Source organism: Vicinamibacterales bacterium (assembly GCA_035699745.1).
In the GTDB taxonomy this organism is placed as follows: domain Bacteria; phylum Acidobacteriota; class Vicinamibacteria; order Vicinamibacterales; family 2-12-FULL-66-21; genus JAICSD01.
This window is the reverse complement of sequence record DASSPH010000088.1, coordinates 1-56850: the sequence shown is the minus strand read 5'-3', so window position 1 is coordinate 56850 and position 56850 is coordinate 1. Positions and strand designations below refer to the sequence as shown.

General features: G+C 69.0%; 56 protein-coding genes (1 of these 56 only partly in view). 25 read left to right on the top strand and 31 right to left on the bottom strand.

Annotation, left to right across the window (positions count from 1 at the left end):
* The 9 genes in view from VFK57_21380 to VFK57_21340 are tightly spaced (at most 53 nt apart) and all read right to left on the bottom strand, a layout consistent with a single transcriptional unit that may run on beyond the window.
* Nucleotides 1-589, bottom strand: partial view of a nucleotidyltransferase family protein gene (locus VFK57_21380; protein HET7698282.1) — the 5' portion only. The gene continues 539 nt to the left of window position 1, outside the view; 589 of the gene's 1128 nt are visible here — the first part of the coding sequence; it begins with the start codon at nt 587-589; the stop codon falls past the left edge of the window.
* Complete coding sequence (locus VFK57_21375; protein ID HET7698281.1) at nt 577-1524, bottom strand: hypothetical protein; 948 nt, start codon at nt 1522-1524, stop codon at nt 577-579. The genes VFK57_21380 and VFK57_21375 overlap by 13 nt, the downstream gene beginning before the upstream one ends.
* Complete coding sequence (locus VFK57_21370; GenBank protein HET7698280.1) at nt 1521-1673, bottom strand: hypothetical protein; 153 nt, start codon at nt 1671-1673, stop codon at nt 1521-1523. The genes VFK57_21375 and VFK57_21370 overlap by 4 nt, the downstream gene beginning before the upstream one ends.
* 53 nt (nt 1674-1726) lie before the next feature.
* Entirely contained in the window at nt 1727-2713 is a 987-nt protein-coding gene (locus tag VFK57_21365) for a class I SAM-dependent methyltransferase (GenBank protein ID HET7698279.1), read from the bottom strand.
* Nucleotides 2701-4431: an asparagine synthase-related protein gene (locus VFK57_21360; GenBank protein ID HET7698278.1), complete on the bottom strand. Its 1731-nt coding sequence runs from the start codon at nt 4429-4431 to the stop codon at nt 2701-2703. Before VFK57_21360 ends, VFK57_21365 begins: the two co-directional genes overlap by 13 nt.
* A complete protein-coding gene (locus tag VFK57_21355) occupies nt 4428-4844 on the bottom strand; it encodes a lasso peptide biosynthesis B2 protein (GenBank protein ID HET7698277.1) in 417 nt (138 codons plus the stop codon). The genes VFK57_21360 and VFK57_21355 overlap by 4 nt, the downstream gene beginning before the upstream one ends.
* Nucleotides 4834-5154 carry a PqqD family protein gene (locus VFK57_21350; GenBank protein HET7698276.1) on the bottom strand — a complete coding sequence of 107 codons (321 nt, stop codon included), beginning with the start codon at nt 5152-5154 and terminating at the stop codon, nt 4834-4836. The genes VFK57_21355 and VFK57_21350 overlap by 11 nt, the downstream gene beginning before the upstream one ends.
* Before the next feature lie 25 nt (nt 5155-5179).
* Nucleotides 5180-6424 carry an RNA polymerase sigma factor gene (locus VFK57_21345; protein HET7698275.1) on the bottom strand — a complete coding sequence of 415 codons (1245 nt, stop codon included), beginning with the start codon at nt 6422-6424 and terminating at the stop codon, nt 5180-5182.
* Nucleotides 6421-6852 (bottom strand): YciI family protein, encoded by a 432-nt coding sequence (locus VFK57_21340; protein HET7698274.1) that lies wholly within the window; start codon nt 6850-6852, stop codon nt 6421-6423. The genes VFK57_21345 and VFK57_21340 overlap by 4 nt, the downstream gene beginning before the upstream one ends.
* Nucleotides 6853-6906: 54 nt before the next feature.
* Between VFK57_21340 and VFK57_21335 the strand changes: the two genes are divergently transcribed.
* Together VFK57_21335 and VFK57_21330 are read left to right on the top strand one after the other, a co-directional pair.
* On the top strand, nt 6907-7158 hold the full coding sequence (locus VFK57_21335) for a hypothetical protein (GenBank protein ID HET7698273.1): 252 nt from the start codon (nt 6907-6909) through the stop codon (nt 7156-7158).
* A 42-nt stretch (nt 7159-7200) separates the two neighbouring features.
* Nucleotides 7201-9648 carry an ADOP family duplicated permease gene (locus VFK57_21330; GenBank protein ID HET7698272.1) on the top strand — a complete coding sequence of 816 codons (2448 nt, stop codon included), beginning with the start codon at nt 7201-7203 and terminating at the stop codon, nt 9646-9648.
* Here the strand turns inward: VFK57_21330 and uvrA are convergent.
* Entirely contained in the window at nt 9627-12170 is a 2544-nt protein-coding gene (uvrA, locus tag VFK57_21325) for an excinuclease ABC subunit UvrA (protein ID HET7698271.1), read from the bottom strand. The genes VFK57_21330 and uvrA overlap by 22 nt on opposite strands.
* A 66-nt stretch (nt 12171-12236) precedes the next feature.
* On the opposite strand from uvrA, the gene VFK57_21320 reads away from it, so the two are divergent.
* Complete coding sequence (locus VFK57_21320; protein ID HET7698270.1) at nt 12237-13118, top strand: M55 family metallopeptidase; 882 nt, start codon at nt 12237-12239, stop codon at nt 13116-13118.
* 70 nt (nt 13119-13188) lie between these two features.
* On the top strand, nt 13189-15531 hold the full coding sequence (locus VFK57_21315; protein HET7698269.1) for a DNA polymerase domain-containing protein: 2343 nt from the start codon (nt 13189-13191) through the stop codon (nt 15529-15531).
* On the opposite strand, the gene ligD is transcribed toward VFK57_21315, so the two are convergent.
* From ligD to VFK57_21290, 5 genes are all read right to left on the bottom strand, one after another.
* Complete coding sequence (gene ligD, locus VFK57_21310; GenBank protein HET7698268.1) at nt 15485-16363, bottom strand: non-homologous end-joining DNA ligase; 879 nt, start codon at nt 16361-16363, stop codon at nt 15485-15487. The two genes, VFK57_21315 and ligD, sit on opposite strands and share 47 nt — an antisense overlap.
* Nucleotides 16360-17190, bottom strand: a complete 831-nt coding sequence (locus tag VFK57_21305) for an RNA ligase family protein (GenBank protein ID HET7698267.1) — start codon at nt 17188-17190, stop codon at nt 16360-16362. Before VFK57_21305 ends, ligD begins: the two co-directional genes overlap by 4 nt.
* A 35-nt stretch (nt 17191-17225) precedes the next feature.
* Complete coding sequence (locus tag VFK57_21300; GenBank protein ID HET7698266.1) at nt 17226-17636, bottom strand: response regulator; 411 nt, start codon at nt 17634-17636, stop codon at nt 17226-17228.
* 65 nt (nt 17637-17701) lie between these two features.
* Nucleotides 17702-18760 carry an ATP-binding protein gene (locus VFK57_21295; GenBank protein ID HET7698265.1) on the bottom strand — a complete coding sequence of 353 codons (1059 nt, stop codon included), beginning with the start codon at nt 18758-18760 and terminating at the stop codon, nt 17702-17704.
* Nucleotides 18761-18764: 4 nt separating this feature from the next.
* The gene (locus VFK57_21290; GenBank protein ID HET7698264.1) at nt 18765-20126 is read right to left on the bottom strand and encodes a sigma-54 dependent transcriptional regulator; all 1362 of its coding nucleotides are present in this window, start codon (nt 20124-20126) and stop codon (nt 18765-18767) included.
* Between the two features lie 182 nt (nt 20127-20308).
* Here VFK57_21290 and VFK57_21285 point away from each other — a divergent pair, with 182 nt between their 5' ends.
* Genes VFK57_21285 through VFK57_21275 form a run of 3 tightly spaced genes read left to right on the top strand, consistent with a single transcriptional unit; the run spans nt 20309 to nt 23005 of the window.
* Nucleotides 20309-20935, top strand: coding sequence for a YceI family protein (locus tag VFK57_21285; protein HET7698263.1), 627 nt, complete (start codon nt 20309-20311; stop codon nt 20933-20935).
* A gap of 34 nt (nt 20936-20969) precedes the next feature.
* Complete coding sequence (locus VFK57_21280) at nt 20970-22388, top strand: hypothetical protein (GenBank protein ID HET7698262.1); 1419 nt, start codon at nt 20970-20972, stop codon at nt 22386-22388.
* 14 nt (nt 22389-22402) lie between these two features.
* Nucleotides 22403-23005 (top strand): SRPBCC family protein, encoded by a 603-nt coding sequence (locus tag VFK57_21275; GenBank protein ID HET7698261.1) that lies wholly within the window; start codon nt 22403-22405, stop codon nt 23003-23005.
* Here the strand turns inward: VFK57_21275 and VFK57_21270 are convergent.
* Complete coding sequence (locus tag VFK57_21270; protein HET7698260.1) at nt 22940-23986, bottom strand: hypothetical protein; 1047 nt, start codon at nt 23984-23986, stop codon at nt 22940-22942. The two genes, VFK57_21275 and VFK57_21270, sit on opposite strands and share 66 nt — an antisense overlap.
* 51 nt (nt 23987-24037) lie before the next feature.
* Complete coding sequence (locus VFK57_21265; GenBank protein ID HET7698259.1) at nt 24038-24631, bottom strand: hypothetical protein; 594 nt, start codon at nt 24629-24631, stop codon at nt 24038-24040.
* A 144-nt stretch (nt 24632-24775) separates the two neighbouring features.
* Here VFK57_21265 and VFK57_21260 point away from each other — a divergent pair, with 144 nt between their 5' ends.
* Nucleotides 24776-25234, top strand: a complete 459-nt coding sequence (locus tag VFK57_21260) for a hypothetical protein (GenBank protein HET7698258.1) — start codon at nt 24776-24778, stop codon at nt 25232-25234.
* Nucleotides 25231-26628, top strand: coding sequence for a GAF domain-containing protein (locus tag VFK57_21255; GenBank protein ID HET7698257.1), 1398 nt, complete (start codon nt 25231-25233; stop codon nt 26626-26628). Before VFK57_21260 ends, VFK57_21255 begins: the two co-directional genes overlap by 4 nt.
* Nucleotides 26629-27010: 382 nt before the next feature.
* Here the strand turns inward: VFK57_21255 and VFK57_21250 are convergent, their stop codons facing one another.
* Genes VFK57_21250 through bla form a run of 3 tightly spaced genes read right to left on the bottom strand, consistent with a single transcriptional unit; the run spans nt 27011 to nt 32320 of the window.
* Entirely contained in the window at nt 27011-30055 is a 3045-nt protein-coding gene (locus tag VFK57_21250) for a carboxypeptidase regulatory-like domain-containing protein (GenBank protein HET7698256.1), read from the bottom strand.
* A 52-nt stretch (nt 30056-30107) separates the two neighbouring features.
* Complete coding sequence (locus tag VFK57_21245; protein HET7698255.1) at nt 30108-31376, bottom strand: PQQ-dependent sugar dehydrogenase; 1269 nt, start codon at nt 31374-31376, stop codon at nt 30108-30110.
* A 38-nt stretch (nt 31377-31414) separates the two neighbouring features.
* Entirely contained in the window at nt 31415-32320 is a 906-nt protein-coding gene (bla, locus tag VFK57_21240) for a subclass B3 metallo-beta-lactamase (protein ID HET7698254.1), read from the bottom strand.
* 78 nt (nt 32321-32398) lie between these two features.
* Between bla and VFK57_21235 the strand changes: the two genes are divergently transcribed.
* The 3 genes from VFK57_21235 to VFK57_21225 are packed head-to-tail and all read left to right on the top strand — an operon-like array spanning nt 32399 to nt 34370.
* Nucleotides 32399-33097, top strand: a complete 699-nt coding sequence (locus VFK57_21235; GenBank protein ID HET7698253.1) for a hypothetical protein — start codon at nt 32399-32401, stop codon at nt 33095-33097.
* The gene (locus VFK57_21230; protein ID HET7698252.1) at nt 33097-33714 is read left to right on the top strand and encodes a hypothetical protein; all 618 of its coding nucleotides are present in this window, start codon (nt 33097-33099) and stop codon (nt 33712-33714) included. Before VFK57_21235 ends, VFK57_21230 begins: the two co-directional genes overlap by 1 nt.
* A complete protein-coding gene (locus VFK57_21225) occupies nt 33711-34370 on the top strand; it encodes a methyltransferase (GenBank protein HET7698251.1) in 660 nt (219 codons plus the stop codon). The genes VFK57_21230 and VFK57_21225 overlap by 4 nt, the downstream gene beginning before the upstream one ends.
* A gap of 19 nt (nt 34371-34389) precedes the next feature.
* Here the strand turns inward: VFK57_21225 and VFK57_21220 are convergent, their stop codons facing one another.
* Nucleotides 34390-35748 carry a hypothetical protein gene (locus VFK57_21220; GenBank protein ID HET7698250.1) on the bottom strand — a complete coding sequence of 453 codons (1359 nt, stop codon included), beginning with the start codon at nt 35746-35748 and terminating at the stop codon, nt 34390-34392.
* A gap of 31 nt (nt 35749-35779) precedes the next feature.
* Here VFK57_21220 and VFK57_21215 point away from each other — a divergent pair, with 31 nt between their 5' ends.
* From VFK57_21215 to VFK57_21170, 10 genes are all read left to right on the top strand, one after another.
* Nucleotides 35780-36418 carry a DUF305 domain-containing protein gene (locus VFK57_21215; GenBank protein HET7698249.1) on the top strand — a complete coding sequence of 213 codons (639 nt, stop codon included), beginning with the start codon at nt 35780-35782 and terminating at the stop codon, nt 36416-36418.
* The gene (locus VFK57_21210) at nt 36418-38355 is read left to right on the top strand and encodes a hypothetical protein (GenBank protein ID HET7698248.1); all 1938 of its coding nucleotides are present in this window, start codon (nt 36418-36420) and stop codon (nt 38353-38355) included. The genes VFK57_21215 and VFK57_21210 overlap by 1 nt, the downstream gene beginning before the upstream one ends.
* A 50-nt stretch (nt 38356-38405) precedes the next feature.
* A complete protein-coding gene (locus VFK57_21205) occupies nt 38406-39755 on the top strand; it encodes an Nramp family divalent metal transporter (protein HET7698247.1) in 1350 nt (449 codons plus the stop codon).
* 65 nt (nt 39756-39820) lie between these two features.
* Nucleotides 39821-40177: a PadR family transcriptional regulator gene (locus VFK57_21200; GenBank protein ID HET7698246.1), complete on the top strand. Its 357-nt coding sequence runs from the start codon at nt 39821-39823 to the stop codon at nt 40175-40177.
* Nucleotides 40177-42810 (top strand): ADOP family duplicated permease, encoded by a 2634-nt coding sequence (locus VFK57_21195; GenBank protein ID HET7698245.1) that lies wholly within the window; start codon nt 40177-40179, stop codon nt 42808-42810. Before VFK57_21200 ends, VFK57_21195 begins: the two co-directional genes overlap by 1 nt.
* 100 nt (nt 42811-42910) lie before the next feature.
* Entirely contained in the window at nt 42911-43534 is a 624-nt protein-coding gene (locus tag VFK57_21190; protein HET7698244.1) for an AAA family ATPase, read from the top strand.
* 13 nt (nt 43535-43547) lie between these two features.
* Entirely contained in the window at nt 43548-44090 is a 543-nt protein-coding gene (locus tag VFK57_21185) for a DUF4390 domain-containing protein (protein HET7698243.1), read from the top strand.
* Between the two features lie 6 nt (nt 44091-44096).
* Nucleotides 44097-45206: a serine hydrolase domain-containing protein gene (locus tag VFK57_21180; protein ID HET7698242.1), complete on the top strand. Its 1110-nt coding sequence runs from the start codon at nt 44097-44099 to the stop codon at nt 45204-45206.
* An 8-nt stretch (nt 45207-45214) separates the two neighbouring features.
* On the top strand, nt 45215-45850 hold the full coding sequence (locus VFK57_21175; protein ID HET7698241.1) for an outer membrane beta-barrel protein: 636 nt from the start codon (nt 45215-45217) through the stop codon (nt 45848-45850).
* A 43-nt stretch (nt 45851-45893) separates the two neighbouring features.
* Nucleotides 45894-46355, top strand: a complete 462-nt coding sequence (locus VFK57_21170) for a hypothetical protein (protein HET7698240.1) — start codon at nt 45894-45896, stop codon at nt 46353-46355.
* Nucleotides 46356-46358: 3 nt separating this feature from the next.
* On the opposite strand, the gene VFK57_21165 is transcribed toward VFK57_21170, so the two are convergent.
* The 9 genes from VFK57_21165 to VFK57_21125 form a co-directional block, all read right to left on the bottom strand.
* Complete coding sequence (locus VFK57_21165; protein HET7698239.1) at nt 46359-46934, bottom strand: elongation factor P; 576 nt, start codon at nt 46932-46934, stop codon at nt 46359-46361.
* A gap of 55 nt (nt 46935-46989) precedes the next feature.
* Nucleotides 46990-47496, bottom strand: coding sequence for a putative zinc-binding protein (locus VFK57_21160; protein ID HET7698238.1), 507 nt, complete (start codon nt 47494-47496; stop codon nt 46990-46992).
* A gap of 191 nt (nt 47497-47687) precedes the next feature.
* Complete coding sequence (locus VFK57_21155) at nt 47688-48050, bottom strand: STAS domain-containing protein (GenBank protein HET7698237.1); 363 nt, start codon at nt 48048-48050, stop codon at nt 47688-47690.
* Nucleotides 48051-48139: 89 nt separating this feature from the next.
* On the bottom strand, nt 48140-48979 hold the full coding sequence (locus VFK57_21150; GenBank protein HET7698236.1) for an arsenite methyltransferase: 840 nt from the start codon (nt 48977-48979) through the stop codon (nt 48140-48142).
* 53 nt (nt 48980-49032) lie between these two features.
* Nucleotides 49033-49566, bottom strand: coding sequence for a MarR family transcriptional regulator (locus VFK57_21145; GenBank protein ID HET7698235.1), 534 nt, complete (start codon nt 49564-49566; stop codon nt 49033-49035).
* An 81-nt stretch (nt 49567-49647) separates the two neighbouring features.
* Nucleotides 49648-50292, bottom strand: a complete 645-nt coding sequence (locus VFK57_21140) for a hypothetical protein (protein HET7698234.1) — start codon at nt 50290-50292, stop codon at nt 49648-49650.
* Between the two features lie 21 nt (nt 50293-50313).
* Nucleotides 50314-51228 carry an alpha/beta hydrolase gene (locus tag VFK57_21135; GenBank protein ID HET7698233.1) on the bottom strand — a complete coding sequence of 305 codons (915 nt, stop codon included), beginning with the start codon at nt 51226-51228 and terminating at the stop codon, nt 50314-50316.
* A 208-nt stretch (nt 51229-51436) separates the two neighbouring features.
* On the bottom strand, nt 51437-52561 hold the full coding sequence (locus tag VFK57_21130) for a type IV pilus twitching motility protein PilT (protein ID HET7698232.1): 1125 nt from the start codon (nt 52559-52561) through the stop codon (nt 51437-51439).
* On the bottom strand, nt 52558-53052 hold the full coding sequence (locus VFK57_21125) for a hypothetical protein (protein ID HET7698231.1): 495 nt from the start codon (nt 53050-53052) through the stop codon (nt 52558-52560). The genes VFK57_21130 and VFK57_21125 overlap by 4 nt, the downstream gene beginning before the upstream one ends.
* Before the next feature lie 35 nt (nt 53053-53087).
* On the opposite strand from VFK57_21125, the gene VFK57_21120 reads away from it, so the two are divergent.
* Genes VFK57_21120 through VFK57_21110 form a run of 3 tightly spaced genes read left to right on the top strand, consistent with a single transcriptional unit; the run spans nt 53088 to nt 55756 of the window.
* Nucleotides 53088-54386 (top strand): MFS transporter, encoded by a 1299-nt coding sequence (locus VFK57_21120; GenBank protein HET7698230.1) that lies wholly within the window; start codon nt 53088-53090, stop codon nt 54384-54386.
* The gene (locus tag VFK57_21115) at nt 54383-54784 is read left to right on the top strand and encodes a hypothetical protein (GenBank protein HET7698229.1); all 402 of its coding nucleotides are present in this window, start codon (nt 54383-54385) and stop codon (nt 54782-54784) included. Before VFK57_21120 ends, VFK57_21115 begins: the two co-directional genes overlap by 4 nt.
* 24 nt (nt 54785-54808) lie before the next feature.
* Nucleotides 54809-55756 (top strand): aldolase/citrate lyase family protein, encoded by a 948-nt coding sequence (locus VFK57_21110; protein ID HET7698228.1) that lies wholly within the window; start codon nt 54809-54811, stop codon nt 55754-55756.
* Here VFK57_21110 and VFK57_21105 read toward each other — a convergent pair.
* Nucleotides 55753-56850: amidohydrolase (locus tag VFK57_21105; protein HET7698227.1), on the bottom strand; the 1098-nt coding region annotated here is incomplete at its 5' end. The two genes, VFK57_21110 and VFK57_21105, sit on opposite strands and share 4 nt — an antisense overlap.

Below are 56850 nucleotides of genomic sequence, written 5' to 3'. Positions count from 1 at the left end.
TGATGCTGTCGCGCAGGACCTCGCGCGGCCCGAACGGCGACGCGAATCCGTGCGCCTGCGCGCGCCAGTGCAGGTCGACGGGGAATCCCGCCGGATGCGTCAGCGGCCACGCACCGGTCCCGGCATACACGACGCGCGCGGTTGCGACCGACATCCCGCCGCGCAGCACATACCCGTCACCCGAGAGGATCCGCAGCGCCGCCTCCCGCTGCTCGCGGTCGATCAGCAGATCGAGATCGGTGAAGCGCCGCATCCCGAGATCGCCGTACAGCCATGCCGACAGCAGCGGCCCCTTCAGCGCGACCGACTCGATGCCCGCCCGGCGCAGCGACTGGACGATGCTCGTGAGCTGCGACACGGCGTGCAGCGCCCGTATGCGTTGCGCGCGGGCGCGCGCCTCGATCGCGGCGCGGATCTCCGCGGGCGCGTCACCGCCGGTCTGCAGCGACGCGTGCACCCACGCGCTCATCCCGTGCCGTTCGGCGGCGTCGGGCAGCGCGTGCCACACCGTCCGTGGCGCCGTGATGCCGCGTCGCGGCGCACCCAGCGATTGGCGTGCGCTCGCGACGAGGAGATCTAAGGGCTCCATGAAAGGACCTGCTGGACGAGGACCGCGTGGTCTCGCGGATCCTCGGGCGGCGTGAGCGTGACGCACGGCACGTCGCGCACGAGCGCCGACAGCATCTGAAACTCGGCCGCGCGCTGCTCGCGATCGAGCAGCGGCGACGCCGAGCTGTTGCCGGCCAGGCGCAGCAGCGCCGCCGCGGCGGGCAGCGGCGCGATGGCGGAGCTTTTGCCGGGCTCACCGAAGCAGGCGAGCGCGCGCAGCGGAACCGATTGCGTCGCCGCCGGGATCCGCTCGCCCAGGACCAGCGCCCGCTTGTCCCACCCTTCGGCGATCCGCGGCAGATCCGCCCCCTTTCCGAGCGCCATCTTCGCCCCGTCCGGCCACAGCTTCAGCATCGACGCAAACGGCTCGGCGAGCCACCGCCGCCCGTCCGGCGTCACGTGCAGCACATCGTCTGTTATCACGGGGCAGCCCTCCGCGCCGAGGGCCGCGGCCAGCGTGGACTTGCCGGCGCCGTGCCGTCCCACGAACCCGATCGCGCCGCCGCCGATCTGCACCGCGCTGGCATGGAACGCGAGGGCGCCGCGCAGCCGGAGGACGAGCCCGAGAATCGGACCGTACAGATACGTGCAGGCATCGTCCAGCGACGCCGACGCGGGCCAGGTGCACCACACATTCGCGCCTGACGCGTCGATCCACGCACGCGTGCCGTCGGCGTAATCGAGATGAAATCCTGCCGCGGAGCGCGAGATGACGACGACCGGTTCTCCACTGCCGGTGATGCGATCGCCGCTGTGGAGCGCCGAGGCCTCTGCGCCATGCCACGAAGGTGGGGTGCCGAGATGGACGTGCAGGTCCGCAAGCGTCGCGTGGGCCGGCTCCCGGATGAAGCCGGGCAACGGCCGATCGGCGGCTACGACCAGACCGGCCGCGCGGTGCAGGACGCCGCCGATCAAGTCTTGCTGTTGTTCGGACCGCCGTCCATGTTGACGCCCGACATGGTCTGCGTGCCGGTCAGGCTCGCCACCGTGCCGAACACCGTCAGGGACGGCGTCGCATACGGCCGCCGCGGCGGCGCAGGACGAACGTCACGCGAATCCGGCATCTGCGTCATGGGTACTCCCGGCGGACAGGAGACTTCAGTGTAGGGGACGAATCTCAGCCGGTCAAACCAGCGGTCGGCTTTGCCGCCAGCTGCCGATGGAGGAGAACCGGGTCCAGCACCGCGTCGGCAATCGAGTTCTGCCGCGCCACTTCACGTTCGTGCCCGCCCGCGGGGGCGGCCCACACGGTCCACGCCCAGATGTAGTCGTCGTGCACCAGGCGCAGCGCGATTCGCACGCGGACGCGTTCGTCCCGGCCGATCGCCAGCGGCGGCCGGAGCGGGAGAAAGACCTGGTTGTAGACCCGAACGGCCGTCCCGGGCGCCGAGGAGAAGCCGATCGTCTCCGTCAGTTCGGTGTCGAACCAGACCGCGAAGCCCGCAAGCGTCTCGGGCCCGGCGAACGTCCACTCGGCGTCCCCCTGCGCGTCGGGTGTCAGGACGCTCCCGTACTCGAGGCGCGCCCACTGCCGTCCGTCCGCGATCAGATCGGCGGGCTGGATCGCGCAGCGGTAGGGCGTGTCCAGGACGATGCGTTCGATCGGGCTGGTGTCGACCTCCTCGCGGCCGAACGCCGCGCGCACGTCGCGGCGCACCGCCTCGGGAACGCCGCACGGCGCGGCGAAAAGCGTGTCCGCGCGGGGAACGAGCGCGCCGCCGTCGCGCAGCAGCCGTTGCCGTACTCGGATGAGCGTCGCGACAGACCGGCGTGCGAACGGCGTCGGGCCGCGCAGGTCGCTGATGAGGACGTCGGCGCGGTGGGGAAGCTCCAGATGCTCCGCGTCGAGCTGATGAAACCGGACGCGATCGGCGCACCCGTTCGCCGCCGCGAGGCGCGGCCCGAGCTGCACGGCCGGATTGGTGTCGACGGCGTCCACGTGCGCGGCGCCGGCGCGCGCCGCCAGCACGCTGAAGAACCCGAAGCCGGCGCCGACCTCGAGCACCCGATCGCCGGGCCGCACGGTCGCGCGGATCGCCGCCGCGTAGGCGGCGACGCGCGTCTCGTCGGCGAGCATCCAGAGATAGTCGGTTATCGAATACACGCGGCTTCTCCGGCGGCACGCGCGCCGGACGCGATCCACGCGTCGAGCGCGCTGACGCGCCACGCCGCCATGACGGCATCCGGCGCTCCCTGCCGCAGCGTGCGCGTCCATGTCCCGACATCGATCCAGCGTGCGACCGGCTCGCCTGGCGGCATGATGCGGTCGCCGCTCGCCGCTCGCCATGCCGCCACCAGCGCCTCGTTGAACCCGACCAGCGGCGTCTTGGGGCGGGCCAGCACTTCCCTGGGAAGCCGTCCGCGATACGCGCGGCGCGGCAGCGCCTTGCGCTGGCACCACGGGATGGCCGGAACCGACATCACGAGCTGGATCACGCGGGTATCGAGGATTGGCAGGCGCAGCTCGACGCGGCGCCGGGTCGTTTCCGGCGCAATCGTCGCCGCGAACGTCCTCGAGACTGTCGTCGAGGTGAGAATCGCCTGCGCCTCCGGACGCGTGGGGTGCGGCGGCAGCGGCTCGGGCGCGCAGCCGAGCACCGTTGCCGGTTCGCGCCGGTCGAGCAGCGCGCGCCCCTCCGCATTCAGCCACACGGGCGGTGCGTGCATGCGCGGGCGGACGATGCCGGTGCGTTCGCGCCAGCGCAGCCCGAGGTACGGCCGCCGCCGCTCGGCGGCGACGTACCGCGCCACTGACGCGGCAATCGTGATCAGCGACGCGGACCGGCGGAGCGCCCGCCAGCCGGGCGGACGGAAGAGGGCGTCGCCGTCCTCGCCATACAGCGCCACGCTGCCGTGTTCCGCCGCGCGCGCGAGCGCATCCCGCCAGTCGGCGAGCATCGGCTCGTCCAGCGGCGACGCCGGCGGCAGATCGGCCGGATCCACCTGCCATGGAACGTGAGCGTCGGCATTGACGACGATCAGCGGAAGTCCGAGGCAATCCGCTGCTGCGCGCGTGAACGGCAGTTCCACATCGTCCACGTAGCGCGGATACCGCGTGGTGATGGCACGCAGCGTGTCCGCCGGCGCCGCGTCGACGGCTGCCGCCGCCATGGTCGTCGAGTCGATGCCGCCGGAGAGAAAGATCGTCGTGCCCCTGGGATCGAGCCGATCGCGGACAGCCTCGGCGAGCACCGCCCGGTACTCTTCGAGAATCGCGGCGTCGGTGCGGCGGCGGCCGTCGGCGAGCGGAAAGTGCCAGTGCCGCCACATTCGCGACGCGAACGTCCGGCCGTCGATGGCCAGCGTGTGGCCGGGCGGCAGCATCCTGATGTCGCGGTAGCACGTGCGCACGTCATCGGGCGCACCGCCGTGCGCCAGGAACGCGAGCAGCGCCGCGTCGTCCAGAGCCGCGGCAATCCGCGGATGGCGCAGCGCCGCCGCGAGCACGTTGGTGACGACGATTGCCTCCGGCGCTGCCGCGACGTAGACGCAGCGGATGCCGAGACCGTCGCGGGCGCACAGCAGCCGCTCCTGCTTCCGATCCCAGGCGGCGAACGCGTATTCGCCGGTCAGCCGATCGCTGTCGCCGCGAAAGCGGCCGATTCCGCCTTCCACCACGAGCGAACCGGCGACGGCGACATGATTCGGCCGCTCGACGGGTACGGGCTCGTCGTCAGCGTGCATCGGCGCGGCGATCAGCGCGCAGCGCCCGTGCGCCGCCGCGGTTGCAGGGCGACCGGTGAGCGCGCTCAGTTCCGCCGCGATCCCCTCGATGTACGGCGGGTCGTCGTCTTTGTGCAGGATCGCGGCGAATGCCGTCATCGTGTCTGCCGTCCGCCCGCCGTCAACGGCGTGTAATGCCGATCCGTCGCCGCGCCGGTGACGACGACGCCGTTGCATTCGAGCCACGCGTGCGCGTCGAAGCGCGCGTCGGTCTGTGACACGCCGAGGGTGAGCCTCGGGGTCAGGCCCGCGCGTCGGAGCAGGCAGGACGCCGCGATCGCCTGCGGCAGGCATCCGGCCGGCCATATCCGTGCGGCCCGCCGAATGGCCGCCGCGCACGCTTCGGGGGTGATGACCGCCCCGGATCCGCCGGGGCCGATTCGGGTCATCGCGCGGGTGAGCGTGGCATACGGGACCACCCGCACCGCCGCGGTCGCGCCAACCAGCCATCCCAGCGCGCGCAGCGCCTGCACGCGTTCGCGCGCGTCGAGACGAAGCGCGCTAGCGATCAACCGGCGGCCGGGTGATGGCAATCAGCCCCCGCGAGGCCAGGTCGGCGAGCAGCGCGTCGAGATCCGCGGCGATCCGCGCACGGTCCGCGTCGAACTCCGCGGCGATCGCGTCGATGACGTCGCCGATCGTGCGCGGCGACTGCAGCAGCTCCCAGATCCGCGTGCCGGCGCCGCTCAGGCCGTAGTACATGCTGTCGTCGAGACCGAGGATGATGACTTCGCCGGCGAGCGTGGTCGACAACTGACGGTCGGACGCCACCACGGACGCGTCCGGGGGAAACCGTTCGGGCCGATCGCGTTCGGCGATCATGCCCGATAATCGCACACCGCGCGGATCAGCCCAAGCGCAGCTCGGCGAGCCGCCGTTCGAAGAACCGCCGCTCGGCGTCCTGCCGCGACAGCGAGAGCGCGCGCTCGTACGACTGGCGCGCGTCGTCGCTGCGTCCGAGCCGGCGGCACAACTCGGCGCGGGCGGCGTGAGCGGGGCGGTACTCCTGCAGATCGCCGCGCCCGAGGATCGTGTCGACGATCCGCAGGCCCGCGGCGGGGCCGTCGCGCATCGCGACGGCGACGGCGCGATTCAGTTCGATTACCGGCGAAGGATCCGCGCGGAGCAGGACGTCGTACAAACCGGCGATCTGGGCCCAGTCGGTCGCGCCGGCGCTGGCCGCTTCCGCGTGCACGGCGGCGATGGCGCCCTGGATCGTGTAAGGGCCGAAGCGCCGGGAGCCGAGCGCCTGTTCGACCTGAGTCAGCCCCTCGGCGATCAACTCCCGGTTCCAGAGCGAGCGATCCTGATCGTCGAGCAGGATCACTTCGCCGTCGGCGGAGGTGCGGGCGGCGCGCCGGGATTCGTGCAGCAGCATCAGCCCCAGCAGCCCGCGGGCCTCGGGCTCGGGCAGCAGATCGACGAGCAGGCGTCCGAGGCGGATCGCTTCCGTCGAGAGATCGTGGCGCGTCAGCGTCGCGCCGGAGCTGGCGGAATACCCTTCGTTGAACACGAGGTAGATGACGCGCAGCACCGCGTCGAGCCGATCCGGTAAATCCGCCGGGCCCGGGACCTGATAGGGAATCTTCGCGTCACGAATCTTGGCCTTGGCGCGGACGATTCTCTGCGCAAGCGTCGAGGCCGGCGTCAGAAACGCCTGCGCGATCTCCTCCGTCGTCAGGCCGCAGACCTCGCGCAGCGTCAGCGCCACCTGCGCGTCGGGCGCCAGCGCCGGGTGACAGCACGTGAAGATCAGGCGGAGCCGGTCGTCCTCGACGCTTTCGTCGTCCTTCCACGCCGCGTCGTCGGTGACGGCGATCTCGGGAGGGGCGCCATCCTTGTCGAGCGACTCGAATCGCGCGCGGCGGCGCAGCCCGTCGATCGCCTTGAAGCGGCCGGCGGAGACGAGCCACGCGCGCGGGTTTCCCGGCACGCCTTCGCGCGGCCACTGCTCGAGCGCAGCGCGGAAGGCATCGTGCATCGCTTCCTCGGCCACGTCGAAGTCTCCGAGGAGGCGGATCAGCGTCGCGAGCACGCGCCGCGACTCGGCCGTGTAGACGGCGCTGACCGCATCCTGGATCGAGTCGGTCACTTCTTCTCGTTCCTGGCGATCTCAGCCCGCAGACGATCTTCCTGGGCGCGCAGCTCGGGCGTGAACTCCTCGCCGAAATCCTCGTTCTCGAAGATCTGCCGGATCTCGATCTCCGAATCTGACGGATGCGGGTTCGGGCAGCGCTTCACCCACTCGACCGCCTCGTCCATCGAGTTGACCTTCCAGATCCAGAAGCCGGCGATGAGCTCCTTCGTCTCGGCGAACGGGCCGTCCACCACGGTGCGCCGGCTGCCCGAGAAACGGACGCGCTTCCCCTTGGCGCTTGAGTGCAGCCCTTCCCCCGCCAGCATGACGCCGGCCTTCACCAGCTCTTCGTTGAATTTGCCCATCTCGGTGAGCATCTTCTCATCCGGCATCGTCCCGGCTTCCGATTCCCTGCTCGCCTTCACGATCACCATCACACGCATGTTCTGTTCTCCTTCTGCCGATTGGTCGAATCGGGCGGGCCGGGATCGACAATAGTGCAGAACCTGCTCCGCGTCGTCGCCGCCTTCATGTTCGTTCCGGCAGGCGCGATGAAGCTCTTCGGCTGGCCGGCTGGCCGGCTGGCCGGCTGGCATGCGGGGCGGCGGGGCGGCACCGTTGATGAGCAAATCGGTATCGGAGGCACGCTGGAAGCGGTCGAGGGGCTCTGGCTATACTTTTCCGCCGCGGCTCCGGACCCTGGAGCGTCGACGCGCTCAGAAGAAAGTAACGTCCGGATGTCGATTTAAAGGAATCCCGCTCGACGAGTAATCAAGGAGCGAGAGAGGCATATGAACTTCGGCATGGACCTGCGGCAGGGGGCACGCTCCCTGTTCCGCGTCAAGGGGCTGGCCCTCACCGTCATCGTGACGCTGGCGCTCGGCATCGGCGCCAACGCGGCGATCTTCAGCGTCGTCCGCGGGGTGCTGCTGCGCCCGCTCGTCAACCGTGACGAAGACCGCCTCATCTACATTCGTCAGACCGCGACCGGCATCGGCGCCGACAACGCGAACTTCTCCGTGCCGGAGATCCGTGACTTCCAGTCGCGGTCCAAGGCGATCGCGGAGTTCGGCGATTTCTCGGTGATCCAGTTCACCCTGATCGGGCTCGGCGAGCCGCGGGTGGTGCGCGCTGGGGTCGTCGGCGGCTCGTATTTCAACGTGATGGGCCTGAAGCCGGTCGCCGGCCGCCTCCTCGACGCGACGGACGACGGGCCGAACGCCGCGGGGGCGGCGGTGCTTACCCACCGGTTCTGGTCGACCGCGCTCGGCGGCGATCCCGCCGTGGTCGGCAAGGCCATCCGCCTCGGCGATCGGTCGGCGACGATCGTGGGCGTCCTCGAGCCGTCGGTCCCGTATCCCTCGGAAACGGAAATCATCGCCAACGTCGTGACGAGTCCGCACCATCTGTCCGCGACGATGGTGGACGGGCGCGTTCACCGGATGACCGAGCTGTTCGGCCGGCTCGCGCCGGGCGCGACGCTGGACGGCGCGCGCGCGGAGCTGCGGACGATTCACGCCGCGATGGTGAAGGACCATCCGGAGTCGTACCCCAAGGACGGCGACTTCCGCCTGGAGGCGGTCGGGCTTCGCGATCAGATCACGTCGTCGGCGCGGACCGTGCTGCTCGTGCTGCTCGCGGCGTCAGCGCTCGTGTTCGTGATCGCGTGCTCCAACGTGGCGAACCTGATCCTCGCGCGCTCGGTTCGCCGGCAGGGTGAGCTGGCGATCCGGGCGGCCCTCGGCGCCGGCAACTGGGCGCTGCGCCGGACGCTGCTGGCCGAGAGCCTGCTCTTGTGCGGGGCCGGGGCGCTGCTGGGCATCCTGCTCGCGCGGCCGATGGTCGCAATCCTGGCACGCTACGCGTCGCGCTTCTCGGTCCGCGCCCTCGACGTCACGGTGGACGCGTCCCTGCTCTGGGTCGGCGCCGGACTGGCGATTGCGGCGGCCGCGCTGCTCGCATTCGTACCGCGCCTGCCGTCCCCGGACGCCGCGAGCGGCTTCGGGCTCACCGGCGGGAACGTGCGCATCACGTCCGGGACGAACCGCCGCCTGCGCGCGTTCGCGGTGACGCAGATCGCGGCGTCGTTCGTGCTGCTGGCGGGGGCCGGGATGCTGCTGACGGCGCTGGTCGCGCTGCAGCGGGCCGAGACGGGGTTCAAGAACAACGTGCTGGCGCTGAACGTGCCCGCGATTTCCTTCGAGCGCGGCCCTCAGGATACGACGCGTTTCTACAAGGAAGCATTGCGGCGGATCGGCGAGCTGCCCGGGGTGGAGAGGGTGGCGGTCGGCACGATCGTGCCGTGGCGCGACGCCGGCGGGTTCGGGCCAGGTTTCCAGTTCATGGTGGAGGGCTACGCGAAAGGCAACGGCGAAGAGGACCCGCGCGCGCGCTTCCGCACCGTCTCCCCGGGATTCTTCGCCGCGCTCGGCGTCCCGATCGTCGCCGGCCGCGATTTCAGCGACGGCGACCGGCGCGACACCGATCGCGTGGTGATCGTCAGCCAGAGCCTGGCGCGCCGGATGTTTCCGAATCAGGACGCGCTGAACCGGCGGCTTCGCTGGACCGATCCGGTGATGAAGTTCATCGACGTCAGCACCGAGGGGCGCCGCATCGTGGGAATCGCCGCCGATATCGACGACGAGAACATCGTCCCGGGGCCGGCGCTTGCCGTGTATCACCCCTTCGAGCAGGAGATCGGCGGCGGCCGCTTCTTCGTGCACGCGCGAACGGATCCGTATGCGCTCGTGCCGTCGATCACCCGCATCGTCCGCGAGCTGTCGGCGGAGCAGCCGGTGGAGCAGGCCGCCACCCTGGAAGACATCCGCGCCGAAGTGCTGGCGCCGGATCGGCTCAACGCGCTGGTGTTCGGCGGATTCGCCACGGTGGCATTCGTCATCGCGATCGTCGGCGTGGCCGGCGTACTCGCCTTCTCGGTCAGCGCGCGGACCCGGGAGTTCGGGATCCGCCTGGCAATCGGCTCCGCCCCGCGGCATCTCCTGACGCGCGTGCTCGGCGAGGGCGCCGTGATCGCCTGCGCCGGGATCGTCGCCGGAACGATCGGCGGGCTGCTGCTCGCGAAGGTCGTCGGCAGCTACGTGCAGGAGGTGCGCATCCCGGGCGCGCTCCCGATCGTCGTCGCAGCGGCGGTTCTGATCGCCGCGGCAATCGCCGCGTCGCTCATGCCCGCCGCGCGCGCGTCGCGCGTCGACGTCATTCAGGCGCTCAGGTCGGAATAGGCGGGGCCCGGCACCAGCCCGCCGCTCAGCGCCTGGCGCAGGTAGGGAGCCGTCCTGCTCCCGCGGGCTGCCGCCACGCGCTCGGGCGGACCCTGGGCGACGATGCGCCCTCCTTCGTCCCCGGCACCCGGGCCGACGTCGATCACCCAGTCGCTCGCGGTGACGACCTGCATGTCGTGTTCGACGACGATGACCGTGTTCCCGGCGTCGACCAGACGCTCGAGCTGCGCCAGCAGCCGCTCGACGTCGGAGGCATGCAGCCCGGTGGTGGGTTCGTCGAGCACGTAGAGGGAGTCGCCGCGCTGCGGCCGCTGCAGCTCCGCCGCCAGCTTGATCCGCTGCGCCTCGCCTCCCGAGAGTTCCGTGGCGGGCTGGCCGAGGCGCAGGTAGCCGACGCCGACTTCGCGCAGCACGTCGAGCGCGCGCCGCACCGCCGGATCGTCCGCGAAGAACTCCCAGGCATCGTCCACCGTGAGCTGCAGCACGTCGGCGATCGATTTCCCGCGGTAGTGGATCTCGAGCGTCCTGGGGTTGTAGCGCGCGCCATGACAGGCCGGGCACGGCGCGTAGACGCTGGGCAGGAAGAGCAGCTCCACCATCACGAATCCCTCCCCCTCGCAGGTCTCGCAGCGCCCCTTCTTCACGTTGAACGAGAATCGCCCGGCGTCGTACCGCCGGGCGCGGGCGCCTGGCGTCGAGGCGAACAACGCGCGCACGTGATCGAAGAGGCCGGTGTAGGTGGCGAGGTTCGATCGCGGCGTCCGGCCGATCGGCCTCTGGTCCACCTGGACGAGCCTGCGCACGTGCTCCATGCCGCCGACGATTCGTCCGCCGGCGGCAGCCGGCGCCTCGCGTTCGAGCGCCGGCCCGGCGTCGTCGGCGGCGTCCAGACTCTGGCCGAGCGATTCGGCGACCAGCTCGACGAGCGACTGACTGACGAGGCTCGACTTGCCGGAGCCGGAAACGCCGGTGACGGTGCTCAACACGCCGAGCGGAAAGGCGGCGTCGAGCCGGCGCAGATTGTTCTTCGTGACGCCGGCGAGCCGCAGCCAGTCTTTCGGCGTCCGCCGCGCGGGGCGCCTGCTGCGCCGCCCCTCGTCGAACAGATAGAGACGTGTCCTGGATTCGCCGACTTCGGCGAGTCCCTCGAGCGGTCCGCTATAGAGAACGCGCCCGCCATGCTGCCCCGCCGCCGGTCCGACGTCCACGATCCAGTCCGCATGGCGAATCACTTCGATTTCGTGTTCGACGACGAACAGCGAGTTGCCCGACGCTTTCAACTTGTCGAGAGCGCGCAACAGGGCCTCGGTGTCGGCGGGGTGCAGCCCCGCGGACGGCTCGTCGAGAACGTAGACGACGCCGAAGAGGTTCGATCGAACCTGCGTGGCGAGCCTGAGCCGCTGCAGCTCGCCTGGCGACAGCGTCGGCGTGCTGCGCTCGAGCGTCAGGTAGCCGAGGCCGAGATCGAGCAGCACGTCGAGGCGCGCCCGCAGATCGTCGGCGATGCGGCGCGTCACCGCCGCTCTTTCGGGGTGGGCCTCGTCGAGCGCGGCCGCCCGGGGGCTGGCCGATCCGTACGGCGCGAAGAGCGCCGCCAGGCGTTTGAGAGGCAGCCGGGACATCTCGGTGATGTCGAGGCCGGCGAACCTCACGGACAGCGCTTCGCGTTTCAGCCGGCGTCCGTGGCAGCGGGGACATTCGGTGCTGACCAGGAACCGGGAGACCCGCTTCTTCATCAGCGCGCTCTGCGTCGTCGCGAATGTATGGAGCACGTAGCGCCGCGCGCCGGTGAACGTGCCCATGTAGCTGGGTTCTTCCTTGCGCTTCAACGCCCGCCTGGTTTCCGCGGGCGTGCAGCCGGCGTAGACGGGTACCGTGGGCTGCTCGTCGGTGAACAGGATCCAGTCGCGCTGCTTCTTCGGCAGGTCGCGCCAGGGGCGGTCGACGTCATACCCGAGCGTGACGAGAATGTCCCGCAGGTTCTGGCCGTGCCATGCCGGCGGCCAGGCGGCGACGGCGCGCTCGCGGATGGTCAGCGTATCGTCACGGACCATGGACTCTTCCGTCGCGTCGTAGATGCGTCCGAGCCCATGGCACTCCGGGCACGCGCCTTCCGGCGTGTTCGGCGAGAACGATTCGGCATAGAGCAGCGGCTGGCCGGGCGGATAGTCGCCGGCGCGCGAATACAGCATGCGCAGCAGGTTCGACAGCGTGGTCACGCTGCCGACCGAGGATCGCGTGGTCGGCGTGCCGCGCTGCTGCTGCAGCGCCACTGCGGGCGGCAGCCCGTCGATGTCGTCGACCTCGGGGACGGCCATCTGATGGAACAGGCGCCGTGCGTACGGCGAGACCGATTCCAGGTAGCGGCGCTGCGCCTCGGCGTAGAGCGTGCCGAACGCGAGCGATGACTTGCCCGAGCCCGACACGCCCGTGAAGACGACCAGCGCGTCGCGCGGGATCCGCACGTCGACGTTCTTCAGGTTGTGCTCGCGCGCGCCTCGGACGTCGACGAACCCGGCCATACAGAGAACCATGCAACTGCCGTGCAGGGCCGGGTCTCGCAGATAATGCAGAGCCAAGGAGCACCCATGAGGCGAGCGTTGGCCGCGGTCGCGGCGTCGATTCTGTTGTCGTTTCCGGCGGGCGCGCAGCCCGGCAAGAAAGTATTCATCTCGGCCGACATGGAAGGGATCAGCGGAATCTCCGGCTCGGACCAGCTGTCGGCCACGGGCTCCGAGTACGGACGGTCGCGGAAGATGATGGCCGACGACGTGAACGCGGCGATTCGCGGCGCGCGCGCCGGCGGCGCCACGGCGGTCGTCGTGAACGACTCCCACGGGAGCATGCGCAACCTGCGGCTCGAGGATCTGGATCCCGAGGTCCGCCTCATCAGCCACAGCTTCAAGCGGTCGGGGATGATGGAGGGGCTCGACGAGACGTTCGACGCGGCGATCTTCGTCGGCTACCACGCCAAGGCCGGCCATCCGGCGGGCCTGTTCGCGCACACCGGCAGCGGCGTCGTCCGCGACGTGCGCGTCAACGGCACGTCGATGGGGGAGGGCGGGCTGAACACGCTGGTCGCGGCATGGTACGGCGTTCCCGTGGTGCTCGTCACCGGCGACGACGTCGCGGTGAAGCAGGTGGCGGAGATCGCGACCGGCGCGCGCACGGTCGCGGTCAAGCGTGCGATCAACCCGCGCGCCGCGGAGCTGCGCCCGTTCAGGGACGCGCATGCGGACATCGAGCGTGGCGCGCGCGACGGTGTCGCCGCCGCGAAGAGATTCGCGCCGCGGCGCGAGGGGAGCTACCGCGTCGAGGTGCAGTTCCAGGAGATTGCGATTCCCGAGGTGGCGGAAAACCTCCCGGGCATGCAGCGTCCCTCGCCCGATACGATTGCGTTCACGCAGGACACGATGCCGAAGGCCTACACGTTGATCCGCCTGCTATACCGGTACATCAATCCGGATTAGCCGGGAGATCCGGCGCCTTCGTGGCGGCACACGCGGCGGCGCCCTCACCCGGCTTAAGATCCAGGCGCCGATGTATGACGCGGGATGGGATCCGACGCCGGGTATCGTCTCGGTCTGGGCGGAGTGGGACGGGCGCGCGATCGTCTGGCGCCGGATTCCAGAGTCGGGTGCGCTGGTTCGCGAAGACGCGCGGTTCAGGCCGTGGGCCCTGCTCGACTCGCTCGAACCGCTCGGCCCGCCGTCCGGGCACTTCCGCTACCGCGAGCTCGAGGGTCCCGGCGCGCTCCGGTTTCTCGTCCACGCCGAGGACGGCCGGCGGCTGCAGCCGCTGAAGGAGCTGGGCAAGGATCGGATCCTGATTCTGCCGCCGGAGGAGCAGTACCTCGTCTCCACCGGCCGCACCTACTTCCGCGATCTGCCGTTCGACGCGCTCCACCGCCTTCAGTTCGATCTCGAAACCACCGGACTCGACGCGGCGGCGGACCGGATCTTCATGATCGCGATCCGCACCCCTGACGGTGCGACCCGCGTACTGGAAGCGGCGGGTGAGGACGCGGCCAGCGAAGCGGAGTTGATCCGCAACCTGGTGCTGACGATTGCCGCCGCCGATCCCGACGTGATCGAGAATCACAACCTCCACGGCTTCGATCTGCCGTTCCTGGCAAGGCGCGCACGGATGCTGCGTGTCGCCCTGCCGCTCGGGCGCGTCGGCCGCGGGCTGCGCCAGCGGCCGGCGAGACGCGGCATCGCCGACGAACAGGACGAGGCTCGCCGCATCCGCTACGTGGCCCAGGGACGCGAACTGATCGACACGATGGACGCGGTCGTGCGCTACGGCTTTTCGACGGGTGATCTGCCGTGGCGCGGGCTGAAGGCGGTGGCGCGGCACTTCGGGGTTGCCGCCGGCAATCGCGTCTACATTCCCGGCGACCGGATCTACGAGGAATACCGCCGCGATCCCGCGCCGGTGCGCCGCTACGCCGCGCAGGACGTGGAGGAGGTCGCCGCGCTCGCGCGGATCCTGGGCGGCGCGGCGTTCGCGCTCGCGCAGATGGCGCCGCGGCGCTACGAGCGGGTCGCCGACGCCGGCGCCGCGACCGGCATCATCGATCCGCTGCTGGTGCGGGCGTACATTCGCGCCGGACACGCGCTGCCCGCGTACGGCGGCGGCGATCGCGAGCCGCACACCGGTGCCGCCCTGCATCTCTTCGCCACCGGAGTGGCGCGGCGCGTCGTGAAGGCGGACGTCGCCAGCCTGTATCCCTCGTTGATGCGCTCGTACCGGATCGGCCCCGCCCGCGACACGCTCGGAGCGATGCTTGCGCTCGTCGATCGCCTGGTCGAACGCCGGCTCGAGGCCAAGGCGCGCGCCAGGGGCGCCCCCGCGGAGTCGAGCGAGCGCTTCACGCACGAGGCGATGTCTGCGGCGCTGAAGCTGGTCGTGAACTCCGCCTACGGCTATCTGGCCGCGGGCAGTGGACTGACGCGGTTCGCGGACGTGCAGGCGGCCAACGAAGTCACCCGCCGCGGACGGGACGTGCTCGCGCTGATGTGCCGCGGGCTGGAGGCGCGCGGCGTCACGCTGCTGGAGGCGGACACCGACGGCGTGTATTTCTCGGTGCCCGACGCGTGGACCGACGCCGACGAACGCCGCGTCGTCTCCGAGGTGGCGGCGCTGCTGCCGCCCCTGGTGCAGCTGGAGTTCGACGGCCGGTATCGCGCGATGCTGTCGCACGAACCGAAGAACTACGCACTGCTCACCTACGGCGGCGCGCTGATCCTGAAAGGGGTCGCCTTTCGATCGAGCCGCGCCGCGCCCTTCGGCGAGGCGTTCCTGCGCCGCGCGCTGGAGCGCCTGCTGCTCCGCGACATTCCGGGGGTCCGCGCCGCGTTCGTCGAGACGGTGGAGGCGCTGCGGCGGCGCGAGATACCGACCGGCGACGTCTCGTCGCGCGTGCGGCTGACCAAGACGGCGGCGCGGTATCTGGCGAGCCGCGACCGGCGGCGAGAGCTCACCTACGAGGCGCTGCTCGAGGCGGGGCGGACCAGCTGGACGATCGGCGAACGGGTGCGCGTCTATCGCACGGCCACGGGCGGCGCCGGACTGGTGTCGGAACAGGAGGACGGGACCCGCGCCGATGCCGCGCTCGACGCGCACGATTACGACGTCGAGCACTACGTGCGCGTGCTGCGTGACATCTTCAGCGAGCGTCTCGCCCGGGCGCTGCGCCCCGAGCACCTGCTGGCAATCGTCGCGGATCCGATGCAGCCATCGCTGTTCGACGACGAGCTGGCTGGCGCCAGCACGGTGCTGACGCCGCTGCCGCGAGCAGGAACGGCACACGCGGCGCCGCAGCCGCAGCCCGTTACCCGGCGTCGAGCAGGCGCCGGAGTTTCTGAATCGGCCCCTTGAGCGCGCGCGTGCGCTTGCGCAGATCCGCCCACACGTCGCCGGCGGTGGCGATGCGATCCGGCATGTTGCGGAGGTTGAACGTGTCGGGCGCGACTTCGCCGGTGATCACCTCTTCCCACGTACACGGCGCCGAGACGGGGGCGCCGCGCCTCGGCCGCACCGCGTAAGCGGCGGCGAAGGTCGCGCTGTAGTCGTTGCGGCCGGTGTCGACGAGGATCCGGCCGGCGCGATCGCGCTTGTGAAACTCCAGCGTGAGCTGCCGGGGATAGCGCTGCACCAGCAGACGCGCCACGCCGTGCGCGAATCCCGCGGCCTCGTTCATCGGCGTCTTGCCGTCCAGGGACGTGAGGATGTGAAAGCCCTTCGATCCCGACGTCTTGATCCAGCACGGCAGCCCCAGCTCCGCGAGCAGATCGCGCAGCGCGACCGCGGCCGCCCGCAGGACCTCCGGCTCCTCACGCGACGGATCCAGATCGAACACGGCGACGTCCGGGTGCCGGAGATCCGGCGCCCGCGACGTCCAGACGTGCGGCGTGATCGTGTTCTGATTCGCGATCCAGAGCAGCGACCGGGTGTCCGTCACCAGCGGGTGATGCACCACCCCGTCCTTCTTCGGGACCTCCACGCGCTGCAGCCACGACGGAAAGCCCTTCGACACGTCCTTCTGCCAGAACCCCGGCTTGCCGATCCCGGCCGGATACCGCTCCATCGTCACCGGCCGCGACGAGATGTGCGGCAGCATCAACGGAGCGACCGCCTCGTAATAGGCGGCGAGATCTCCCTTCGTGATGCCGTCTTCGGGAAACAGCACCTTCTCCGGATGGGTGATCACGACACTACGCCGAGCAGCCGGGGATGCCGGAGCTTTCCGTGAACGGTCCATTCGATAAAGGCTACCTTGACGACCACTTCCGGGCGAACCCAGTGCGCGCGCAGCCGCGGCAGGCCGGTCGCCCGGGTGAACGGCGAGGCCGGGATCTCGATCGCGTCGAGCCGCTTCCGCAGCTCGATCAGCAGCCTGGTGTCGAACCCGGTCCCGATCTTTCCGGCGAACGCCAGCTCTCCCCCGTCACGGTGTCCGACCAGCAGCGCGCCGAGGCCGACGCGCGACCCCTGCGGATCGGTGAACCCGCCGACGATGAATTCGTGCGTCAGCTCGCACTTCATCTTGAGCCAGCTCTTCGATCGCCTGTGCTCGTAGCGTGAATCGCGCCGCTTCGCGATCACCCCCTCCCAGCCCTCGCGGCAGGCGCGCTCCCACGGCGCGGGGTCGTGGAGCAGCGGCACCCGCTGCAGCGGCGCTCGAAACGGCAGTCCTTCGAGCAGCGCGCGGCGCTCCTCGAGCGGCAGCGCGGTGACGCTCCGGCCGTCGAGCCAGAGCACGTCGAAGACGTGATACGCGGGATGGACCGGAGCGTCCCACGTGATCTCGCCGTCCAGAATCGCGTCGCGCACGGGAAGCGCGGCAATCGCCGCCTCGACCGCGGGAAGGTTCTGCGGCAGCCGGTTGCGGGAATACAGGCGTACGGCATCCTCCTGCTTGAACGCGATCAGCCGGATGCCGTCGTACTTGCGTTCGAAGATCCACTCGGGTCCGGTGAAACGCTCCTGCGTCAGCGTCGCGGCCATCGGCTCGAGCCAGTCGGGAAAGGGGCTCATCCCGGGCCCAGATGTACTCGATCGCCGCGCCCGTGTCAGCCGGTTTGCGCCCGCGCCACCTCCGCGCCGATCTGCCGCACCACGTCGGGCAGATCGAACGGCTTTCTGACGATCAGCGCGTCGTACGGGGCCGGCGGCGCTTCATGCCTGTCGGTGGTCATCAGCACGAAACGGCACTCGGGCGCGACAGCGCGCAGCTGGCACAGCAGTACGGCCGCCGGGCAATCGTGGAGCCGCGAGTCGATCACGATGACCGCAGGATGCGGTCTCACCCGGGCGAGCAGGAGCGCTTCCGTGGAGGTGGACGCGGTGTCCGCGACGAACCCCGCCTGCCGCAGACCGGTCGCAAGCGACCAGCAGACGAGCGCCTCATCGTCGATCACAAGGACGCGGCCGGGAAATTTCGCGGCGACGATGTGAAACTTTCCGCGGGTGACGGGCGGCATCATGACGATTGGCTCCGGAAACCGGTGATGCCGCGTCAACCGAGCAAGAAGGGGGCCGCGCCCTCTCAGTCCGCCGGCGCCGCCGGCAGCGTGACCCGCGCGATCGCCCCGCCCCCTTCGCGCGGCAGCAGCACGATGGTGCCGTTCTGCAGCGTGATCAGGCGGCGCACGATCGCCAGACCGAGCCCGGTGCCGCTCTTCTTCGTCGTGTGGAACGCCTGAAACAGCTGTTCCGGTTCGGTGTCGCCGAACCCCGTCCCGCGATCGAGCACGTCGATCCGGCAGGCGGCGCCGTCCGACGCGATCTCCACCTCGACCGGCGCGGTCGATCCGGACTGGCACGCGTTCATCAGGAGGTTCAGCAGCACGGCGCGGAGCATCTCCCGGTCGGCGAGCGCCATGACCGTGCTCTCGGGAATGCGGATCCCGGGATAGTTGCCCTTCATCCCCGCCTCGGTGCTGGCGACGGCATCGATCGTCACGGCGCGCACGTCGACGCGCTCGACCTTCGGCGAGCGCGGCCGCGCGAAGCGAAGGATGTCCTCCACCTTCGCGTTCAACGTGTCGAGCCGCGCGATCATCGCCTCGATGACCCGGCGGTCGTCCGGCAGCGTCGCGGCGCGCGACTGCAGCACCTGCAGCGATCCCTTCACGCCGGCGAGCGGGTTGCGCACTTCGTGCGCGACGACGGCGGCGAACTGACCGAGCTGGGCCAGCGCCGCCTGATCCGCGAGCTGCTGCTCCATCGCCTTGCGCTGGGTGATGTCGCTGCGGATCGCCAGGTACTGCCGCGGCTTGCCCTCGGCGTTCAGCAGCGGCACGATGGTCGTGTCCACCCAGTAGATCGATCCGCTCTTCGCCCGGTTGCGCAGCTCGCCCCGCCACACCTCCCCCTGCGCGATCGTCCGCCACAGGCCGCGGATGAACTCCTTCGGGTGGTAGCCGGAGTTGACGATGCGGTGATCCTGGCCGATCAGCTCGCCGCGCGAGTACTCCGAGATCTCGCAGAACTTGTCGTTGACGTACGTAATCACGCCGCGCTGATCGGTGATGGCCACGATGGCCGCCTGGTCGAGGGCGTAGCGGATCTGTTCGAGGAGCCGGAGGGAATCGTCGTCGGGCATCGCGTTATGGAGTCAGCGAGAGGCCGAACTTTTCGATCCGGTAGCGAATCTGATCCCGGTTGAGGCCGAGCAGCGCCGCCGCCTTGGTCTGATTTCCGCCGGCCCGGCGCAGCGCCTGCGCCACCAGGCTGCGCTCCAGCGCTTCCAGGTCCACTCCCGAGGCGGGCAATTCGAACGCGTCGCCGCCCGCCGCGCCCGGGTTGAGGACGCCGAAGTCCTGCACCTCGAGCCGCTGCCCTTCCGCGAGCAGCATCGCCCGCTCGACGACGTTGCGCATCTCGCGAACGTTGCCGGGCCAGCCGTAGTTCCGCAGCAGCGTCTCCGCCGCCGGACTGACGCCTTTGATCTTCTTCTTGAACTCCGTGTTGAAGCTGTCGATGAAGAACCGCAGCAGCACCGGGACGTCGTCGGCGTGCTCGCGCAGCGGCGGCAGCCTGATCGGCAGCACGTTGAGGCGGTAGTAGAGGTCGCTGCGGAACCCGCCCTTGGCGACCTGCTCCTCGAGATTGCGGTTGGTCGCGGCGACCACCCGGACGTCGACGCGGATGTCGGAGGCGCCGCCGACGCGCTTGAAGCACTTCTCCTCGAGGAAGCGCAGCAGCTTCGCCTGCAGCGCCGGCACCATCTCGCCGATCTCGTCGAGGAAGACGGTGCCCCCGTCGGCGCTCTCCAGCAGCCCGCGCTTCTGCATCCGCGCGTCGGTGAAGGCGCCGCGCTCGTGCCCGAACAGCTCGCTCTCGAGCAGCTGCTCGGGCAGCGCCGAGCAGGTGATGTTCATGAACGGCCGCGGCGCGCGCCCGCTGCTGTAATGAATCGTCTTCGCCACCAGGTCCTTGCCGGTGCCGCTCTCGCCGGTCAGCAGCACCGTCGACGCCGGGCTGGCGGCGACCTTGGCGACGAGCTGCCGCAGGTTCTCCATCGCGGCCGACTCGCCGACGATGGCGCGCAGGCTGTACGGCCGCGCCTCGTTCTCGCGCAACTGCTTCACTTCGCGCCGCAGCTGCGTCGTCTCGAGCGCCCGCGCGACGATCGCCGCGACCTCGTCCAGGTTGAACGGCTTGTTGGCGAAGTGGAACGCGCCCAGCTTCATCGCCTCGACCGCGGCCTCGACGCTGACGAACGACGTGAGCAGGACGACGAGCACGTCCGGCTCCAGACTCTTCATCTGGCGCAGCAGCGTGAGCCCGTCGGTGTCGGGAAGGCGGTAGTCGAGCAGGACGAGGTCGACGCCCTCCTTGAAGATTTCCATCGCGTCCGCGCCAGTGCCCGCCTCGCGAATGGTGTAGCCGTCTGTCCTCAGCCGTTCGCGCAGCGACCAGCGGATCAGGTCTTCGTCGTCGACGACGAGGATGGTGGCGTGTGTCATGTCCGATCGAGTATGCCAAAAAGCGGTGCGGGGAATTTCCCGCGCAGCGGGGAATAGTCCTCATGCCGGCGTTCGCCGACGAGGTGGGATCGGCCGGGAATCCCCGAAAAACCGCGAATTCGCCGCGGCACGCCCGTTGCCCTTGAAGGCCCGCGAACCGATTAACCAGCGAGGCTTTCATCATGAGAAACGGGTATTCATATGTCCTGCGGACCGCGGCGGCGGCGATGGCCGCGGGGTTCATGCTTGCCGCAGCGCCGGCGGCCGCGCCGAGCGATCCGCTCGGGCTCGGCGCCGCACGGCTCACCATCGCGGGCACCTCGAACATCCACGACTACACCGCCACCACCACTGCGATTCGCGTGACGCGCGTCCAGCTCGGCGCGCTTCCGGCCGGCGAGCTGCTCGACAACGCGTTGAAGCCGGGCGTGGTGGAGGCGTTCGAGGTCGCGATTCCGGTGAAGTCGCTGGCGTCGCAGAAGGACGGCCTCGACAAGAACATGCACAACGCGCTCAAGGCCGCCGAGCATCCGGAGATCACGTTCAAGCTGCTGCGCTTCGAGAATCGTCCGGCGCCGGCCACCGGCCTGCGGGCCATCGGCGTGCTGCGCGTCGCCGGCGTCGATCGACAGGTCGCGATCGACATCACCACCGAACGCAAGGAAGCCACGCTCGTCGTCAAGGGAACCCTGGCGCTGCTGATGACGGACTTCGGCATCGCGCCGCCGAAGGCCATGATGGGCATGCTCAAGACCGATCCCAAGGTCACGATCACGTTCGACGTCGCGCTTGCCGCCAATCTCACGTAGTCCGCATTCATTCGACACATACGAGGTCATGATCATGAAATCGACACTTCGTCTTGCTACCGCCCTGACCGTGCTGCTGGCCGCCGCTCCGGCCGCCGCGCAGCAAGGGCCGGCGGAATCCGCGCCTCCGGCCACCGTGCCGGCGGCGACGGTTCCCGCCGCCACCGACCCCGCCGCGGCTCCGGCCAAGACCGAGGAGCAGGAAGCGGAAGCGTCCTGGAAGAAGGGACGCACGATGCGCATCCAGTACCTGCGCCCGCTGGACAAGCGCGGGCTCAACGTCTTCGAGACCACGAAGGAACCCGGGGCGGAGTTCAAGGGCTTCGCGATGGACTTCGGGGCCGCGTTCACGTCGCAGCTGCAGGACCTGAAACACGAGAACCGCGCGCTGCCGAACATCGTGAACGGCGTCGACGCGAACAAGCTGCAGACCATCGGGTTCGGCTTCAACAACTCGACCGCCAACGCCGTGCTGCACGCGCAGCTCGCGCCTGGCATCCGCGTCCAGCTCACCAGCTACCTCTCGGCCCGGCACCACAACGAGACGTGGGTGAAGGACGGCTACATCCAGATCGACAAGTCGCCGATCGACCTCGCGCCGCTGAAGATGCTGTTCGAGATCGCCACGGTGCGCATCGGCCACATGGAGATCAACTACGGCGACGCGCACTTCCGCCGCAGCGACAACGGCAACGCGATGTACAACCCGTTTGTCGGCAACTACATCCTCGACGCCTTCACCACCGAGATCGGCGGCGAGGTCTACCTGAAGGTCAACGGGCTGATCGCGATGGGCGCGGTGACCGCGGGCGAGCTGCGCGGCACGGTGCTCACGCCCGACCAGCGCGGACCGTCGCTCATCGGCAAGCTGGGCGTCGATCGGCAGCTCAACGACAAGCTGCGCGTGCGGCTGACCGGCTCGCTGTATCAGGCAAACAAGGCGATGAGCAACACCCTCTACAGCGGCGACCGCGCCGGCTCGCGCTACTACTGGGTGATGGAGAACACGGCGGCGACCGAGACGGCGAACTACACCTCGGGGGCGCTGAATCCCGGCTTCAAGAACAAGGTGCGGGCCTTCCAGCTGAACCCGTTCGTGAAGTTCGGCGGATTCGAGCTGTTCGGGGTGGTCGAGCGCGCCAACGGCAAGACGGCCGCCGAAGCGGCCGACCGGGTGTGGAAGCAGTATGCGGCCGACGCCGTCTACCGGTTCCTGCCCGACGAGGCGGCGTATGTCGCGGTCCGCTACAACAAGGCGACCGGCGCGCTGGCGGGGATCGCCGGTGACGTGGGCGCCAACCGGTGGCAGGCCGGCGGCGGCTGGTTCGTGACTGCCAACGTGCTCGCCAAGGCGGAGTACGTGACGCAGAAGTACACCGGCTTCCCGCTGACCAACATCCGGAACGGCGGCCGGTTCAACGGGTTCATGCTCGAAGGCGTCGTGGCCTTCTAGTTCGGAGACACGCCATGGTCCTCGTCGTCGCTGCCACGCTGGTTGTCGCCCTGACCGGGGCCATGGAAGGAGCCGGACCGGCGCCGAGCGTCACCGTCCGCGAAGAGCGCGGGGTGTATTCGGTGTCGGCCCGGTTCCACGTCGCGCAGCCGCCGGCCGTCGCGCTGGCGGTGCTGACCGACTACGAGAACATTCCCCGCTTCCTGCCCGACGTGACCTCCTCCGTGGTGCGCGAGCGGTCCGTCGCGCACGCCGTGGTCGAGCAGGAAGCGGTCTCCCGCATGATGATGTTCTCGAAGAAGGTGCACCTCCTGCTGGAGATCACCGAAGAGGGGAACGCCATCCGCTTCCGCGATCGCTCGGGACGCAGTTTCGAGAGATACGAGGGGTCCTGGCGCGTCGCCGCGCGCGGCCGCGGCAGCGACGTCACGTACGAGCTGACCGCGAAACCGGGGTTCGAGGTCCCCGACTTCATTCTGCGGCGGCTGCTCAAGCGCGACTCGACGCGCACCATCGAGCGCCTCGCCGCCGAGATCACCACGCGCGGGACTCTACTTACGACCCAGGTCCAGCGCGATCCACCGCTCGATCGCGGCAATCGCCTGTTCGTCCCGTAGCTGGGTGGCCAGCGGCGGCATCTGCGAGGATGGCCGCCGCGAGCGCATGCGCGCCAGGATCGCGCTGGCGTCCGGCTCCAGCGCATTCAGCATCCGGCTCGCCCCTTCCGGCTGTCCCGGCACCTGCCACGTCGTCGCGAACAGCAGCATCCGCGCCACCACGTCGTCGCCGTCGCTGACGTCGCTGTGCTTCAGCGACGGACCGGTGAAGCTGGTTCCGCCCGTTGGGTTGTGGCACGTGCCGCAGTTCGCCGCCAGGTAGCCGAGCACCGATCGCGTCCGCGGGCTGGCGGCGCGAATGCGCGGCGGGGCGGCGACGAGCTCGGGCCGGGCGGGCGAGAGCCGCCCCTCCTGCTCGAGCGTCGCCAGCGTGATCATCCCCGGCGCGAGCGGCTCGCCGTGGATCGCGTCGGGGTCGCGATCGGTCGAGAGCTGCAGCGCGTTGAACCCGAGCGGGCCGCTGCGCGTGGTGCCGTGGCAGGCCTGACAATCGATCTCTCCGGGGATGTCGTGGCGCTTGCCTCCGCCGAGGTCGGCGGCGCCGGGGATTCCAGTGGCGGGTGCCAGTACAGCATCGGTCTGCTCCTCATTCCACGCGTAGGTCGCGAAGATCCAGCGGTCCGCCGCGGCGCGCCAGATGAGGCGCGTCTCGACCTTGCGGCCGTTGAACGTGAACTCCTTCCAGAACTTCGTGCCGACCGGGAATTCCCAGTCGGCCGGGTTCGTGGTGTCGATGGTGGTACCCGCCGGCAGGTAAACCCAGCGCGCCTTCGCGGCGCCGTCCGACCAGAGCGGATACTGCGGGGAGAACCGGCGGACGCCGCGCGCTATCGCGCCGGGGCGGCTCGCCTCCCACAATCCGGTCTCGCTGAGCAGCGCGGGCGCGCAGGGTTCCTGCTCGACGCTGCGAACCGCGGCGTGCAGCGCGCCGACCCAGACGAGGGCCAGTCCGATCGTCGCTGCGCGCGTTCTGTGGTTCACAGTTGCTCCTGGATTTCCAGATTCCCAAATTTCCAAATTTCCAAATCCGCTCTACTTCGCTTCGGGCGGATCGATCGGGGCCGGCACGCGGTTCTTCACGGGCGCCAGCGACTGCAGATACGCGAAGATGCTCTTCAGGTCCTCGTCGTTGGCTTTGCCGATCATCTTCACCGGCATCGGCGGCAGGATCGGGCGGCCTTTTCCCTGGTGCCGGCCGGTGCGCAGGGTCGCGATGAACATCTCCTCCGTCCACTTGCCGAGGCCGGTCTCGGGATCGGGCGTCAGGTTGGCGGTGAAGCTCACGCCCCACGGCCCGGCGAAGGCGGTGTTGGTCGCGGCGCCATGCCAGATCCACGGGCCGGACGCGGCGGGCGGCGGCGGCATCACCATGTCCTGGGGATGGCCGGTCAGCGCGCGCGTCATGTCGGGCTCGGGCCCCTGGGCGCCCATCTTCCACGGCGTGTGGCAGTCGTTGCAGCCCATCATCCCGACCAGGTAGGCGCCGCGCTCCACGCGCGCCTTCTTCTGCTCCGGCGACACGGTCGCGGTCCCCTGCCCTTCGGCGGCAACCGCGCGCAGCATCGCGCCCGAGAACAGCGCTATTCCGAGAACCGTCAGCTGCGTCGTCAGTCGAGTGCGTTTCATTCGGTGTGACCTCGTTGGTTGATGACCTCGAAATCGTAAAGGGGGATACGAAGGCGGGAACCTAAACAATCCTTACGGCCTCCTTAAGAGAACCTGCACGAATCCTAAAAAGACCTTAAACGTCGATATACTCGTGGCATTTCAATGATCGACGGGGCTCTCGCCGCCTTCCTGCAGGAGGGTGTCGGCATACACATCGCGACGCGGAACGAGGCGCTGCAGCCGAACGGTGCCCGGGCGGTCGCCGTGCGGGTCGAACCTGACGGCGAGCATCTGATCGTGTATGTCGCGCGCGTCGCCGCGGCGCGGATTCTGCCGGACCTCGAATCGAACGGTCAGGCGGCGGTCGGATTCGGCCGGCCGGTGGACGATCGCGCGTGCCAGGTCAAGGGAGTCTTCGTCGGCGCGCGCGAGGCGACGGAGGAGGAGCGGCCGCAGGTGCTCGCGCAGTGGGACGGCTTTCTCGCCAGCCTCGAGAAGATCGGCATTCCCCGTGCGGCGACGCGGACGTGGGTCACCTGGCCCGCGGTTGCGATCCGGCTCCGCGCCAACGCATTGTTCGACCAGACCCCGGGACCCGGCGCAGGGGCGCCGCTCACATGAACGTCACCCTCGAATCGCTGGCGACCTGCTTCCAGGGGATCCTGCCGGCGCAGCTCTTCACCTGCTCGGCCGACGGCATTCCCAACGCGGCGTATCTCAGCCACGTCGAGTACGTGGACGACTCGCACGTCGCGCTCTCGTTCCAGTTCTTCAACAAGAGCCGGCGCAACGTTGCCCACAATCCGCGGGCGCTCGTCATGGTGCCCGATCCCGACACCGGGCAGGGCTGGCTGCTGCGCGTGCGGTTCGTGCGCTCGGAAACCGAGGGACCGCTGTTCGAGCAGATGGCGCTCAGGATCGAGGCGATTGCGTCGTACTGCGGCTTGAAAGGCATTTTCAAGCTGCGCGCCGCCGACGTCTACGAAGTGCTGTCGATCGAGCGGGCGCCCGAGGAGGCGGGCGCGCCGTCGAAGGGCATCGACCAGGATGCCGCGGCGCTGATGGGCGCCGTCTTCACCACCAAGGCGCTGCAGGATCTGGCGATCCAGATCAACCACGCCGATACCCTCGACGCGCTGGTGGATGCAATCCTGCGCGGCCTCGACGAGAGTCTCGGGTTCAAGCATTCGGCCATCCTGGTCCCGGCCGAGGAACCCGGCGTGCTGGTGACGATTGCGACGCGCGGCTATCCGGAGAACGGCGCCGGCGCGGAGGTCCGCTTCGGCGAAGGCATCGCCGGTCTGGTCGCGGAAGCGCGCAAGCCCATCCGCATCTCGGGGCTGATGCGCGGCATGCTGTACGCGTTTGCGATGCACAAGGACGCGGCGGATCGGAGCGCCGGCCTTCAGCGGCGGCGCATTCCGATGCCGGGCCTCGCGAATCCCGAGAGTCAGTTGGGCGTCCCGCTGCTGGTGCGCGGCGAGCTGGTCGGCGTGCTCACGCTCGAGAGCGACATGCCGTACCGGTTCCACGCCGAAGACAAGGCCTCGATCGAGCTGCTCGGCAGCTACCTGGCGATTGCGATTCAGAACATGCAGCTGCAGGAGCGCACGGCGGAGCCCGCCGACGCGCCGGCGCACGCGCCCGCGCGCCGCGGCGTCCGCGCCGCGTCCCGTCCGGCCGAACCGGCGGCGCGCCGCGACATCGTCTACTACGCGGCCGACGAATGCATTCTGCTGGACGGGGAGTACCTGATCCGCAGCCTGCCGGCCAAGATTCTGTGGCGGCTGCTGACGGAGCGCGAGACGACCGGACGTCAGGAGTTCACCAACCGCGAGCTGCGGCTCGACAAGTCGCTGAATCTGCCGGACTGGAAGGACAACCTCGAGAGCCGGCTGCTCCTGCTCCGGCGAAGACTGCAGCAGAAATCACCCGACATCCGCCTCGTCCCGCGAGCCCGAGGCCGCTTCGCGCTCGAATTGGGCTGCGAGGTGAGCCTGAGCGTGCGTCCCTGAGGACGGCCGGCGGCGTACGCTCCGACGCGAAGAACACGAAGGCCACAAAGATCGCTAAGAAGACGTGTGGGCTCTTTGTGCTCTTTGTGATCTTCGTGCCGGCGCGCGAGCCGTGGGCCGTTTCGGTCGCTCGTGAAAACGTCACCTTCATCCGCCTCGTCCCGCGAGCCCGAGGCCGCTTCGCGCTCGAATTGGGCTGCGAGGTGAGCCTGAGCGTCAGACCGTGAAATGAGCGACTGAAACGCGCCGACGGCTCGCTTCGCAACAAGGCACAAAAGGCAGGAAGGCACGAAACGGATCAGGACCAAACCTGGTTGTGCTTCGTGCCTCTGTGACTGCGTGCCTTGCTGCGCAGCGTGCGGTGTCCGGTCAGTCGCTCATCTCAGAAAGTCACCTTCACCGCCAGCTGCACCTGGCGCGGATCGCCGACGCCCTGGCGGAGGAAGCCGTCGAAGTTGAACAGCGCCGGCGTCGAGAGCGGGTTCACGTTGTTGGCGTTGTTGAACGTGTTGAACATCTCGAGGCTCGGGATGATGCGCACGCTGGCGCCGGCGCGGAATGGCCGCTGCAGGCGCCAGTCCAGCGAGAAGTACTCGTTGTCCTTGCGATCCCAGTTGCGGCCGCGATCGGTGTTGTTGAGGACGCGCGGCGAGCTGGTGATCGGCTGCGCGGTGCGCCCCTGCATCCGGATGTTGACCAGCAGGTGCCGCGGCAGCTCCGCATAGGCGAAGAAGTTGAACTTGTGGCGGATGTCGCGGTCCGACGGGCCGTAGTCCAGGCTCAGATCGTAGAAGTTGAACGACCGATCGGTGAACGGATCCCGCTCGTTCGAGTCGTCGTCTTCGTCCTTGGCCAGGACGTAGTTGGCCTCGAGCTGATAGCGCTGTGAGAAGCGCTTGCGGATGCCGGCCGTCAGTCCGCGATAGAGCCCGCGCCCGCGGCTGGTGGTGACGAAGACGTCGCTGAGCCGCGGTTCGAACGGGTTGCCGCCCGTGTATGTCGTGGCATCCCGCGTCGCCGGTTGCGACGCCGCGGGCGCCGTCCCGTGAGCGTTGTAGTTCAGGAACCGTGTCAGGTTCACCCCCTTCGCGACGGTGAAGTCGAGGTAGGCCGCGACGGACGGCGCGAGCTCGCGCTCGAAGCCGCTCGAGAAGTTGTAGATCCGCGGGTTGCGGTAGTTGCGGTCGAACACGCGGACGCCGGTGAACAGCGGGAACGTCCCCGCGGGCACCGCGCTCGGCGCGAGCAGGTTCGGCCAGACCGGCATGTCCGCGAAGGCGGTGAAGCTCGAGTCGCGGAAATCGCTCTTCTGCTGGATGCCGTTGGTCGTGACCGACCCGACCTGGCTGAGCATGTTCTGCCGCGCGTAATAGACGCCGGCGGATGCGCGCAGCAGCGTGCGCCCGTCCTGATTGACGTCCCAGGCGAATCCGGCGCGCGGCTGGAACTGCTTCCATTGATCGGGGATCGTGCCGTTCGACGGAAACCGCGGATCGTTCAGCAGGTGCGCGTACGCGGTCGTCGACGGATCGACCGTGTCCGGCATCAGCTGCGCGTCCCAGCGCAGCCCGTAGTCGATCGTCACGCCGCCGCCCGCCTGCCACTTGTCCTGGATGAAGAGCGAGAACTCCTCATTGTTGATGTCGGACGCTCCCGCGGCATCGCGCGCCACGCCGTCGGGGCTGCTGCTCTGCAGATAGAAGAGCAGCGGGCTCACCGTGGCGCTCGCGCCTGCAGGACAGGGCGACGGCGCCGTGACGAACCCACCGTTCGAGCAGCCTACCGTGAAGGGCCCGAACCCGCCCGGCGCTGCCGGCGAGGCATATCGCAGGAAGCCGGCCACGCTGTCGAAGATGTAGCGCCCTTCGAAGAACCCGCGGAACACCTGCGCGTTGTTCGAGTGCATCCATTCGGCGCCGGCTTTCATCGTATGGCGGCCGCGGATCATCGACAGGTTGTTCTTGAACTGGAACCGCTGCATCAACTCGTCGACGTTGGGCCCGAGGAAGAACGGGTTGCCGAACCGGAACGTCGGCCCGAAGCCCATCGCCGTATCGGCCGGCACGTTCGAGTCCACCGCCGAACGCGGCCGCGACTCGCGCGAGTAGGTGAAGTGGAACTCGTTCAGCCGCGTCGGCGACAACGTCGTGAACAGGTTCAGGTTGGCGACGTTGATCTTCGACGGCCCCTCGATGCCATTGGCCGAATTGCCGTAGGTGGCGACGTCGAACGTCTGGTTCTCGTTGCGCGAATAGTTGAAGTTATAGGACGCAGAGAGGTTCGTCGACGGTGAAACGCTCCAATCCAGCTTGGTCAGCAGCCCGTTGTTGTTGATGGCGTGCCTCACCGGCTGCCCTTCCTCCTGGCCGCGCGTCGTCCGGAAGAAGTTCAGCAGCGCAACGCGCTGGCAGTCGGGGTTCGCATTGATCAGGGCTTCGTTGGCGGTGATCGTCGGCGCCGCCACCGGGCACGGCGTGCCGATCGGCACCGACAGGTTCGGCCGCTCCAGCTTCTCCCGCACGCCTTCGAGCGCCAGGAAGTAGAACGCCCGATCCTTGATCAGCGGGCCCCCGACGGTGCCGCCGAACTGCTCGCGATGGAAGTCCTTCAACGTCTGCCCGTCCGAGGTGTGCGACGTGAGCCCCTCGATCCGCTGATAGTGGAACAGGCTGCCGGCGAGCGTGTTGGTCCCCGACTTCGTGATTACGTTGACCACACCGCCCGCCGTCCGCCCGAACTCCGCGCTCGCGCCGGAGGCGATCACCTGGAACTCCTTCACCGCGTCGAGCGTGATGTCGATCGCGGCGCGCTGCCCGCCCGCCTGCTCGCCGAAGAAGCCGTTGTTGTAATCCCCGCCGTCCAGGCTCACGTTGTTGAACACGCCGCGCTGGCCGGCAAACGTGATTTCGTCGCCGTCCGGCCCCTGCACGATGCTGACCCCCGGGGTGAGCGTCAGCAGGTCCTCGAACTTGCGCCCGAGAATCGGCGTCGTCGCGATCGTCGTCTGATCCAGCGTCGTCGACGCCGCCGTGCGGGTGCGTTCGATCGCCGACGCCTGTGTGCTCACCGTGATCGTCTCGGAGAGGCTCGACAGCTTCATCGACGGTGCGAGGTGGATGGCTTCGCCGACCGTCGCCCGCACGTCCTCCATCACCAGGGTCGCGAAGCCCTGCAGCTTGAGCGTCACCCGGTAGCGGCCGGGCGGCAGCTGCAGCGCGACGAAGCGCCCTTCGCGATCGGTGGTCAGCTCACGAACCAGGTTGGTGTCGGTGTTGCGGATCTCGACGGCGACCCCCGGCAGGACCGCGCCGCTGGCGTCGAGGACGGTCCCATCGATGACCGCCGTGGTGATCTGGGACTGCGCTCCGAGGGGAAGCGCCGAACCCAGAAGGAACAGGGCCCCACAGAGTGCGCGCAGGATGACCATCGAACCTCCTGCGCGCATCCTAAGGGAAATCCCGCCGCGCGGCGAGGACGATCTACTTCCTGGGCACGAGCTTGAGAATCCGCCCGGGCTGATGATCCGTGATCGCGTAGATCGCGCCGTCCGGCCCTTGCCGCACGTCGCGGATGCGCTCCTTGTTCTCCTTGAGGAGCCGCTCCTCGCCGGTGACTTTCTCACCCTGCACGTCGAGACGCACGATGTTGGTCGTTCCCAGGCCGCCGATGAACAGGCTGTTGCGCCACTGCGGGAACAGATTCCCGGTGTAGAAGAACATTCCGCTCGGCGCGATGACCGGGTCCCAGTAATAGAGCGGCTGCTCCATGCCTTCCTTCTGCTGGATGCCGCCGGTGATCGGCCCGCCCGCGTACTCGATGCCGTAGGCGATCGTCGGCCAGCCGTAGTCCTTCCCCTTGCGCGCGATGTTCAGCTCGTCGCCGCCGCGCGTGCCGTGCTCCACCTCCCACAGCTCGCCGGTCGTCGGGTGCAGCGTCGCCGCCTGGATGTTGCGGTGGCCGAACGACCAGATCTCGGGACGCACGCCCGGCTTGCCGGCGAACGGGTTGTCTTTCGGAATCGTGCCGTCCGCGTTGATCCGCACGATCTTGCCGAGCAGGCTGTCCATCTGCTGCGCCTGCATCCGTCCCGGCGTGATCGACCGGTCGCCCTGCGTCACGAACAGCGTCCCGTCGCGGTTCCACACCAGGCGGCAGCCGAAGTGCAGCGTCGAGTTCATCGACGGCTGCTGGTGGTAGATCGTCTGCACGTCGTCCACGCGCGGCTGCGCGCCGTCGACCAGCTTGCCGCGCGCGACCGCGGTGTTGTTCGTGCCCGCCTCCGCCGCCGGTTCCGAGTAGCACCAGTAGATCGTCCGGTCCTGCCCGTAGCGCGGACTGAGCGAGACGTCGAGCAGGCCCCCCTGGTTGCGGCCGTCCACCGTCGGCAATCCCGCGACCGGCGGCGACAGCGTGCCGTTCGCCGCCACGATCCGCAGCGCGCCGGTGGGCTTCTCCGTGACCAGCATCCTGCCGTCCGGCAGGAAGGTCAGCCCCCAGGGCTTGTTCAGCCCTTCGGCGACCGTCACGACGTCGAACGCGACGTTGGTCTTGCGCTCGGGCGCGCGCGTCTGGCCGGGGAACGCCGGCTTCTGGTTGGGGGCGTTCGGCGGGCGCGGATCGACGCCGGGCCACTTCTCTTCGGCGGTCTTCTCCGCTGCGGGCGGCTGGGGCGGCTGCTGTGCCGGCGTTGTCTGAGGCACGACGCCGGGGAGCAGCAGAGCTACGGTCACGAATGCGGTCATCTTCATGACCGGAATCTTATCCAACTTCCCCCGGCGGCACGCCGCTACTTCGTCTTCGATTCCTCCGCGATGCGCGCTTCCAGCCGGGACGCGGCCCCGCGGGCGTACGCGCGGCAGCCGTTCGGATCGACGAAGGGATCGGGCGACGTCTGCCGGCGGCGCGTCTGCACCTTCGCATCCATCCCGGTGCCGGAGGGATGGACGCTGAGAATGATGTCGCAGGGCAGCGCGGCGATCTTCTCGATCGACCTGCGGAACGACTCGACGATCGACGGTGTGCCCCTGCCGCCGCTGAACCGGAAGCCCTCCGCCGACACCGCATTCAGGCTGTCGGCGTAGACGATGTCGTAGCAGGTGGCGCCTTCGCACGACCGCCAGCTCCAGGTGGTGGCGCCGGGCGTATGGCCGGGGGTCAGATGCGCGGTAATCGCGAGATCGCCGACGCGCAGCGTCTCACCGTCGCGGACGGCGCGAACGTTCTTGACGGCGGGGAAGGCATTCGCGGCGCGTCCGAACGCGAACTGCGGATCGTCGGCCGTCGGTTCTCCCTGCTCCAGCGCGCGCTTGCCGGCGGCGCTGGCGGCCACCGCCGCGCCGCTCGCGCGCTGCAGCGCCGCGATCCCGCCGCCGTGATCGTAGTGCGCGTGCGAGTTCACGATCAGCCGGATGTCGCCGGTCCTGAAGCCAAGCTTCCGGATGCCGGCGTCGATCTGCGGCGCCGTCTGCGGCAGGCCGCCGTCGAGCAGGATCGAACCGCCGCCGCCGGTGATCAGCACCGCCGACACGTCACTGGCGCCGACGTAGTACGTGTTGCCGAAGACCTTGAACGGCTCGTACGGCTTGTTCCACGCGTCGCAGTCGGCGCAGGTGTGCGGGGGATCCGGTTGCAGCGTTGCGGAGGACTGGGCCAGCACGGCGAGCAGCGCGCCCGCCACAACCACGGGTTTCATGATCACGAATGGCTCCAACGATTCTTCAGTTCGCCCGGACCGCGCCGGTGTATACAAGCGTGCTCAGGAGGTGCTCCCATGAAGACGGTCACCAGCCGACCTGCGGTCATTTCCGGCGCGGCGCGTGAGCGCGTCCCCGAGTTTCTCATTGTGGAATACCAGCTGACAACGGAATCGCTGCTGAAGAACGAAGAATCGGGCGAGCGCCGCGCCGCATTCTTCCTCACCCTGGCGGGCGCGGCCGGTGCGGTCCTGGCCTTCGCCTTCGATGGCGATCAACCCGTGTTCGAGCGCGCGCGCCTGGCTCCCGCCGTCGTCGTCGTCGGTACCGTCGTGCTGCTGTTTGGATGGATGACGGTCATCCGGCTGATCGAACGGCAGGTCACGACCGACAAGCTGATCTTCGCCCTCCGCGACCTGCGGCGGTTGTTCATCAGCCGCGCCGACGCCGCGATTGCGCCCAACGCATTCCTGCAGCCGTACGGCGACCCGCCCGGGCGGTCGCTGAAGACCTTCAGCCTGGCACGCGGCGGCTGGCTGGAAAGTGTGGAGGCGGTGAACGCGGTCATCTGTTTTGCCATTGTCGGCGGCGCGATACGATGGTGGCGCCCCGACGCCGGCTGGTGGCCGCTGGTCGGTGCGGCCGGAGCGTTCATCATCTGGTGCCTTCAGAAACAGACCGTGAAGACGCGAATGACGACCGAGAAGATGACATGCATTCGAGCGGCGGACGAGAGGCAGCGTCTGACGCTGGATTCCGCCGTCGAGCCGGTCTGATGTGGGAGTACCGTCTGATCTGGACCGGTGAGGCGCCGTCGTGGTGGGATGCGGCCTGGCGCGCCGGCGAAGCCGCGCTTCGCCGCCACGGCCGCACACCGGAGACCCGGCCTGACACGTATCTGGTTCTCGCCGACCGTCCCGACGTCGGCCTCAAGACCCGCGGCGCCGGCGGCGAGTTCGAGGCGAAGCTGCGGCATCAGAGCGAACTGGGCTGGGAACTGTGGGAGAAGATCCCGTTCTTCCGATGGGACGATCTCGAGATCACCCGCTTCTCCGTCGCGCTGCAGCAGCCGCTGCCGCAGCGCGTCGAGGCCGCGACGCCGGTCGATGGCGTCAAGGCCGCGCTCGCCGCGATGGGCATCGCGGTGCGCGAGGTCACCGTCGCAAAGACGCGCCTGCAGACGCGAGCCGGCGAGCTGCTTCCGGCGCTCGGGCGCGAAGCAGCGGATCCCGGATGGCTGGCCGAGCTGGTGGAGATCGAGGTGCCGGGGAAGCCGGCCGCCCGCTCGCTCTGTTTCGAGGCGATGCGCAGTTCAGGCGCGGCGCCGCCCGTCGCGCATCGTGAGCTGGCGCGCAACGCCGGCTATCCCGCGTATCTTGCCGGCGCCTCGTGAGGTTCGCCCCGGGGTCGCGCGGACGGCTGACGGGCCGCGATCGCGATCGCTTTGCCGGCGGCGGTGTATTCGACAGGATCGGACGCGCCGTCTGTGAGGCCGGCTGTCTGCCGCGCAAGGAGCTGTACGAGGCCTGGGAGGTGGCCCGGCGCGCGCGGCGGCTGTTCCGCGGAGGGCGCGTCGTCGATCTCGGGTCGGGGCACGGGCTGCTCGCGCAGGTGCTGCTGATCCTCGACGACTCGTCGCCGGCCGCCATCGCGATCGACAAGTCGCAGCCGCCCTGCGCCGCGCGCGTGCACGAAGCGCTGACCGCCGTGTGGCCCCGCCTGGCCGGGCGCGTGACGTTTCTCGAGGGCGATCTGGCGTCGGTGCGGATCGCGCGGGACGACCTCGTGGTGTCGAGCCACGCCTGCGGGCGGCTCAGCGACGTGGTGATCGACCAGGCATCGGCCGCCGGCGCGCGCCTGGCGCTGATGCCGTGCTGCCACGACTTCGGCGCCTGCGACGCCGGGTCGTTTTCGGGCTGGATGGATCGCGCCCTGGCGATCGACGCCGCCCGCGTGGTCCGCCTCGAGTCGCGCGGCTACCGCGTGTGGACGCAGACGATCCCGGCGGAGATCACGCCCAGGAACCGCCTGCTGCTCGCGTGCCGCTGACCGCCTGACGGTCTCCGCCTCAACGATTGAATGGCCGTTCCTGGATCCAGTTGAAGCCGCGGCTCACCAGGAGGAACTTCTCGCGCGGCTGCAGCCGCATGTCGAAGCGGACCTGGTGTCCGTCCATGTTGCCGTCGAGGATCAAACGGTCGGGCCCCGGCCGCTCGATCGCGAACGCGGCAAAGGGGACGTCGGGAGCGCTGTCGACCGTGAGCTGCTTGACGCCGTCGTCGATCTTCACGCCGTAACCGACGAACGTGTCGTCCATCCGCTGGAACGACATCGACGCCGGGTTCTGGAAAATCAGCCGCCGCCAGCGCCCGTGATCGCCGACCAGCGCGGAGCGCACGACGCCATCGACCTTCATCTCTTCGACGTTCCAGATGCCATAGAGCGGCGATTTCGGCGCCCCCGCGCCGAACCGCGACCAGCTCTGGTTCGCCTCGTAGACATTCATGCCGACGATATACGCGCCGAACGCCAGTTGAAGACCGACCGCGATCCGGCGCGCGCGCGTCCCGCGGAACAGAGGCGGCTGCGTCGACGGCTCCGCGGTCCTGTTCAGCACCAGCACCCGGATCAGCCGCCGCGCTTCCGGCGCGACGAGCGCCAGCGACATCAGCAGCAGATGGAACGAGAAGAGCTTCACCGGGACGTCGTAGGTCATGTTCAGCGTGAAGATCTGCACCGAGTCCGCCATCGTGATGAGCGCCCCCACCAGCGACAGCTGCGGAATGAACAGCAGCACGCCGCCCGCCAGCTCCATGAAACCGGCGAACCGTTCGTACGCGGGCGACGCGCCGATCGAGTACCAGAGCACCCCCATCGGCGAAAAGTTTCCGAACGGTTCCACCAGGCGCTGCAGAGACGGATACGGCATCTGCAGCGGCATCGCCTTCACCATCCCGTAGCTCACCATCGTCGCGCCGACCGCGAAGCGCAAGGACAGGTGAAACCACTTGTGCATGCCGGCGTAGCTCGCGCGGCGGCGATCGAGAACCGACCACAGCACCGTTCCCGCGGCGGCGGCGGCCAGCAGCACGAACGCCTGGATCCAGTCGACGGTCCTGTCGCCGCTGCCCGTGGCGGTCGTGAGGTACGGGCGGCTCACGCGGAACACGCTGGTGGCGGTGTAGACCACGACCGGCTTCATGTAGCCGGTGGCTCCCAGATCCGGCAGCGGCAGGTTGACGATGCCGTTGAGCATCTGCGTGGTGAGGACGTAGAGGCTGAAGTACAGAAAGGACAGCCGGAAGGCGATCCGCGTCGCCAGCCGCCAGCGGACCGGCGGCGCTGCAGGCGCGGACCGCGGCGCCGGCGCCGGTGCGGCGTCCAGAACTGCGAGATCTGCAGGAGCTTCGGCGAGCATGCCGCGCATACTACACCTCTCCGGTACGGTAGGATCCCGCATGCGCTGGCTCGTGACGCTCGTTCTTGCGGCAGCCGCGGCGTCGTGCCGCACGGCGGGCGGAGGAGGTCCGGCCATCGTCCAGCCCGGCGCCCCCGGCGAGGCGAGCAGGATCGTCAACGCCGAGCAGGCGCGCGATCTGTCCCGAGTGCAGTTCACCGCCGCGGACGTGAAGTTCATGCAGGGCATGATTCATCACCACTCGCAGGCGATCGACATGGTGAAGCTGCTGGAGACGCGCACGCAGAGCGACGACATGAAGCGCTTCGCGCTCCGCATCCAGGTTTCCCAGGACGACGAGATCAAGACGATGCGCCGCTGGCTCGAGGCGCGGGGCCAGGAGGTTCCGGGCGAGCACGCGCATCACCAGCCCGGCGCGCCGATGATGCCCGGGATGCTCACCGCCGAAGAGATGTCCCGCCTCGCTGCCGCGAAGGGCCCTGAATTCGACCGGTTGTTCCTCGAGGGAATGATCAAGCACCACGCCGGCGCGCTGACCATGGTGCGGGAGCTGTTCAACACGCCAGGAGCGGGCCAGGACTCCGAGATCTACGCCTTCGCCTCGGACGTGGACGCCGATCAGCGCATGGAAATCGAACGGATGGGCGCGATGCTCGCAATGATGAAGGAGCCACAGTAATGAAACGGTTTGCCGCCAGCCTCCTTGCCGTGTCAGCGGTGACGCTGGCGATCTCGATCGACGGCCGCGCGCAGGACAAGCCGGCCCCCCCCGCGCCGCCGCCGTCGACCGATCCGCGCGCCAACCTGAAGCCCGGCTTCCGCGACGCCGGACAGGTCGCCCGCAACATGGAGCTCGTGTCGACGATGCCGAAGCCGCCGGGGTTCTTCGATCCGAAGGCGCCTGCAGGGTTGCCGATGCCGGCCCGCACGGGCCGCGGCGGCGCCGCGAGCGGCACGGCGGGCGCGGCAGCCGAAGCGCCGGCGCAGCCGCAGACCGGACCGGAGCCGAATCCGCCGGCCACGCGTCCGCCGCAGCCGCAGCAGGGACAGGGACTGAACTTCTCCAACTCCGACATCGCGTTCCGCCGCGCCGACATGTTCCTCGGCAACTTCAACGGCTTCAATACCTACGACATCGAATCGCCGAAGAAACCGCGCCTGCTGGCGTCCGTCGTGTGTCCCGGCGGCCAGGGCGACATGTCGATCTACGGCAACCTCCTGTTCATGTCCGTCGAGCAGACCCGCGGCCGGATCGACTGCGGCACGCAGGGGGTGACCGAAACGGTGAGCGCGGAACGCTTCCGCGGCGTCCGCATCTTCGACGTCAGCGACATCACGAAGCCGAAGCAGATTGCCGCCATTCAGAGCTGCCGCGGTTCACACACCCACACGCTCGTCGTCGATCCCGACGACAAGGCGAACATCTACGTGTACGGGTCCGGCACCGGCGCGGTGCGCTCCGGCGAAGAGCTGGAAGGCTGCTCGAACAAGGGCCCGAACGAAGATCCGAACACCGCGCTCTTCAGCATCGACGTCATCAAGGTGCCGCTCGCCGCGCCGGAGAAGGCGGCGATCGTGAACCGGCCGCGCATCTTCGCGGACCCGAAGACCGGGGCCATCTCGGGCCTGTGGCAGGGCGGCAGCCACGGCGAAGGCACGCAGACCTCGCGGCTGACCAACCAGTGCCACGACATCACCGTGTTCCCCGAGGTCGGGCTGGCCGCGGGCGCGTGCTCCGGGAACGGCATCCTGCTCGACATCTCGGACCCGGTGAACCCGGTGCGTCTCGATCAGGTGGTCGACAAGAACTTCGCCTACTGGCACTCGGCGACCTTCAACAACGACGGCAGCAAGATCGTGTTCACCGACGAGTGGGGCGGCGGCACCCAGCCGCGCTGCCGCGCGACCGATCCGCCGACCTGGGGTGCCGACGCGGTCTTCGACATCGTCGACAAGAAGCTGAAGTTCGGCGGCTACTACAAGCTGCCGGCGCCGCAGACCGACAAGGAGAACTGCGTCGCGCACAACGGCTCGATCATCCCGGTGCCGGGGCGCGACATCATGGTGCAGGCGTGGTACCAGGGGGGCGTGTCGGTGTTCGACTTCACCGACTCGGCCAGGCCGTTCGAGATCGCGTACTTCGACCGCGGGCCGATTGACGAGAAGAACCTGATCACCGGCGGCTACTGGTCCACCTACTGGTACAACGGCCGGATCTACGGATCGGAGATCTCGCGCGGCATCGACATCTTCCGGCTCACCCCGAGCGAGTTCCTGACCCAGAACGAGATCGACGCCGCCTCCGCCGTCCGGCTGGACACGTTCAACGCGCAGATGCAGCCGAAGGTCGTGTGGCCGCCGACGCCCGCGGTGGCGCGCGCCTATCTCGATCAGCTGAATCGCACGAAGGCGCTGGACCCGGCGCGCGCCGCGGCGGTGAAATCGGCGATCGACAAGACCGAGAAGGGGACGCCGAACAAGACGGCGATCGATCAGCTCGACACCCTGGCGCAGCAGCTCGAACGCGACGCCGCGTCGGCCTCCGGCAGGGATGCCGATCGCATGAAGGCGCTCGCCGGCACGCTGAAGGGGCGCGCAGAGCGACTGCGCAAGTAAGACCGAAGACGGAAGACCGAAGACGAAAGACGAGAAAGCGGCGAGCATCCTTGAGTACTTCCGCTTTCGGTCTTCCGTCTTCCGTCCTCGATCCGCCGGTTTCGTTCAAATCGGCGCTCCGCCGCATCGGGCCGGGGCTCGTCCTCGCGTCCGCCATCGTCGGCTCGGGGGAAGTGATCGCCACCACCACCCTCGGCGCGCAGGTCGGGTACGTGGCGCTCTGGATCGTCCTCGTCAGTTGCGCCATCAAGCCCGTGGTCCAGGCGGAGCTCGGGCGCTACACCATCGTCACCGGCAACACGGGCCTCGAAGGCTTCAACGCGGTGCCCGGACCGCGCGCCGGCGTCAGCTGGCTGGTCTGGGCGTGGGCGATCACCGTGACGATGACGCTGCTGCAGGTCGGCGGCATGTACGGCGGCGTCGCCCAGGTGCTCAACGCGATCATCCCCGCGCTGTCGGTGGGCGTCTGGGTGGCGATCTGTCTCGCGATCACCCTGGCGCTGCTGCTCGGCGGCGGCTACGCCCGCATCGAACGCTTCGCGATGCTGAAGGTGGCGTTGTTCACGCTGATCACCGTGTTCGCCGCCGCGGTGCTGATCCGGCGCCCCGGCGCGGTCTCGATGTCGGACCTCGGGCAGGGGCTGAGTCTGCAGCTTCCGGCGGCGGGACTGATGACGGCGATTGCCGTGTTCGGCATCACCGGTGTCGGTGCAACCGAGCTGGTGATGTATCCCTACTGGTGCGTCGAGAAGGGGTACGCGCGGTTCGTCGGCCCGTACGAATCGAACGCCGCGTGGGTGGCGCGGGCCCGCGGCTGGATTCGCGTGATGCACCTCGACATCACGTGCTCGCTCGCCATCTACACGATGGCGACCGTCGCCTTCTACCTGCTCGGCGCCGGCGTGCTGCACACCGCCGGCGTGGTTCCGGCCGCGAGAGACACCGTCGCGGTCCTGTCGCGGATCTACACCGAGACGCTCGGCGGCTGGGCTCTGTGGGTGTTCTACGTCGGCGTCGTCATCACGCTCTACGGCACCATCTTCGCGGCGACGGCGGCACACTCGCGCATGATGGCGGACGTCGTCCGTCTCCTCGGCGTCTACCAGCGGGACGACGCGGCGGCGCGGGTGAAGTGGCGCAACCGGTTCGTCGTCGTGCTGGCAGCGGTGCCGGCATTGTTCTTCTGGCTGTTCGAGTCGCCGGTGCGGATGGTGGTGGCCGGCGGCGTGGCCCAGGCGATGATGCTGCCCCTCATCGGCGTTGCCGCGATCTACGTGCGCCACACCCGGCTGCCGCGCGAGCTGCAGCCGTCGGCGTTCACGACCGCGGCGCTCTGGATCTCGACCGCGGTGATGTCCGGTTTCGCGGTCTACTACCTGACGTCCACGGTATTCGGCTGATCCGGGCCGCCCGGCGAATCCGTGGCGGTTGACATCCGGCCCCAAGGCGGCGATCCTTGGGTTAGATGTCTACCCGAGACAGACAGGATCGCCTGGCGCTGATGCAGGGCACGCTCGACGTGCTGATCCTGCGTACCCTCATCTTCGGTCCGCAGCACGGGCAGGGGATTGCCCGGGCGATCCAGGAAACCTCGCAGGACGAGCTGCTCGTCGACCACGGCGCGCTGTATCCGGCCCTGCAACGGCTCGAAGCGCAGGGCTGGATCGGGGCGAAGTGGGGCACCTCGTCGAACAACCGCCGGGCGCGGTTCTACACGCTGACCAAGGCAGGGCGCGCGCAGTTGACCCGGGAGTCGAACCGCTGGCGCCGGCTCGCCGCCGCGATGGCACGCGTGCTGGGGCCTGAAACGGAGCCGCGGTGATGCGGCTGCCGCGGCGGCGCCGGCCCGACGAAGACTTTGCCGCCGAAGTGGACGCCCACATCGCGCTCGAAGCCGATCGCCTGATCGCGGACGGCATGGCGCCGGCGGAAGCGCGCGCGGCGGCCGCCCGAGCGTTCGGGAACGCTGCCGCGGCGCGGGAGCGGTTCTACGAAACGAACCGCTGGATGTGGCTCGATCACTTCGTCCGCGATCTTCGCTACGGCGCGCGGGCGCTGCGCCAGAGCCCCGCCTTCCTGGTGACGACCGTACTGACGCTCGCGGTCGGCCTCGGGCTGGTCACGGTCGTGTTCACGGTGTTCAACGCCTACGTGCTGCGGCCGTTCGCGGTGCGCGATCCGGCGACGCTCTATCGCATCGCCTGGCGTGCGCCCGATGCCGGCGGGCAGAACTTCGCGTGGCGCGATTACGAGGCGCTGCGCGAGCGTACCGACATCTTCTCGGCGATGGTGGCCGAGCACAATCGTTTCGTGTCGTCGGTGGGGCGGCCGATCGCCGCGGCCTTCGTGTCGGCGAACTACTTCGACGTCCTTGGACCCGAGATGCTCGACGGCCGCCCGCTGCGCGCCGCCGACGCGCACGCGTACTCCGTCGTCTTGAGCCACCAGGCGTGGACGAGGCTCTTCGCCGCGGACCGCCGCGCGCTGGGCAGCGAGGTCGAGCTGGATGGCCGGCCGTTCACCGTCGTCGGCATCATGGGGCCGCGCTTCACGGGCCTCGACGACTATCCGCTGGACGTCTGGGCCCCGCAATCCACCTACGCGGACATGCGTCCGATTGCGCCCGGCAGTCCCGAACCGCGCCGGGCCGAGATCACCGTCCGGTTTCAGCCCGGCGTGACCATCGCGCATGCCGAAGCAGCGCTGACGCCGTTCGTGTCGTCGCGCATGGGCGCGCTGACGAAGACGCCGTCCGCCGTCCGTGCCGAGATGCGCCCCAATTCGACGCCGAACCCGCTGAGCGTCGAGACGCTCGCGGTGCTGTCCCCGGTGTTCGCGGCGTTCGTGCTCGTGCTCGTCACCGCGTGCGCGAACGTGTCGAACGTGATGCTGGCGCGCGCGGTTGGACGCCAGCGCGAGATCGCGGTGCGCCTGTCGCTCGGCGCCACGCGGAGGCGGGTCGTGGCGCAGCTGCTGACGGAAGGCCTGTTGGTGGCGGCGCTGGCCGGCGCCGCCGCTCTGGCGCTCGCAGCATGGCTCCTGCGCGCCGGGGTAGTGGCGCTGTTCAGCACGCTGCCGCCCTCGCTGGCGGCGCTGATGCGCGTGGTGCCGCTGTCGTTCGATTACCGGGTGTTCGGGTTTGCGCTGGCGGTCGCGGCAGTGGCCACGCTGATGTTCGCGCTGGTGCCCGCGCTGCAGGCCTCGCGGCAGCGGCTGACCGACGCGATGCACGGCCAGCGCAGCGGCACGCGGACCGCGTCGCGGCTGCGCGGCGCGCTCGTCATCGCGCAGGTCGCCGTGTCGCTGCTGCTGGTGGTGATCGCGCTGACGCTGGCCCGCAACTTCACGTCGCTGGGCGCGATCGACCTCGGCTACGACACGCGCGGCGTCTACTCGATCAACGTGCGCGGCGAGCAGGGCAGCCAGCTCGCCCGCGTGGCGGACGTGCTCTCGCTCGATCCGCGCGTCGCGGAGCTTGCCGTGACGGGCGGCAACCCGATGTTCGTCCAGTCCCGCAACGTGGCGGCGCGGCCGCGGTCACCGCTGCCGGACGGCGAGCCGTCGCGATCCGGGGCGGTGCCGACGCGATACACGTTCGTCTCGCCTGAATACTTCACGATCCTGCGGATTCCCATCGTGCAGGGACGCTCGTTCACGCGCGAGGAGGCGCGCGGCGCGGCGCCCGTGGCGGTGGTCAGCGCCGCCGCGGCGCGGACCTTCTGGCCGAACGCCAATCCGATCGGGCAGACGATCGCCATCGAACGTGCGAACGGACGCCGCGTCGAGGAGATTCCCGGCTACACGGAAGCGACAGTCGTCGGCGTCGCCGCGGACGTCGTCAGCGGGCTGCTCGTGGACGGCAAGGATGCCAGCCACATGTATCTACCGACGCACGCGCGGCACGAGCAGGCGTCGGCGCTGCTGATCCGTCCGCGCGCCGCCGGCGAGCTCCGTCTGGACGCGCTCCAGGAACTCTTCCGCCGCACCGGCGCGGACCCGGAGACGTTCGAGGCGATTCCGCTGGACGAGATGCGCCAGGCCCAGGTCTATCCGCTTCGGGCAGCGGCGTGGATCGGCGGACTGCTCGGCGGAATCGCGCTGGTGCTCAGCATCTCCGGGCTGTACGGCGTGCTGTCGTACACGCTCAGTCAGCGGACCCGCGAGATCGGCATCCGCATGGCACTGGGCGCCACGGCCGGCGCGGTCATCGGACTGGTGATGCGGCAGTCCGTCCGCCTCGCCGGCGTCGGCGCCCTGGCCGGAACCGCGATCGCGTTCGCGACGTTGAAGTTCCTCGGCTCGCTGGTGCAGCTGAAGGAGGTGTCGCTGCTCAACGCGGCGCCGTTCGCCATCGCGCTGGCGCTGGTGCTCCTCGCCACCGTCCTCGCCGCCTACCAGCCCGCCCGCCGCGCAACGCGCGTCGACCCTGCCGAGACGCTGCGCGCCGAAGCCTAGCCGCGGATCGCACGGACAACCGGCGCGCCTCACATCGCCGACGCCGTCATCAGATCCAGACGCGCAGCCACACGGAGCCGAATGATACGCTCGTCGCGTCATGCGCGTCGCGATCGTCGGCGGCCCCGGCATCGGCAAGAGCACGCTCGTCCGGCAGCTCGGGGACCTGTATCACAACGGCTCGTACGGCGAAGGCGAGCAGGGGGTGTGGCACCCGGGGGTGCTCGAGGACATCGAGGCAGGGCGGAATGCCGTCGCCGTGACGACGTACTTCGCGCGCCTCTACGATGCCAACTACCGCGATGCCGCCGATCACGATCGGCCCGGCAAAGTGATCTTCTTCGAGGGGGCGCGCATCACGCTCGAGGCGCACCTGGCGGAGTACCCCGAGGAGTGCCATGCGGACCTTCGACGGGTGCTCGCGATTGGCGACCACTGGAACCCCGATCGCACGATTGTCCTCACCTCGAGCACCGACACCGTCGACAAGCACATCAGGCTCCGCAACCGGCCGCATGAGGACGCCGAGAACATGGTGCGGCGCTTCCGGCTGATCGACGCCGAGTTCCGCCGTCTGGCGCCCACCTACCCCAATACCGTCGTGATCAACCGCGACGGGAAGGAGTTTCACGACCGGGCCGGCCTCGTCGACGTCATCCGGCTGGCCGGCCTGCCGCCGTTCGAGGAAATCCCCTACGAGGCGGGGGCGGCCGGGTTATCATAGAGGCCGCCTCGACATGCTCAGCCGCGCCCTGATTCTGCTCCTCATGCTGCTCGGGTTCGCCTCGAGCGCCGCCGCACAGGCGCAGACGCTTCACGTCATCCCGCTGCCGCGGGACGGCGAGGTGCTCGTCTCGTTCAAGCTCGAGGAATCGTTGACCGACGAGGTCCGGGCGGCCATCAACAGCGGGCTGACGGTCAAGTTCATCTACAAAGTCGATCTGCGGCGCAGTTCGGCCGTATGGGTCGATCGCACGATAAGGTCGGCGGTGGTAATGGCATCGGTGCGGTACGACACGCTGACCCGCACCTACCACTTCTCGCGCGCCATCGACGGCCGGATCGAGTTCGCCGACACCACGCTCAAGGAAGACATCGCGTGGAACTGGCTCACCCGCGACTTCGCGCGCCTGTCGTTGTTTCCCGGCGTCCAGCTCGAGCCGAACGCCGACTACTACGTCCGCGTCACCGCGAACGCCTCGCCCCGCAACTCTGCCTTCGTCTGGCCCTGGCAGGGCGATCACGCGCTGGGACTGGGTAAGTTCACCTTCATCCGGTAGCTGACGATGCGACGCGGGATCCTGTCCGCCGGAATCGCTGTCCTCACCACTGCTGTGCTGCAGGTGGCGCTGCCGTCGGCGCAGCAGCCATCGCCGCTGTTCACGCAGGGCGGCAGCATCCCGGTTCTCGATTCCTATCTCGAGGCGCTTCGCCAGCAGGCGGGCATTCCCGGCATGGCCGCCGCCGTCATGCTGGACGGCGAAACCGTCTGGGAGAAGGGCTACGGCTTCGCGAACACCGCCACGCGCGAGCGCGTCACCCCCGACACGCCGTTCATGGTGGGCGACATGAGCGGCACGCTCGCCGCCGTGCTGCTGCTGCAGTGCGTCGAGCAGCGCCACCTCGAGCTCGATCAGCCGGTGTCGCGCTATGGGCTCTCGTCCCCCGAGCCGGACGCGACGCTCCGCGGCCTGCTCTCACACGCCGCCCCGGGCGCCGGCCGCGTCACCGGCGGCGAGCCGTTCGCCTACAGTCCCGAGCGCTACTCGAGCCTCACCGCCCTGATGGAGTGGTGCGCGCCGCAGCCCTATCGAAAGAGCGTGTCGCACCGCGTGCTGAACCGCCTCGCGATGCGCGATTCGGTTCCGGGCACGGATCTGATCGATCCCAATCTCGCGCTGCCCGACGATCTGTTCGCCCCCGACGAGCTCGAACGCTATCGCACGGTGCTGCAGCGGATCGCGGTGCCCTACAAGGTCACGGGGCGCACCAGGGCGGATCGCATGGAGCTGCCGGTCGCGCCGATGACCGCGTCCGGCGGACTGGTGTCGACGGTGCGCGACCTGGCTCGGCTCGATCGCGCGCTGTCGCCCAATGGCGTCCTGCTGCTGGACGAGACGCTGGCCGCGGCGTGGACCCCCGCGTTCGACCGCAGCGGGCAGGCGACGCCGATGGGCCTCGGCTGGTTCGTCCAGTTCCACCGCGGCGAGCGCGTGGTATGGCACTTCGGCCAGGTGCCGAACGCCTACTCCGCCCTGATCCTCAAGCTGCCGCTCAAGCGGATCACCTTCATCCTGCTCGCCAACAGCGACGGGCTGAGCAATCCGTTCCAGCTGCAGTCGGGCGACGTCACCCGCTCGCTGTTCGCCACGATCTTCCTCAAGCTCACAACCTAGCGGTGATGGTGAGAGCGGCCGTTCTTGCCTGCGCGCTGCTGCTGGCAGCGCCCGCCGCCGCTTCTGCCGAGTGGCAGATCACCCCGATGATCGGCGTGACCTTCGCCGGCAAGACGACGATCACCGATCCCGACCAGGGTACATCCAACCGTCACCCGGCCCTCGCCGGGTCGGTCGCCCTGCTCAGCGGCGGCGTGCTCGGCGTCGAAGGAGTGGTGTCACTCACGCCCCGGTTCTTCGAGAACCGCGACATGCGGACGCTGTTGACTCCGTCCGGACAGAGTCCGATCGTCGACAGCAGTTACGCCTTCGCGATGATGGGCAACGTCGTCGTCGCCGCGCCCCAGAAATGGACCGAGTACTTCCTGCGCCCGTTCGTGTCCGGCGGGTTCGGCCTGCTGCGCGTCTCGAAGGTCGAGGGGGCGGATCTGCTGTCGACGAACCTCAACCTGTTCGCCTACAACGTCGGCGGCGGCGCCGTGGGATTTCTCACGCGGCACACCGGCGTGCGATTCGACGTGCGCTACTACAGCACCGTCACCGGGACCTACCACGGCCCGATCGCGTTGGGTGACGGAGACGTGCACGTCCGCTACATGACAGCCTCGCTCGGCGTCGTGATCCGTCCCGGCCGGCCGCGCTGAGCCGGATTTCGCGCCTCCTGCGCCTTGCCAGGAGGAGGTCAGAATGCGTAGCGCCGTCTTGCTGTTGGCTGCTCTCGCCGTCGCGTCACCCGCCGCCGCACAGGAACGCCTGAAGGAAGTCTGGGTCAGCCACGCGGACTCGGGCGAGGTCGTGCGCGGCGAGATCGTCACCTTGAGTCCCGAGTCGCTGACGATTCTGACCGTCGATCAGCGCCGCGTCGACCTGCCGTTGTCGCGCGTGCTGCGGATCGAGACGCGGGGAGACTCGCTGAAGAACGGCCTCGTGCTGGGTGCCGCGATCATGGGCGGGTTGTCGCTGGTCGCCTGCCAGGGGGCGACCAACGCCGGGCAGTGCGGCGCGATCGTAGGGTTCAACGCCGGCTTCGGCGCGTTGATCGGCGCAGGCATCGATGCGTTGAACGGCGGCCGGAGCGCGGTCTACAGCCGTCCGCCGGCGCCGGCACCTGGAGGCGCGGCCGGGCTGCAGGTGCGGCTGCGCTTCTGAGGATCAGGCGCGGCCGGCGAACTCGCGCGTCTCGGTGTGCACCTTCACCTTTTCCCCCTCCTTGATGAACAGCGGGACGCGGATCTCGAGTCCGGTCTCCAGCGTCGCGTTCTTCGTGACGCCGCCGCTGGCGGTGTCGCCGCGGACGCCGGGTTCGGTTGCGACGACGGCGAGCTCGATGTGCGGCGGGAACTGGAGCCCGATCGGCCCGCCGTTCCACTTCTGCACCTGCACCAGCAGGTTGTCGACCAGCAGCAGCCGATCGTCGCCGACGATCTCGGGGCGCAGCGTCATCGTGTCGAACGATTCCTGGTCCATGAAGTGGAAGCCGGCGCTGTCGGCGTACTGGAACATCGCGTCGACCATTTCCAGATCCGGCTCGGCGAACTTCTCGCCCGCCTTGAACGTCTTGTCGAACACTGCGCGGGTGAGCAGGTTGCGCATCTTGATGCGGACCAGCGTCTGGCCGCCTCGCGCCGTCGGGCGGGAAACCTCGACGTCGATGACGTGATACGGGGCGCCCTCGTACTCGAAGAACATCTTCCGCTTGATCTCGATTGCTTCAATCAGCGCAGCCATGACCGTCTATTGTAGCGTCCCATGGCCGCGGCGCTCGACACCCGTGGCCTCCGGGTCAGAGCCCGGTGGCGGCAATCGTTGCTGGCTGGCGGTCCTTCAGCGTCGCAATGATCCGGTCCGCGACCCGCCGGGCGACGGCCTTGCGTTCCTCTTCGGGTACGTCGTCCATCGAGAAGATGTCCGTGTACTTCTTGTACATGGGCAGAGCATCAATATGGACGACTCTGTCTTCGGGAATGAGCGTCTTGAGGACGCGTCCATGGCACTTCAGAAAGCAGCCGTCGATCATGATTGTCTGGTTGGCGTCCTTGACCCAGCGCGCCATTGCCGAATGAGGCACGAAAAACGCTTCGGCGTGGCACGCGCGGGCAAACCCCGGCACTTCGTTGGCGACCAGGTTTGCGGCGAGCCTGGCGATGTCGCCTCGGATGCACGGTCCCTCGCATGAGAGTACGGGGATCTTCCTGTTTTCGATGTTGCGCCTGGCGTACGCCTCGCCTGCCGGACACAATCCCTTGACGCCTTGCACGGCGACGGAGAAATCGGGTGTGTAGTCTTCCATGTTCACCCCCCGGCACAAGCCATCTCTCATAAATGATCAACGCGCGTGCCACAGCGCGCTTGACGATCTGCCAGGGGGCCAGTGGACGGCGGATGGCTCACACACCGGAATTTCCAGGGTGTGCGGGGAATAACCCGCACGCCCGCGTCAACTGACGGCGTTCTGCCGTCGCGACAGTGCCTGGCCGGCAGTTATCCTGCCGCGCTCAGGCACGACTGAGCGGCCGCGCGGCCACTCTGTTCATGCCACGCGCCTGGCAGTGCGCGATCCAGGCGCGTCATTTCACCAAGCCGCTGAACGACGCGGCTGGCGGCGACCACCGTTACCGTTCCGCCATGCTGTCGAGCGCGCCGAACGAGAGCGGCGAGAAGGCCGACCCCTCGTGCATCCAGGTCGGTCACGCACGACAGATCGAGCGCCACATGCGTGGCGGCCTCGTCCAGGTGCGGCGTCCACAGCGCGTCGTGCGCACCGCGGCCCAGCACCAGCCGGCCGCAGGCGCGCACGAGCACCCGGTGTGCGTCGCGGATCGACGTGAGCGAAAACTGACGCACCCTGGACAGCTTGACGCTCCGCGTCTGCCTGTGTCTCCATTCCATTACGTGCTGCATCTCGTCCCCCCTCGCCGCTGGTGTGCCAGACCCTACGAGCAGCAGGTCGGGCCGCAGCATGTCTTCGCTTCGGGCTTTCGCGCACGGATGAACGCGCTGGCGATCCTGCCGTCGACGTCGGCGGCAATGCGATCCACGTCGAGACCGGCGCCGGCGAGAAACGCCCGCGCGTCCTCGACCCGATATACCCGCCACGCCTCGACCGTCGGGTCGGCGAACCCCGCCGCCCGCAGTTTCGAAACGTACTCCTCGTCGCGAAGCGCGCCCGCGACACACCCGACCCAGAGCTCCAGGCTGCGACGAATCTCCGGCGCGACCTCACCGCGAATGACCACGTCGGACACGGCGAAGCGGCCGCCGGGTTTCAGGACGCGGAAGGCCTCGCGGAGCACCGCATCCTTGTCGACCGACAGATTGATCACGCAATTGGAGATGATGACGTCGACGGACTGGTCGGGAAGCGGAATTGCCTCGATGGTGCCCTTGAGGAACTCGACGTTGGCCGCGCCGGCCTTGCGCTGATTCTCACGGGCAAGGGCCAGCATGTCGTCCGTCATGTCCAGGCCGTACACCTTGCCGGTCGGCCCGACGCGCTTCGCCGACAGCAGCACGTCGATCCCGCCACCGGATCCGAGATCGAGCACGGTCTCGCCGGGCGTCAGCTCGATGAGCGCCGTGGGGTTGCCGCAGCCGAGCGAGACGGCGACCGCCTCTGCGGGAAGCCCCTCGGTTTCGGAGCTCGCGTACAGGTTGGAGGTGATCGGGTCGCCGCACCCGCAGGCGGTCGGGCCGCAACACCCCGATGCGCCAACCGAGCGGGCAATCTCGCCGTATTTTTCGCGAACCGCATCCTGAACGCGTGTCGTGGACATCTGCCGTCTCCTTCGAGTGTAATTGTTACTGACAACCAATTCGCCTGACAAAGTCACGCGCAGGCCGCGGTTTCGCAGCCTGGACCGCAGCAGCCGCCGGCCGCGCCCGACCGGAATCGTGCGTCGGCGGCACGGGCGAGCCGCTGAATCACCTGGACGACACCGGCACGAATGTCGGGAGCCAGATCCCCCAGCAGCTGCTTCTGCTGCGCGACGAGATCCGACCAGATCCGCCCACACAACCGCCGCCCCGCCGGCGTGGCGTCGAGCAGCATCGCGCGCCCATCCGTGGCGTCCGGGCGCTGTTCGACGTAACCCTTTCGCACCAACGCGTTCACGACGCGGCTGGCGGTGCTCTTGTCCAGGAACAGGCGCTCCGCCAGCGCTCGCAGCCGCATCGGCCCACGCTCGACCAGTGTCTCGAGGGCGTAGCACTGCGTCACCGACACGTCATGGCAGCAGATGCGATCGCGATCGCGGAACTGGTACACGCGCACCAGCTCGGCCACGGCCGCCTGCAGGGCCTCGGCGTCCCCCTGGAGGTCGGCTGCCGGCACGGTCGATCGGGATGAGATGCTCGTCGTCATGTAGTTGGTAGTGACAACAATATCTGACGACCGCAACCCGTGTCAAGTTCCGGCCAGTCCCGGCGCCGCGAGGGCGCGACATCAGGCCGCCTGGCGGCTGGCACGGGGGCCGCTCCGCGTGCCTTTCAGCGCCTCCGCCCTCTGCTTCACGCCGAGGAGCATCCGTCGCGTCATGATGAACGCCGCCGGCTCCATCACGCGCATGAACAGCCAGGCGCCAGCCGTATTCGCGTACCGTTCGGTACCGCGCGTGACCAGGCGCGTCCGGGTCGCGTCGAGCGGATACAGGCCAAACTGCCACACCCACTCGAAGCCGTGCGCGCGGTAGCCGAGCACCAGCGCGCGGCCGGTCTCGCAGGTGATGACGGTGAGCTCCGCGCGCGGCCCGAGATGCACCTGGTCGCCAACCGCCAGGTGCTGATACTCCGGAATGATGCGCGTCGCGCTCGGCCGATCGAGGATGCCGAATACCCGATCGAGCCAGTCATAGCTGTAAAGGCCGGCCCGGTCGGACCCGATCTGCACCAGCCACGGCCAGATGTCCTCCGGCAATGCGTCGATGGTGACGGCGTGCGTCGCGGAGTGCGTCGGATTCTCAAGCACGACATCGCCGGCCATGATGCGCGCGAGATCGCGGGGCGTGGCGCCCCATTGCCCCATCCACCGCCGGACCGGGAACCAGTACAGCGCCAGCAGAACGACAATCAGCAACAGTATGGGCAACATGACATCCTCCGCTGCTATTGCTCAGGATGCCACCGGCTCCGCGGCGCGATCCTTTGCGCCGGCAAAGAAGTCGGCGAGCGCGTCGCGTCCCTTCTTCTGCTGACCGAGCATGAGATGGCCTCCCGAATCGAGACTGACGAATCGAGCGCCGGGGATGCGTTCGGCCGCGCGCCGGCTCGCCTCGTGCGAGGCGAGCTGGTCGTCGTTGGTGTGCGCGATCAGCGTGGGGACGCTGATCTGCTCGAGCGCGCAGCTGTTGACGTCTGCGTTCGAGACGAAGAGGTCGAAGTTGAACCCCTCGCGGCTCATCGGGAACATGCTGTCGATCAGCTCGTCGACATTCCGGACGTCGTCCGGCGACATCACGAAGCTTTCGGGAACGGCCGCGACCATGCGGACCATCACCGACGGAACAAGCGTCCACAGCGCCCACATCACGAACTGCCGGCCGCTTCGCTTCGTCCATCGCGGCTGGACGACGGCGGTGGGACTGCCCGGCAGGTTTCCCACCAGCACGGCGAGATGCTTCACCCGGTCAGGGTGCCGCAGCGCCAGCTGCAGCGCGGAGGTGGCGCCGGCCGAGACCGCGACGACGTCGATGCTTCGAATGTCGAGCGCATCGAGCAGCGCCGCGAACGCGTCGGCCTGCGCCGCAGGCGTCGCGTCGGGCGGCATGCTCGAGCCGAGGTAGCCGAACCGGGACGGCGCGATGAGCCGCCGGCCGGCGAGCAGATCGCGGACCGAGATCAGTCCGCTGACGCAGTTCTGAAAGATCCCGTGCACGACGAGGACGGGCTCGCCGGCGCCGCGTTCCGCGTACTCGACGGCGCCCCATGGGGTCGAGACGGCGTGGCGGTCGACGGCGTCCAGGCGCGCCCGCGCCGCATGCAGATCCCGGCGGTAGCGGACGAGCAGCCCCAGCGCGGGGACTGCCACACCCGCGGCAACAGCGGCGGGCAGCGATGGTGTCCAGGAACGGTGCTTCGCCATGACACCGTGGGAACAGCATCGGCTGTACCCGCGTCACGGACGCGCGCGCGCGCGGGAAGTCAGGCAAACCCGCGAATGCCGGGGACCGGCCGCGCGTGCCCAGGGGAAAATACTCCCGCCGGAACGGGTTTTTCCGGCTCCCGCGGGCCGCGACTCAGCCCTGAGCCGCCTTCTTCGCTTCCCCCACGGGATTGATGTTGATGCCGGCGCGCTTCAGCGAGGCGTCGAAGCCGGCCTTGTCGACCGCCTTCGCGTAGGCTTCGGCGGGTTCGACCAGCTTCTTCGTCACCAGGTCCATCAACGCGTCGTTCAGGCTCACCATCCCGTTCGCCTTGTTCACCTGCATGATCGAGGGGATCTGGAAGGTCTTGCCCTCGCGGATCAGGTTGCTGACGGCCTGCGTCGCGATCAGCACCTCGAGCGCCGCCACACGGCCGCCGCCGATCTTGCGGCACAGCGTCTGCGCGATGACCCCCTTCAGCGACTCCGACAGCATCACGCGGATCTGCGCCTGGCGATCCGCGGGGAACTGATCGATGACGCGATCCACTGTGGAGGCGGCGGTGGTCGTGTGCAGCGTGCCGAACACCAGGTGGCCGGTTTCGGCGGTCTCGATCGCGATCGCCACCGTCTCCAGGTCGCGCAGCTCGCCGACGAGAATGATGTCCGGGTCCTCGCGCAGCGCGGCGCGCAGCGCGTCCTTGAACGAATCGGTGTGGGTGCGGACCTCGCGCTGGTTGATCAGGCACCGCTGGTTCTCGTGCACGAACTCGATCGGATCCTCGATCGTGATGATGTGATCCTGCCGAGTGCGGTTGATGTAATCGATCATCGCGCAGAGCGTCGTCGACTTGCCCGATCCGGTCGGGCCGGTGACGAGCACCAGTCCCTTGTTCAGCGAGCAGAGATTGAGAATGTGCGGCGACAGCCCGAGCTGCTCGGCGGTGAGAATCTTCGACGGAATGACGCGGAACACCGCACCCGGTCCGCGGCGGTCGGCGAAGACGTTGGATCGGAAGCGGGCGAGCTGCGCGATCTCGTAGGCGAAGTCGGTGTCGTGCCGGTCGGTGTACTCCTTCCGGTTCTTCTCGGGAATGATCGGCGCGAGCAGCTGGACGACGTCCTGCGAGGTGAGGTGCGCCGCGGCCGGATCGAGCGCCTGCATGTGGCCGTCCTTGCGCACCATCGGCGCCGAGCCGACGCACAAGTGGAGATCGGACGCGCCCTGCGCCACCATCGCGCGGAACAGTTGATCGATCGGAGGAGGAGTCTCGCTCAAGGGCCTGATACCTCGGTGAATGCGACGATGTGAGCGGCGTTGAGAATGAGGACCGACGTGCCCGACTCGACGTAGCGGAACACCTCCGGCTGCCGCGTCCAGTCGCTCAGCCGATCGCGCCCGGCCGGGCGGGCGACGCGGACGAACGCGTCGAGGCGGCGCCCGTTCGACAGCAGGATGGAGACCGGCCGCCGCGACGCGACGTCGTAGTCGGGATCGTCCTTCGGTTCGTTGTCGAAGATCTCCGCGGAAATCAGGTGGGCGCGGTTGTACAGCACCGTCCGCGGATGGCCGTTCCCCTCGACCTCGAATGGAAAAAAGCCGGGCTCGGAATTGAGCAGGTCCGCGACGCGCTCGCCGCCGTGCCGGCGGGTGGTGTCACCGGCGGTGAAGAACGAGCCGCGCGCCACCTCGCCGCCGACCATGGTGACGACGGCCGCGGCGCGGCGCTTCTCGAATCGGAACTCGTTCGACCCGCCTGGCGATTCCATACGGTTGCTTATCGGATCCTGAGCTACGCTGCTTCATGGTTTCCGCCGAAGGGTGCTCCCTCGACGCGCGCTCCACCCCCCGCGCGTACTACGGGTGGTGGGTGGTGCTGGTGGCCGCCGCCGCGATGGTGGGCACGCTGCCCGGACGGACGCAAGGACTCGGTCTCATTACCGAGCCGCTGCTCCGCGATCTGGGACTCGATCGCGTCACGTTCGCGCAGCTGAATCTCTGGGGCACGCTGGCCGGCGCGCTCTTCGGGATCGGCATCGGGCGGCTGATGGATCGCTTCGGTGCACGATCCGTGCTCACGGCGGTGGCGGTGGTCCTCGGCGCGATCGTCTGCGCGATGTCACAGGTACAGAGCCTGGCGGCGCTGGCTGTGTCGATTACGCTCACGCGCGGATTCGGCCAGAGTGCGCTCTCGGTCATCAGCATCGCGACCGTCGGCCACTGGTTCGTCCGCCGCATCGACGCCGCGATGGCGATCTACAGCATCGTCCTCAGCGTGGGCTTCATGGCTGCCTTTCCCGCGGTCGGCTGGGCGGTGCAGGCGCACGGCTGGCGCGCGGCCTGGCTCGCGGTCGGCCTGTCGATTCTCGTGGGACTGGCGCCGCTCTGCTGGCTGGTCGTCCGCCGCTCGCCCGCCGATCTTGGCCTGGAGCCGGACGGGGACTCAAAAGGGGTCAGACCCGGGTCTGACCCCTTTTCGGCGCCCGGCGACGGCCCAAAAGGAACCAGACCCGGGTCTGACCCCTTTTCGGTGCCGTGGCGGGTCGCGGTTACCCAGCCGGCGTTCTGGGTGTTCGCTCTTGGCACAGCGCTTTACGGTCTTGTCGCCTCGGGCATCGGCCTGTTCAACGAATCGATCCTCGCCGAACGGCGGTTCGGACCCGAGGTCTACTACCAGACCCTCGCCGTCACGGCCATGACCGGGCTCGCTGGAAACTTCCTCGGGGGGTGGCTGGCGACGAAAGCGCCGCTCGGACGGCTGCTCGCCGCCTCGTTGTTCACGCTCGCCGCCGGCCTGCTCATGCTGCCCGCCGTCTCAACGATCGCGCACGTCATGGTCTGGGCGTCGGCGATGGGCATTGGCGGCGGCATCCTGATGGTGCTGTTCTTCAGCGTGTGGCCGCGCTTCTACGGCCGCCGCGACCTCGGCCGCATCCAGGGGACGGCGCAGGCGCTCACCGTCGCCGGGTCCGCCGTCGGCCCGCTGCTGCTCGCCGTGTGCGTGGCGTGGACGGGCAGCTACGCCGGCATGTTCCGCATTCTGGCCGCGATCGTCGCAGCGAACGGCATCGCGGCGCTCGCCGTGAAACGGAGGACGTCATGAACATCGATCGCTATACGAAGTGCGTGCTGACCGTCATCGCCGCGTGTCTGCTGTGGATGTGCGTCATGGGCGCCGGATCTCCGCTCGCCGCGCAGAGCGGCACGCGGCTGTTTCCGCACGCGGACGTGCAGCCGGTGATTCTCGTCGGCACCGGCACGCTCGACCAGGCGGGCACGGTGACGGTGAACTTCGTCTCGAGGCGCGGCCAGATCCCGGCGACCGACCCGACCCTTCCGGTCACGCTGCCGACGCCGCTGCTGGCGACGCTCCCGTATTCGCCCGGCGCGCCGCTGCCGGTCGAGATCGCGTCGGTGAAGAAGACGGGCGACTGGGAACCGCTGCGCGCGAGTGTCGAGGATGCGCCGACGCGCCGGCAGCCGGGGAACGGAAAGCAGTAGAATACGCCGGCTCGAGGAGGACGGATGCGATCACGAATGGCGCTGGCCGCATTGGGGGTGAGCGTGCTCGGCACGCTGGCTGCCGGACAGGACAGACCCGGTCAGCACCTGAACCCGATGATCGATCTTCACCTCCAGAAGAAGCCGATCTTCGGTCTCTACGCGCCCCGCAATCCGCGCGGCGCCGCCGCGGCGAAGACGGCGGCGGAACTCGCCAGGGACGCGGTCGCTTACGAGAAGAGCGACTTCATCTTCGACGGCTCGATGGAAGGCGGCGTAGATCGGGCGATCGGTCCGTTCACGGAATTCATGCGCGGTCTCGCCGACGCGGCGCCGGCGGCGGTTCGCTGGAAGCATCCGGTGTCGGTGAAGACGCCGGAGATCGCGCCCGACCCCGCCAAGGCGGTCGAGAACATCAGCCGCCAGTTGAACCTGGGCGCGTCGACGATCGTGTTCGTCGGCGTCGAGAGCGCCGCCGAACTCCAGCAGGGGCTCGCGGCAACGCGGTTCAAATCGAGAGGGGGCACGCGCCCCGACGACGTCGGCGCGGCGCCGGCGTATTGGGGCCTCTCGGAGGCGGAGTACCGCGACAAGGCGGATCTCTGGCCGTTGAATCCGAAAGGGGAGCTCACCACCTGGGCGATCGTCGAGAGCAAGGCCGGGCTCGCCAAGGTTCGTGAGATCGCCGCGGTCAAAGGGATCAGCGTGCTGTTTCCCGGCGCCGGCACGCTGCGCGGCGTGTTCACCGCAACCGGCGCCGACGGCCAGCGCAGCTTCGACCAGGCGGGCTGGGAAGCCGCGATCCAGCAGGTGCTGGCCGCGTGCAAGGAGTTCGACGTGCCCTGCGGCTATCCGGCGACCGAGAGCGACATCGAGACGCGCATCAAGCAGGGCTTCAGCGTGTTCATCATGAACTGGGGCGAACCCGGCTTCCGCGCCGTCGAGATAGGCCGCAAGGCTGCAGGGCGCTAGCTGCCGCCGGGATAGACGATCTTTCCGCCGACGATCGTCTGCACGATCCGCGCGCTGCGGATCGCCGCGGGATCGATGGTCCGCAGATCGCGATCGATGACGGTCAGGTCGGCGAGCCTGCCATGGGCAATGGCGCCGGACTCCGTCTCCGCGAACGCCGCATACGCGCCGCCCGCCGTATACGCGCGCAGCGCCTCCTCGACGGTGATCTTCTGCTCGGGCACCCAGCCGCCGGGATTCCTGCCGTCGAGCGTCCGCCGCGTCACCGCCGCATAGATGCCCTCCAGCGGGGTGGGCGGCGCCACGAACCAGTCGCTGCCGAACGCCAATCGCGCGCCGCTGTCCAGGAGCGATCTGAAGGCGTAGGTCGTCCGGATGCGCTCGGGGCCGATGACCCGCTCCGCCCACCGCCCGTCGTCGATGGCGTGATATGGCTGCATGCTCGGGATGACGCCGGCGGTGCCGAAGCGAGGGATGTCGGCGGCGCGGAGGTGCTGGGCGTGCTCGATGCGGAATCGCCGGTCGCGCGCGCCGTTCTCGCGCGCGACGCGCTCGAAGATGTCGAGCAGCGCGGCGTTGGCGCCGTCGCCGATGGCGTGCACGGCGACGTGCAGCCCCGATTTGTCGGCGCCCGAGATCCAGCGGTAGAGATCCTCGGGCGGCGTGACGAACAGCCCGCGATCCTTCGGCGCATCGGCAAACGGCTGCTCGAACCGGGCGGTGTGCGATCCGAGCGATCCGTCGACGAATCCCTTGAGCAGCCCGACGCGCAGCCAGGCATCGCCGCGTCCGTCCGGCCCGAAGCGCCTGGCGGCCAGGGTGTCGCGCAGCCGCTCCCACGTGCCGAGCGGCACGGCGGCGTAGATGCGCGTCCCGAGACGCCGGCCGCGCCAGGCGCGCTCGAACACGTCGAGATCGCTCCACGTGCCCATGTGATGCACCGCGGTCACGCCTTGCGCCGCGACGTAGCGCATCGCGGCGTCGAGTGCGCGATCGCTCGAGGCGTCGGACGGCGGCGGGACCTTGGCGTCGACGAGGCTCATCGCGTTGTCCTTGAGGACGCCGGTGGGGCGGCGCGACGCGTCGCGGACGAT

Coding starts and splice junctions, on each gene's coding strand:
- VFK57_21370 (HET7698280.1), bottom strand. CDS start 1,673: ATGCCGGATTCGCGTGACGTTCGTCCTGCGCCGCCGCGGCGGCCGTAT.
- VFK57_21360 (HET7698278.1), bottom strand. CDS start 4,431: ATGACGGCATTCGCCGCGATCCTGCACAAAGACGACGACCCGCCGTAC.
- VFK57_21350 (HET7698276.1), bottom strand. CDS start 5,154: ATGATCGCCGAACGCGATCGGCCCGAACGGTTTCCCCCGGACGCGTCC.
- VFK57_21340 (HET7698274.1), bottom strand. CDS start 6,852: ATGCGTGTGATGGTGATCGTGAAGGCGAGCAGGGAATCGGAAGCCGGG.
- VFK57_21330 (HET7698272.1), top strand. CDS start 7,201: ATGAACTTCGGCATGGACCTGCGGCAGGGGGCACGCTCCCTGTTCCGC.
- uvrA (HET7698271.1), bottom strand. CDS start 12,170: ATGGCCGGGTTCGTCGACGTCCGAGGCGCGCGCGAGCACAACCTGAAG.
- VFK57_21320 (HET7698270.1), top strand. CDS start 12,237: ATGAGGCGAGCGTTGGCCGCGGTCGCGGCGTCGATTCTGTTGTCGTTT.
- VFK57_21315 (HET7698269.1), top strand. CDS start 13,189: ATGTATGACGCGGGATGGGATCCGACGCCGGGTATCGTCTCGGTCTGG.
- VFK57_21305 (HET7698267.1), bottom strand. CDS start 17,190: ATGAGCCCCTTTCCCGACTGGCTCGAGCCGATGGCCGCGACGCTGACG.
- VFK57_21300 (HET7698266.1), bottom strand. CDS start 17,636: ATGCCGCCCGTCACCCGCGGAAAGTTTCACATCGTCGCCGCGAAATTT.
- VFK57_21295 (HET7698265.1), bottom strand. CDS start 18,760: ATGCCCGACGACGATTCCCTCCGGCTCCTCGAACAGATCCGCTACGCC.
- VFK57_21290 (HET7698264.1), bottom strand. CDS start 20,126: ATGACACACGCCACCATCCTCGTCGTCGACGACGAAGACCTGATCCGC.
- VFK57_21285 (HET7698263.1), top strand. CDS start 20,309: ATGAGAAACGGGTATTCATATGTCCTGCGGACCGCGGCGGCGGCGATG.
- VFK57_21280 (HET7698262.1), top strand. CDS start 20,970: ATGAAATCGACACTTCGTCTTGCTACCGCCCTGACCGTGCTGCTGGCC.
- VFK57_21275 (HET7698261.1), top strand. CDS start 22,403: ATGGTCCTCGTCGTCGCTGCCACGCTGGTTGTCGCCCTGACCGGGGCC.
- VFK57_21265 (HET7698259.1), bottom strand. CDS start 24,631: ATGAAACGCACTCGACTGACGACGCAGCTGACGGTTCTCGGAATAGCG.
- VFK57_21260 (HET7698258.1), top strand. CDS start 24,776: ATGATCGACGGGGCTCTCGCCGCCTTCCTGCAGGAGGGTGTCGGCATA.
- VFK57_21255 (HET7698257.1), top strand. CDS start 25,231: ATGAACGTCACCCTCGAATCGCTGGCGACCTGCTTCCAGGGGATCCTG.
- VFK57_21250 (HET7698256.1), bottom strand. CDS start 30,055: ATGGTCATCCTGCGCGCACTCTGTGGGGCCCTGTTCCTTCTGGGTTCG.
- VFK57_21245 (HET7698255.1), bottom strand. CDS start 31,376: ATGAAGATGACCGCATTCGTGACCGTAGCTCTGCTGCTCCCCGGCGTC.
- bla (HET7698254.1), bottom strand. CDS start 32,320: ATGAAACCCGTGGTTGTGGCGGGCGCGCTGCTCGCCGTGCTGGCCCAG.
- VFK57_21235 (HET7698253.1), top strand. CDS start 32,399: ATGAAGACGGTCACCAGCCGACCTGCGGTCATTTCCGGCGCGGCGCGT.
- VFK57_21230 (HET7698252.1), top strand. CDS start 33,097: ATGTGGGAGTACCGTCTGATCTGGACCGGTGAGGCGCCGTCGTGGTGG.
- VFK57_21220 (HET7698250.1), bottom strand. CDS start 35,748: ATGCGCGGCATGCTCGCCGAAGCTCCTGCAGATCTCGCAGTTCTGGAC.
- VFK57_21215 (HET7698249.1), top strand. CDS start 35,780: ATGCGCTGGCTCGTGACGCTCGTTCTTGCGGCAGCCGCGGCGTCGTGC.
- VFK57_21210 (HET7698248.1), top strand. CDS start 36,418: ATGAAACGGTTTGCCGCCAGCCTCCTTGCCGTGTCAGCGGTGACGCTG.
- VFK57_21200 (HET7698246.1), top strand. CDS start 39,821: ATGTCTACCCGAGACAGACAGGATCGCCTGGCGCTGATGCAGGGCACG.
- VFK57_21195 (HET7698245.1), top strand. CDS start 40,177: ATGCGGCTGCCGCGGCGGCGCCGGCCCGACGAAGACTTTGCCGCCGAA.
- VFK57_21190 (HET7698244.1), top strand. CDS start 42,911: ATGCGCGTCGCGATCGTCGGCGGCCCCGGCATCGGCAAGAGCACGCTC.
- VFK57_21185 (HET7698243.1), top strand. CDS start 43,548: ATGCTCAGCCGCGCCCTGATTCTGCTCCTCATGCTGCTCGGGTTCGCC.
- VFK57_21180 (HET7698242.1), top strand. CDS start 44,097: ATGCGACGCGGGATCCTGTCCGCCGGAATCGCTGTCCTCACCACTGCT.
- VFK57_21170 (HET7698240.1), top strand. CDS start 45,894: ATGCGTAGCGCCGTCTTGCTGTTGGCTGCTCTCGCCGTCGCGTCACCC.
- VFK57_21165 (HET7698239.1), bottom strand. CDS start 46,934: ATGGCTGCGCTGATTGAAGCAATCGAGATCAAGCGGAAGATGTTCTTC.
- VFK57_21160 (HET7698238.1), bottom strand. CDS start 47,496: ATGGAAGACTACACACCCGATTTCTCCGTCGCCGTGCAAGGCGTCAAG.
- VFK57_21150 (HET7698236.1), bottom strand. CDS start 48,979: ATGTCCACGACACGCGTTCAGGATGCGGTTCGCGAAAAATACGGCGAG.
- VFK57_21145 (HET7698235.1), bottom strand. CDS start 49,566: ATGACGACGAGCATCTCATCCCGATCGACCGTGCCGGCAGCCGACCTC.
- VFK57_21140 (HET7698234.1), bottom strand. CDS start 50,292: ATGTTGCCCATACTGTTGCTGATTGTCGTTCTGCTGGCGCTGTACTGG.
- VFK57_21125 (HET7698231.1), bottom strand. CDS start 53,052: ATGGAATCGCCAGGCGGGTCGAACGAGTTCCGATTCGAGAAGCGCCGC.
- VFK57_21120 (HET7698230.1), top strand. CDS start 53,088: ATGGTTTCCGCCGAAGGGTGCTCCCTCGACGCGCGCTCCACCCCCCGC.
- VFK57_21115 (HET7698229.1), top strand. CDS start 54,383: ATGAACATCGATCGCTATACGAAGTGCGTGCTGACCGTCATCGCCGCG.
- VFK57_21110 (HET7698228.1), top strand. CDS start 54,809: ATGCGATCACGAATGGCGCTGGCCGCATTGGGGGTGAGCGTGCTCGGC.